At 72.5% G+C, this 55682-nt stretch carries 53 protein-coding genes and 3 pseudogenes (2 of these 56 only partly in view); 32 read left to right on the top strand and 24 right to left on the bottom strand.

What is annotated here, in order from left to right; genetic code table 11:
* Window positions 1-487: the end of a galactose-1-phosphate uridylyltransferase gene (galT, locus tag ACZ3YO_RS26585; RefSeq protein ID WP_465573832.1), read on the top strand. It extends 632 nt beyond the left edge of the window; 487 of the gene's 1119 nt are visible here — the last part of the coding sequence; the start codon falls outside the window, past its left edge; it ends in the stop codon at window positions 485-487.
* On the top strand, window positions 484-1620 hold the full coding sequence (galK, locus tag ACZ3YO_RS26580; protein WP_465573830.1) for a galactokinase: 1137 nt from the start codon (window positions 484-486) through the stop codon (window positions 1618-1620). Before galT ends, galK begins: the two co-directional genes overlap by 4 nt.
* 109 nt (window positions 1621-1729) lie before the next feature.
* On the opposite strand, the pseudogene ACZ3YO_RS26575 reads toward galK, so the two are convergent.
* The 3 genes and pseudogenes from ACZ3YO_RS26575 to ACZ3YO_RS26565 form a co-directional block, all read right to left on the bottom strand.
* Window positions 1730-2149 (bottom strand): annotated as a pseudogene (locus tag ACZ3YO_RS26575) (NPCBM/NEW2 domain-containing protein); the annotation flags it as partial.
* 33 nt (window positions 2150-2182) lie between these two features.
* Window positions 2183-3823 (bottom strand): annotated as a pseudogene (locus tag ACZ3YO_RS26570) (NPCBM/NEW2 domain-containing protein); the annotation flags it as partial.
* 133 nt (window positions 3824-3956) lie between these two features.
* A complete protein-coding gene (locus ACZ3YO_RS26565; RefSeq protein WP_465573827.1) occupies window positions 3957-6038 on the bottom strand; it encodes an alpha-galactosidase in 2082 nt (693 codons plus the stop codon).
* Between the two features lie 389 nt (window positions 6039-6427).
* Here ACZ3YO_RS26565 and ACZ3YO_RS26560 point away from each other — a divergent pair, with 389 nt between their 5' ends.
* Entirely contained in the window at window positions 6428-7477 is a 1050-nt protein-coding gene (locus ACZ3YO_RS26560; RefSeq protein WP_465573825.1) for a substrate-binding domain-containing protein, read from the top strand.
* A gap of 217 nt (window positions 7478-7694) precedes the next feature.
* Here ACZ3YO_RS26560 and ACZ3YO_RS26555 read toward each other — a convergent pair whose 3' ends face one another.
* The 4 genes from ACZ3YO_RS26555 to ACZ3YO_RS26540 all read right to left on the bottom strand — a co-directional run bounded on the left by ACZ3YO_RS26555 (window position 7695) and on the right by ACZ3YO_RS26540 (window position 11569).
* Entirely contained in the window at window positions 7695-8504 is an 810-nt protein-coding gene (locus ACZ3YO_RS26555; protein ID WP_396324899.1) for a DeoR/GlpR family DNA-binding transcription regulator, read from the bottom strand.
* A gap of 135 nt (window positions 8505-8639) precedes the next feature.
* A complete protein-coding gene (locus ACZ3YO_RS26550; protein ID WP_465573822.1) occupies window positions 8640-9533 on the bottom strand; it encodes an NAD-dependent protein deacetylase in 894 nt (297 codons plus the stop codon).
* 86 nt (window positions 9534-9619) lie between these two features.
* Window positions 9620-10777, bottom strand: coding sequence for an N-acetylmuramoyl-L-alanine amidase (locus ACZ3YO_RS26545; protein WP_465573819.1), 1158 nt, complete (start codon window positions 10775-10777; stop codon window positions 9620-9622).
* Between the two features lie 345 nt (window positions 10778-11122).
* A complete protein-coding gene (locus ACZ3YO_RS26540; RefSeq protein WP_465573817.1) occupies window positions 11123-11569 on the bottom strand; it encodes an SRPBCC family protein in 447 nt (148 codons plus the stop codon).
* 124 nt (window positions 11570-11693) lie between these two features.
* Here ACZ3YO_RS26540 and ACZ3YO_RS26535 point away from each other — a divergent pair, with 124 nt between their 5' ends.
* Complete coding sequence (locus ACZ3YO_RS26535; RefSeq protein ID WP_465573815.1) at window positions 11694-13337, top strand: AMP-binding protein; 1644 nt, start codon at window positions 11694-11696, stop codon at window positions 13335-13337.
* 69 nt (window positions 13338-13406) lie between these two features.
* Here ACZ3YO_RS26535 and ACZ3YO_RS26530 read toward each other — a convergent pair whose 3' ends face one another.
* On the bottom strand, window positions 13407-14450 hold the full coding sequence (locus ACZ3YO_RS26530) for a helix-turn-helix domain-containing protein (protein WP_465573812.1): 1044 nt from the start codon (window positions 14448-14450) through the stop codon (window positions 13407-13409).
* A 947-nt stretch (window positions 14451-15397) separates the two neighbouring features.
* On the opposite strand from ACZ3YO_RS26530, the gene ACZ3YO_RS26525 reads away from it, so the two are divergent.
* Both ACZ3YO_RS26525 and ACZ3YO_RS26520 read left to right on the top strand, forming a co-directional pair.
* Entirely contained in the window at window positions 15398-15955 is a 558-nt protein-coding gene (locus tag ACZ3YO_RS26525; protein ID WP_465573810.1) for a glycine-rich domain-containing protein, read from the top strand.
* Between the two features lie 52 nt (window positions 15956-16007).
* Window positions 16008-16136, top strand: a complete 129-nt coding sequence (locus tag ACZ3YO_RS26520) for a hypothetical protein (protein ID WP_396324907.1) — start codon at window positions 16008-16010, stop codon at window positions 16134-16136.
* Window positions 16137-16654: 518 nt separating this feature from the next.
* On the opposite strand, the gene ACZ3YO_RS26515 is transcribed toward ACZ3YO_RS26520, so the two are convergent.
* Window positions 16655-17128: a hypothetical protein gene (locus ACZ3YO_RS26515; RefSeq protein WP_465573807.1), complete on the bottom strand. Its 474-nt coding sequence runs from the start codon at window positions 17126-17128 to the stop codon at window positions 16655-16657.
* A gap of 1127 nt (window positions 17129-18255) precedes the next feature.
* Between ACZ3YO_RS26515 and ACZ3YO_RS26510 the strand changes: the two genes are divergently transcribed.
* Window positions 18256-19293, top strand: a complete 1038-nt coding sequence (locus ACZ3YO_RS26510; protein ID WP_465573804.1) for a hypothetical protein — start codon at window positions 18256-18258, stop codon at window positions 19291-19293.
* A 57-nt stretch (window positions 19294-19350) separates the two neighbouring features.
* Here the strand turns inward: ACZ3YO_RS26510 and ACZ3YO_RS26505 are convergent, their stop codons facing one another.
* Window positions 19351-20148: an N-formylglutamate amidohydrolase gene (locus ACZ3YO_RS26505; RefSeq protein ID WP_465573802.1), complete on the bottom strand. Its 798-nt coding sequence runs from the start codon at window positions 20146-20148 to the stop codon at window positions 19351-19353.
* Window positions 20149-20440: 292 nt separating this feature from the next.
* On the opposite strand from ACZ3YO_RS26505, the gene ACZ3YO_RS26500 reads away from it, so the two are divergent.
* Window positions 20441-21115: a DUF1345 domain-containing protein gene (locus ACZ3YO_RS26500; RefSeq protein WP_465573799.1), complete on the top strand. Its 675-nt coding sequence runs from the start codon at window positions 20441-20443 to the stop codon at window positions 21113-21115.
* A 139-nt stretch (window positions 21116-21254) separates the two neighbouring features.
* Here ACZ3YO_RS26500 and ACZ3YO_RS26495 read toward each other — a convergent pair whose 3' ends face one another.
* From ACZ3YO_RS26495 to ACZ3YO_RS26485, 3 genes are all read right to left on the bottom strand, one after another.
* The gene (locus ACZ3YO_RS26495) at window positions 21255-21728 is read right to left on the bottom strand and encodes a GreA/GreB family elongation factor (RefSeq protein WP_465573796.1); all 474 of its coding nucleotides are present in this window, start codon (window positions 21726-21728) and stop codon (window positions 21255-21257) included.
* Window positions 21729-21900: 172 nt separating this feature from the next.
* Window positions 21901-22455, bottom strand: a complete 555-nt coding sequence (locus ACZ3YO_RS26490) for a TetR family transcriptional regulator (RefSeq protein WP_465573793.1) — start codon at window positions 22453-22455, stop codon at window positions 21901-21903.
* Complete coding sequence (locus ACZ3YO_RS26485; RefSeq protein ID WP_465573790.1) at window positions 22452-22814, bottom strand: DUF1304 domain-containing protein; 363 nt, start codon at window positions 22812-22814, stop codon at window positions 22452-22454. Before ACZ3YO_RS26485 ends, ACZ3YO_RS26490 begins: the two co-directional genes overlap by 4 nt.
* A gap of 242 nt (window positions 22815-23056) precedes the next feature.
* Between ACZ3YO_RS26485 and ACZ3YO_RS26480 the strand changes: the two genes are divergently transcribed.
* The 8 genes from ACZ3YO_RS26480 to ACZ3YO_RS26445 all read left to right on the top strand — a co-directional run bounded on the left by ACZ3YO_RS26480 (window position 23057) and on the right by ACZ3YO_RS26445 (window position 33516).
* Window positions 23057-24742, top strand: coding sequence for a glycoside hydrolase family 64 protein (locus ACZ3YO_RS26480; protein ID WP_465573788.1), 1686 nt, complete (start codon window positions 23057-23059; stop codon window positions 24740-24742).
* A 191-nt stretch (window positions 24743-24933) separates the two neighbouring features.
* On the top strand, window positions 24934-26406 hold the full coding sequence (locus tag ACZ3YO_RS26475; protein ID WP_465573786.1) for a glycoside hydrolase family 16 protein: 1473 nt from the start codon (window positions 24934-24936) through the stop codon (window positions 26404-26406).
* Window positions 26407-26595: 189 nt separating this feature from the next.
* Window positions 26596-27711 carry a LacI family DNA-binding transcriptional regulator gene (locus tag ACZ3YO_RS26470; protein WP_465573783.1) on the top strand — a complete coding sequence of 372 codons (1116 nt, stop codon included), beginning with the start codon at window positions 26596-26598 and terminating at the stop codon, window positions 27709-27711.
* 400 nt (window positions 27712-28111) lie between these two features.
* Entirely contained in the window at window positions 28112-29401 is a 1290-nt protein-coding gene (locus ACZ3YO_RS26465; protein ID WP_465573781.1) for an ABC transporter substrate-binding protein, read from the top strand.
* Between the two features lie 23 nt (window positions 29402-29424).
* Window positions 29425-30366, top strand: a complete 942-nt coding sequence (locus ACZ3YO_RS26460; protein ID WP_465548476.1) for a carbohydrate ABC transporter permease — start codon at window positions 29425-29427, stop codon at window positions 30364-30366.
* Window positions 30367-30415: 49 nt separating this feature from the next.
* Window positions 30416-31306 carry a carbohydrate ABC transporter permease gene (locus ACZ3YO_RS26455; protein ID WP_465573985.1) on the top strand — a complete coding sequence of 297 codons (891 nt, stop codon included), beginning with the start codon at window positions 30416-30418 and terminating at the stop codon, window positions 31304-31306.
* 208 nt (window positions 31307-31514) lie between these two features.
* Window positions 31515-32957 (top strand): GH1 family beta-glucosidase, encoded by a 1443-nt coding sequence (locus ACZ3YO_RS26450; protein ID WP_465573779.1) that lies wholly within the window; start codon window positions 31515-31517, stop codon window positions 32955-32957.
* A 79-nt stretch (window positions 32958-33036) separates the two neighbouring features.
* Window positions 33037-33516 (top strand): hypothetical protein, encoded by a 480-nt coding sequence (locus tag ACZ3YO_RS26445; protein ID WP_465573776.1) that lies wholly within the window; start codon window positions 33037-33039, stop codon window positions 33514-33516.
* 176 nt (window positions 33517-33692) lie between these two features.
* Here the strand turns inward: ACZ3YO_RS26445 and ACZ3YO_RS26440 are convergent, their stop codons facing one another.
* The 4 genes from ACZ3YO_RS26440 to ACZ3YO_RS26425 all read right to left on the bottom strand — a co-directional run bounded on the left by ACZ3YO_RS26440 (window position 33693) and on the right by ACZ3YO_RS26425 (window position 36567).
* Complete coding sequence (locus ACZ3YO_RS26440; protein WP_465573773.1) at window positions 33693-34160, bottom strand: MarR family winged helix-turn-helix transcriptional regulator; 468 nt, start codon at window positions 34158-34160, stop codon at window positions 33693-33695.
* Between the two features lie 62 nt (window positions 34161-34222).
* Window positions 34223-35437, bottom strand: a complete 1215-nt coding sequence (locus tag ACZ3YO_RS26435; protein WP_465573770.1) for an MFS transporter — start codon at window positions 35435-35437, stop codon at window positions 34223-34225.
* Window positions 35438-35546: 109 nt separating this feature from the next.
* A complete protein-coding gene (locus tag ACZ3YO_RS26430; protein ID WP_465573767.1) occupies window positions 35547-36026 on the bottom strand; it encodes an SgcJ/EcaC family oxidoreductase in 480 nt (159 codons plus the stop codon).
* Window positions 36019-36567, bottom strand: coding sequence for a hemerythrin domain-containing protein (locus ACZ3YO_RS26425; protein ID WP_465573764.1), 549 nt, complete (start codon window positions 36565-36567; stop codon window positions 36019-36021). The genes ACZ3YO_RS26430 and ACZ3YO_RS26425 overlap by 8 nt, the downstream gene beginning before the upstream one ends.
* Before the next feature lie 323 nt (window positions 36568-36890).
* Between ACZ3YO_RS26425 and ACZ3YO_RS26420 the strand changes: the two genes are divergently transcribed.
* Both ACZ3YO_RS26420 and ACZ3YO_RS26415 read left to right on the top strand, forming a co-directional pair.
* Window positions 36891-37793, top strand: coding sequence for a LysR family transcriptional regulator (locus ACZ3YO_RS26420; RefSeq protein ID WP_465573761.1), 903 nt, complete (start codon window positions 36891-36893; stop codon window positions 37791-37793).
* A gap of 476 nt (window positions 37794-38269) precedes the next feature.
* Window positions 38270-39574, top strand: coding sequence for a YncE family protein (locus tag ACZ3YO_RS26415; RefSeq protein WP_465573759.1), 1305 nt, complete (start codon window positions 38270-38272; stop codon window positions 39572-39574).
* A 31-nt stretch (window positions 39575-39605) separates the two neighbouring features.
* Here the strand turns inward: ACZ3YO_RS26415 and ACZ3YO_RS26410 are convergent, their stop codons facing one another.
* Both ACZ3YO_RS26410 and ACZ3YO_RS26405 read right to left on the bottom strand, forming a co-directional pair.
* Window positions 39606-40511 (bottom strand): MBL fold metallo-hydrolase, encoded by a 906-nt coding sequence (locus ACZ3YO_RS26410; protein ID WP_465573756.1) that lies wholly within the window; start codon window positions 40509-40511, stop codon window positions 39606-39608.
* A 219-nt stretch (window positions 40512-40730) separates the two neighbouring features.
* A complete protein-coding gene (locus ACZ3YO_RS26405) occupies window positions 40731-41675 on the bottom strand; it encodes a LysR family transcriptional regulator (protein WP_465573753.1) in 945 nt (314 codons plus the stop codon).
* Between the two features lie 109 nt (window positions 41676-41784).
* On the opposite strand from ACZ3YO_RS26405, the gene ACZ3YO_RS26400 reads away from it, so the two are divergent.
* The 4 genes from ACZ3YO_RS26400 to ACZ3YO_RS26385 all read left to right on the top strand — a co-directional run bounded on the left by ACZ3YO_RS26400 (window position 41785) and on the right by ACZ3YO_RS26385 (window position 44223).
* Entirely contained in the window at window positions 41785-42702 is a 918-nt protein-coding gene (locus ACZ3YO_RS26400; RefSeq protein ID WP_465573750.1) for an NAD(P)H-binding protein, read from the top strand.
* A complete protein-coding gene (locus ACZ3YO_RS26395) occupies window positions 42692-43057 on the top strand; it encodes a darcynin family protein (protein WP_465573748.1) in 366 nt (121 codons plus the stop codon). The genes ACZ3YO_RS26400 and ACZ3YO_RS26395 overlap by 11 nt, the downstream gene beginning before the upstream one ends.
* A 101-nt stretch (window positions 43058-43158) precedes the next feature.
* Complete coding sequence (locus ACZ3YO_RS26390) at window positions 43159-43794, top strand: TIGR03086 family metal-binding protein (protein ID WP_465573746.1); 636 nt, start codon at window positions 43159-43161, stop codon at window positions 43792-43794.
* 69 nt (window positions 43795-43863) lie between these two features.
* The gene (locus ACZ3YO_RS26385) at window positions 43864-44223 is read left to right on the top strand and encodes a metalloregulator ArsR/SmtB family transcription factor (RefSeq protein ID WP_465573743.1); all 360 of its coding nucleotides are present in this window, start codon (window positions 43864-43866) and stop codon (window positions 44221-44223) included.
* A 90-nt stretch (window positions 44224-44313) separates the two neighbouring features.
* Here the strand turns inward: ACZ3YO_RS26385 and ACZ3YO_RS26380 are convergent, their stop codons facing one another.
* Together ACZ3YO_RS26380 and ACZ3YO_RS26375 are read right to left on the bottom strand one after the other, a co-directional pair.
* Window positions 44314-44754: an SH3 domain-containing protein gene (locus ACZ3YO_RS26380; protein WP_465573741.1), complete on the bottom strand. Its 441-nt coding sequence runs from the start codon at window positions 44752-44754 to the stop codon at window positions 44314-44316.
* A gap of 284 nt (window positions 44755-45038) precedes the next feature.
* Window positions 45039-45851, bottom strand: coding sequence for an SDR family NAD(P)-dependent oxidoreductase (locus ACZ3YO_RS26375; protein WP_465573738.1), 813 nt, complete (start codon window positions 45849-45851; stop codon window positions 45039-45041).
* A gap of 357 nt (window positions 45852-46208) precedes the next feature.
* Between ACZ3YO_RS26375 and ACZ3YO_RS26370 the strand changes: the two genes are divergently transcribed.
* Complete coding sequence (locus ACZ3YO_RS26370) at window positions 46209-47060, top strand: SAM-dependent methyltransferase (protein ID WP_465573735.1); 852 nt, start codon at window positions 46209-46211, stop codon at window positions 47058-47060.
* 197 nt (window positions 47061-47257) lie between these two features.
* Here the strand turns inward: ACZ3YO_RS26370 and argG are convergent, their stop codons facing one another.
* Window positions 47258-48703, bottom strand: a complete 1446-nt coding sequence (gene argG, locus ACZ3YO_RS26365) for an argininosuccinate synthase (RefSeq protein ID WP_396324930.1) — start codon at window positions 48701-48703, stop codon at window positions 47258-47260.
* 245 nt (window positions 48704-48948) lie between these two features.
* Between argG and ACZ3YO_RS26360 the strand changes: the two genes are divergently transcribed.
* The 3 genes and pseudogenes from ACZ3YO_RS26360 (at window position 48949) to rocD (ending at window position 51028) form a co-directional block, all read left to right on the top strand.
* Window positions 48949-49464 carry an Lrp/AsnC family transcriptional regulator gene (locus ACZ3YO_RS26360; protein WP_465573732.1) on the top strand — a complete coding sequence of 172 codons (516 nt, stop codon included), beginning with the start codon at window positions 48949-48951 and terminating at the stop codon, window positions 49462-49464.
* Between the two features lie 146 nt (window positions 49465-49610).
* A pseudogene (locus tag ACZ3YO_RS26355) lies at window positions 49611-49754 on the top strand (amidinotransferase); the annotation flags it as partial.
* Complete coding sequence (gene rocD / locus ACZ3YO_RS26350) at window positions 49751-51028, top strand: ornithine--oxo-acid transaminase (protein WP_465573730.1); 1278 nt, start codon at window positions 49751-49753, stop codon at window positions 51026-51028. The pseudogene ACZ3YO_RS26355 and the gene rocD, both read left to right, overlap by 4 nt.
* Window positions 51029-51073: 45 nt before the next feature.
* Here rocD and ACZ3YO_RS26345 read toward each other — a convergent pair whose 3' ends face one another.
* Window positions 51074-52024, bottom strand: a complete 951-nt coding sequence (locus tag ACZ3YO_RS26345) for an alkaline phosphatase family protein (RefSeq protein ID WP_465573727.1) — start codon at window positions 52022-52024, stop codon at window positions 51074-51076.
* Between the two features lie 302 nt (window positions 52025-52326).
* Complete coding sequence (locus ACZ3YO_RS26340) at window positions 52327-52713, bottom strand: hypothetical protein (protein ID WP_465573725.1); 387 nt, start codon at window positions 52711-52713, stop codon at window positions 52327-52329.
* On the opposite strand from ACZ3YO_RS26340, the gene ACZ3YO_RS26335 reads away from it, so the two are divergent.
* From ACZ3YO_RS26335 to lysA, 6 genes are all read left to right on the top strand, one after another.
* A complete protein-coding gene (locus ACZ3YO_RS26335; RefSeq protein ID WP_465573722.1) occupies window positions 52703-52942 on the top strand; it encodes a cupredoxin domain-containing protein in 240 nt (79 codons plus the stop codon). The two genes, ACZ3YO_RS26340 and ACZ3YO_RS26335, sit on opposite strands and share 11 nt — an antisense overlap.
* 99 nt (window positions 52943-53041) lie before the next feature.
* Window positions 53042-53512: a hypothetical protein gene (locus ACZ3YO_RS26330; RefSeq protein ID WP_465573720.1), complete on the top strand. Its 471-nt coding sequence runs from the start codon at window positions 53042-53044 to the stop codon at window positions 53510-53512.
* A gap of 147 nt (window positions 53513-53659) precedes the next feature.
* Window positions 53660-54010, top strand: coding sequence for a VOC family protein (locus ACZ3YO_RS26325; RefSeq protein WP_465573717.1), 351 nt, complete (start codon window positions 53660-53662; stop codon window positions 54008-54010).
* 520 nt (window positions 54011-54530) lie between these two features.
* Window positions 54531-54989 carry a carboxymuconolactone decarboxylase family protein gene (locus tag ACZ3YO_RS26320; protein WP_396324979.1) on the top strand — a complete coding sequence of 153 codons (459 nt, stop codon included), beginning with the start codon at window positions 54531-54533 and terminating at the stop codon, window positions 54987-54989.
* Window positions 54990-55327: 338 nt separating this feature from the next.
* Window positions 55328-55561 (top strand): hypothetical protein, encoded by a 234-nt coding sequence (locus ACZ3YO_RS26315; RefSeq protein ID WP_465573714.1) that lies wholly within the window; start codon window positions 55328-55330, stop codon window positions 55559-55561.
* A gap of 113 nt (window positions 55562-55674) precedes the next feature.
* Window positions 55675-55682, top strand: partial view of a diaminopimelate decarboxylase gene (gene lysA, locus ACZ3YO_RS26310; protein ID WP_465573712.1) — the beginning only. 1411 nt of this gene lie beyond the right edge of the window; 8 of the gene's 1419 nt are visible here — the first part of the coding sequence; it begins with the start codon at window positions 55675-55677; its stop codon lies off the right edge, out of view.

The raw sequence follows: 55682 nt of genomic DNA, 5'->3' as shown, positions 1-55682 counted from the left end.
GGCCGAGCAGGCCGCCCGCCACCGCGCCGCCACCGGCCGCAACCTCTTCGAGGACCTGGTGGCCGCCGAACGCGCCGACCCCGCAAGGGTGGTGGCGGCCGGGGGGCACTGGACGGCGTTCGTGCCGTTCGCCGCCCGCTGGCCCTACGAGGTCCACCTCTACCCCCACCGCCGGGTGCCCGACCTCACCCGCCTCACCGAGGACGAACGCGCCGAACTCCCCGGCCTCTACCTCGACCTGCTCCGCCGCTTCGACCGCCTCTTCGGCACGCCGCAGACCCCCGTCCGGGCGCCCTACATCTCCGCCTGGCACCAGGCGCCCGCCGTCGGCGGAGGCGAACTCGCGCTCCACCTCGAACTGTTCACCGTCCGCCGCACCGCCGAGAAACTCAAGTACCTGGCCGGCACCGAGTCCGGCATGGAGGCCTACATGAACGACGTCGCCCCCGAGGACGCCGCCCGCCGCCTGCGCGAGGTCGCCCGATGAGTGACACCGCCTTCCAGCAGCTCTACGGCCACGCCCCCGACGGCACCTGGGCCGCTCCCGGCCGGGTCAACCTGATCGGCGAACACACCGACTACAACGACGGGTTCGTGCTCCCGATCGGACTCCCGCAGACCGTCCGCGCCCGGGCCCGCCGCCGTGACGACGGCCTGCTGCGCCTGCACTCCACCCGCAGCGGCGGCCCGCCCGTCGAGCTGGTCGTCGACGATCTCGTCCCCGGCGCCGTGGACGGCTGGGCCGCCTACCCCGCCGCCGTCGTCTGGGCGCTGCGCGCGGCCGGCCACCCGGTCGGCGGCGCCGACCTGCTGTTCGACAGCGACGTCCCGGCCGGCGCGGGCCTCTCCTCCTCGGCCGCCCTGGAGTGCGCCGTCGCCATCGCCTACCGCGACCTCTACCAACTCGACCTGGACCGGGCGCAGTTGGCGCTGACCGCCCAGCGGGCCGAGAACGGGTTCGTCGGCGTCCCGTGCGGGGTGATGGACCAGATGGCGTCGATGTGCTGCCGTGCCGGTGCCGCCCTCCACCTCGACACCCGCGATCTCAGTGCCCGGCAGGTCCCGCTCGACCTGGCCGCCGCCGGACTGACCCTGCTGGTCATCGACACCCGGGTCAGGCACGACCTCGGCGACGGCGCCTACGCCGCGTTGCGGGCCGGCTGCGAACGGGCCGCCGCCCTGCTCGGGCTGCCCGCGCTGCGCGATCTCCCGGCCGCCGACCTCGACCGTGCTCTCGCCCGACTGCCGGACGAGCTCGGGCCTTTGGTGCGACACGTGGTGACCGAGAACGACCGGGTCCGGCAGGCGGTGGCGCTGCTCGACGCCGCCGACCCGGCCGGCCTCGGCCCCGTCCTCACCGCCGGCCACACCTCCCTGCGCGAGGACTTCCGGGTCTCCTGCGCCGAGACGGACCTCGCGGTCGAGGCGGCCGTCGCCGCCGGGGCGCTCGGTGCCCGGATGACCGGCGGGGGGTTCGGCGGCTCCGTCATCGCCCTGGTGCCCGACCGCGCCGCCGCGGCCGTCGCCACCCATGTCACCGCCGCCTTCCGGGCCGCCGGCCACACCCGGCCGCGGATCTTTCCCACCCTCCCCGCCGAGGGAGCCCGCCACCTGGCCTGACCGCCCCGCGGTCTGCCGGAGCCGGGCCGGAGAGCCCCGAGCGCCATGAAACGGCCCGGGCGCGGTGCCGGACCAAGTCCGCCACCGCGCCTTCGGGCCGTCGTGAAGGTCAGCAGGTGAGAACGGGGTTCGCCCAGTCGGCGTGGTCGCTGTTGGTGCCGTCGCCGCCGTCGGTCACCACGAGGTGCAGCTCGTCGGCGCCCGTGAGGTCGGCGGTGAGGTGCTTGGCCGCGGACGCCGCGAGCATCAGGCCGCTGTCGGCGACCTTGGCGGCGTCCTTGTAGATCTCGAAGGTGACGCTGCCGCGGCCGTTCGCCTCGGCGTCCACGCCCACGTCGGTGGTGAGGGAGGTGCAGGAGCCGCCGAGGTAGTAGACCACCTCGCTGAGCGCGTTGACGCCCAGGCCCTTGGCGTACGTGGTGCCCGCGATGGTGATGGTCTGTCCGTCCCGGGCCTGGTTGTCGCCGTTGCTCATGTCCCTCTCGACCGGGCCCCAGCTGTTGCCGGCCGAGGACCAGGGGAGGCTGGAGAGCTGGTGGGTGCCGGCGGCCGGGCCGCTGCCGCAGGCGATGTGCGCGCCCGCCCAGTCGGCGTGGTCGTAGCCGGTGCCGTCGCCGGCGTCTGTGACCACCAGGCGGACGGTGGTCGCGCCGGTCAGGTCGGCGGTGAGGTGCTTGGGCTGGTCCTTGCCGGTGACGGTGCCGCTGTCGGCGACCTTGGCCCCGTCCTTGAAGACCTGGAACACCACCGAGCCGTTGCCGTAGGTCTCGTCGTCGAGCCCCACGTCGGTGACCAGGTTCCGGCAGGCGCCGCCGAGGTGGAAGCTGACGTCACTGGGGGCGTGCACGCCCAGGCCCTTGGCGTAGGTGGTGCCGCGGATGCTGAGCGTGTGCCCGTCACCCGGCTGGTGATCACCGTTGCTGCGGTCCCGCTCGACCGGGCCCCAGTGGTTGGCGGCCGCGCCGAACGGGAGGTCGCTGAGCTGGGTCACCCCGGTCGGCGGGGGGACGGGCGAGCCCGGGGTGACCCGGAACATCGCCGTGCCGTGCCCAGGGACGGTGGCGCTGACGGTCCCGTTGCCGGTGGTGGTCTTCTTCGACCACAGGTCCTTGACCTTGTAGGAGTCCGCCCCGCCGATGCCGAGGGTCTGCGCGGTGGCCGTGATGGTGGCGTCGTAGGAGCCCTCGTTGGTCAGGGTGACCGCCCGGCCGCCGTCCGCCAGCGGCTTGGACATCACCACGAGGCCCTGTGCACTGGAGACCACGGAGCCCTGCCGGCCCAGCGGGTCCTGGTCCACCGCGATCACGTCGGTGTTGGTCAGGATCTCGAAGGTCTCCGGTTCGGCGCTGCGCAGGTCGGTGCCGATCATCAGGGGTGCGGCCATCTCGGCCCAGAGACTGAAGTGGGTCCGGTACTCGGTCGCGGTCATCCCGCCGTTGCCGACCTCCAGCATGTCGGGGTCGTTGAAGGCCCCGGCCTTGGCGTAGCCGGCCAGGCCCTGGTTGGCCTGGGCGATGGAGATCATGCTCTGCCAGGTGTCGCTGATGTCGCCGGTGGTGCGCCAGGAGTTGCCGACCGACGGTGCCCAGTTCCACGGGCCGGTGCTGCCCCACTCGCAGATGCTGTAGAGGATCGGGCGTCCGGTCGCCTTCAGCGCGTCGCCCATCGCCTTGTAGCGCGTCTGGGCGTCGATGCCCAGGTTGTGGCAGTTGTCGTACTTCAGGTAGTCCACGCCCCAGGAGGCCCAGAGCCTGGCGTCCTGCCGCTCGTGGTTGAGGCCGCCGGGGAAGCCCTTGACGTCGCAGGTGTGGTCGCCCGCGCTGGAGTAGATGCCGAACTTGAGGCCCTTGGCGTGGACGTAGTCGGCGAGCGCCTTGATGCCGTTCGGGAAGCGGACCGGGTCGGGGACGAGGTCGCCCGCGGCGTTACGCTGCGGAAGCGCCCAGCAGTCGTCCAGGTTGACGTACTGGTAGCCGGCGGCCTTGAGGCCCTTGCTGACGAAGAGGTCGGCGATACCCTTGATCATCGCTTCGTTGAACTGGGCACCACACTGGGTGGAGTTCCAGTTGTTGAAGCCCATCTGCGGCGTGAGGGCGAGCCCGTTGTCCGCTGCCAGCGCCGGTGGCGCGGTGGCGAGTTGGAGTCCGACGGCGAGTGCGCCGCCACCGGTGAGCAGGGTCAGGGCCGTCAGTGCCGACGCGATGCGGCGGGACGGCGCGGAACGGCGGGACTGCGAGGTGCTGGGGGAGCGCAAAGGTCCTCCAGAGAAGGTGTGTTGGGTGGGACCCCCGGCCCCGGCGAGGCGCCGGAGCCGGGGGAGCAGGGGGTGGGGAGCGTCAGGAGAGCAGGCTCCAGGACTGCCCCGCCGCCGATCCGTCGGACGGACTGAGGACCACCGGGGAGGTCGCGGCGGCCTGCGGGGCGGCCAGGACCAGACCGGTCGCGACGTTGGTGACGGTCAGCGCTCCGGTGGCGGTGTTCTGGACGACACGCCACTTCTGGGCGGGGTTGCCGGGGTCGTAGGCGTTCTGGACCCGGGCGGGCTGGCCGGGCGTGGCCGGTCCGGTGAGCGTGCCGTGGACCTGCGTGCCCGTGTAGCAGTTGTCGGTGATGCGCACCGTGCCGTCGGCGTTCGCGGCGAAGTTCCACTGCTCCGACGTGTGCGAGCTCCACCAGGTGTTGATGTCGACGGGGGAGCCGTCGGGGGCGCTGCACGTGCCCTGGACCTCCAGCGCCTGGCCGCCGGTGCCGCCGGCGCTGATGCCGTGGTACCGGCCGTCGCCGATCACCGCCGCCGGGACGGTGCCCGGCAGCGCCTTGAGGCGGTACAGCGTGACGCCGTGCGGCTCCACCTGGGCGCTGAGGCTGCCGGTCACGTTGCCGGTGGCGCCGGTCCAGAGGTCCTTGGCCGAGTAGCCGGGCCCGGTCAGACCGAGGTCGGCCAGGCTGGTGGAGACGGTCCGGTAGCCGGCCGGGTCCTGGTTGATCAGCAGGACTGCGGTGTCACCGTTGGCGAGTTGGCGCTTGAGGACGACCGGTGCCGTGCTGCTGTTGGGCGGGGCGCCGACCAGGGTGGCGGGCTTGGCCAGCCGGTCCTGGTCGATCGCGATGACGTCGGTGTTCTTGTAGACGGCCAGCTGGTCGGCGGTGATGCCGGTGGACCAGGTGAGGCCGTCCCGGGTGTGCTGGGAGTTGGCGGCGGTGCGCAGGTCCGCGCCGGAGATGAGCGGGGAGGCCATCATGGCGAGGATCGACATCTCGCTGCGCGACTCGGTCAGGGACATGGGCTTGTGGCAGGGACAGGTGTCGGTGACGCCGTAGACGCCGTAGGGGTTCTGCCAGCCGGCGAACATCATGTCCATGTCATTCCAGCTGCCCGGCCGGGCGCTGCCGGGGTACTTCAGGGCCGTCTGCAACTGCCCGTTGTAGAGCACGCCCTCCAGGTCCGGGCCGCGGTCGCCGCCGATCCGGCAGAGGTTGGCCACCTGCCCGCACCACACGCCGGTCGGGGCGTAGCCCGGTGCCTCGTTCGCGGGAGTGCCGGCCGCGACCACCACCGGGTCGGTGCGGGCGGGGTCGTCGGAGGCCAGGAGGTAGGGCACGCCGGTGTGCACCGGCTGCGCGGAGACGCTCAGCGCCACTCGCGGGCGCCCCTGGGACTGGGAGGCGGAGTCGAGCGCCCGCTGGAAGTCGCGCACCCGGGCGTAGATGGACCGGGTCAGCTCCCTCCCCTCGCCCTGCGTCCAGTAGTTGTGGCCGTCGGGGCCGATGATCTGGGGGCCGTACGGGCAGTCGTCGTACTTGACGAAGTCCACGCCCCAGGTGACGAAGTCGGCGGCGTCGGTGGACTCGTGGCCCAGGCTGCCGGGGCGGCCCTGGCAGGTGGTGTAGGTGTCCGTGGCGTAGAGGCCGAACTTCATGCCCTTGTTGTGGGCGTACCAGGACAGGTACTGGATCCCGTTCAGGGACTGCCCGTTGACGGTGTGCGCGGGGAAGCGCGCCGGGTCGGGGACGAGGTGGCCGGAGGTCAGGTCGAACCCGGAGCCGTCGGTACCGCTGGTGGGGTTGCGGTTGGCGTCGTAGAGCTGCATCGCGCCGTAGGAGTTCTTGACCAGGTCGGTGGTCTGGCCGTCGCGGTGGCCGAGCGACCAGCCGTCGTCGATGGTGACGGTGTCGTAGCCGGCCTGGACCAGCCCGTTGGCGGCCATGAAGTCGATGGTCTGGACGACCTGTTCCTGGGTCACTCCGGTGCCGAGGGTGTTCCAGGAGTTCCAGCCCATCGGCGGGGTGAGGGCGAGTCCGTTGTCCAGGGCGGCCGCGGGGGCGGCCGCACCGAGGACGACGGTGCCGAGCCCGGTGGCCGCGAGCGACAGCGCGACCAGGACACGGGGCAGTGAGCGGGGCAGGGGTATCCGCATGGGCGCTCCAGAGTGCGCAGGTGGGGGGTGGGGGATCGGCAGTCCACTGCCGTTGATTTCTGTTTGAAGTCCCAACAGAAAGCAACGCAGCATAGACACACGGACACGCCGGGCTCAAGTGCCTTGCACGGAGCCGCCGGTGACGGCCGCTCGACCCGAGTGGCGCGAAGGGCTCCGCCGCGTGCCGTGGCATGTCACAGGTTGATCTCGGCGTGACAACCTGCTTGACGTCGGCTCAGTGCGTCATGTGATATTTCACATCGCGTTGAAATCCGTTCAGTTCTGATCGCTTATTGAACAGGTGCTCGATCCCGGGCCTGTTCGGCGCACCCTCGATCCCCACCCGTGCCGGTACCGGTCCCGCACCGGCACAAAGGAGCGTTTCCCCCATGACCCGAAGCACCACCGGCCGTGCCGCCACCACCGCCGGCCTCCTGCTCGCCCTCGGCCTGACCACGACCGCCTGTTCCACCGGTCAGGAGTCCGTGAAGTCGGGCGACGCCTCCGTGGCCACGGTGAGCGGGAAGATCTCGATCACCTACCTGCAGAAGCAGGGCGACCAGGAGTACTTCGTCGGGGAGGCGGCCGGAGCGAAGGCGAAGGCCGCGGAGCTCGGCGTCGACCTGAAGGTGGTGAACCTGGGCAGCGACGCCAACAAGACGGTCAGCGAGGTGCAGTCCGCGATCGCGCAGAAGACCAACGGGGTGATCATCGTCGTCCCGGATCCGGCGGTGGGGCCGCAGGTCGTGCAGACCGCCCGGGACGCCAAGGTCGCGCTCCTCACCTCCGACGACCAGGTCTGCGCCACCGGCCCGGACCCCGCCGCCTGCGCCAAGAGCGACCTGGTCGCCCGGATCGGCTTCTCCGGCCAGCAGATGGGCACCGAGGTCGGCAAGCGCGCCGCCCAGGAGTACAAGAAGGCCGGCTGGAGCCCGGCCGACACCCGGATCATCTCCGCCTGGAAGCAGGACGTCACCGTCTGCGGCGACCGCGTCAAGGCCGCCAAGGAGGCTTTCAGCGCCGACGCCGCCCAGGTGCAGACCATCGACGTCGCCACCGACAACACCCCCACCGGTGCGCAGGACAGGGTCGCCGCGACCGTCACCGCCAACGCCGGCGTCAAGCACTGGGTCGTCTGGGGCTGCAACGACGAGAACGTCCAGGGCGGCGTCACCGCCCTGCGCAACGCCGGCGTGAGCGCCGACAACGTCGCCGGTGTCGGCCTCGGCGCCTACCTCGCCTGCAAGGACTGGAGCGGCACCCAGCCCTCCGGCATGAAGGCCGCCCTGTTCATCAACGGCCGGGACGTCGGCGCGCTCGCCGTCCAGACCATGTACGACAAGCTCAAGAACGGCAAGGACATGCCCGCCGAGGCATTCGCCAAGACCACCATGGTCGACGCCGCGACCTGGAAGAGCGCCGGGGTCACCTGCAGCTGACCGACCGTCACCTGCGGCCGCCCGCCCCCTACGGGCCGGGCGTGCATCCGGTGCTGCGGGCCCGGCGGCGACCCGGCGGAACGTCGTCCGGGGCGCGCTGCCGGCGGCCACCGTGGTCGTCCGGCAGCGCGCAACGGCGACTGCGCAACGGCGACCGCGCCGCGGGCCCGCCCGGGTAGGGCCGCACCGGGCGGCGATGGTCGCCGAGGCGTCGCGCTCAGGTCGCGGGCACCTCGGCGACCACCAACTCGCCGACCGCCTCCGCCAGGACGCCCCGGGCGTGCTCGCCCAACCCGGAGTCGGTGACGAACACGTCGATGTCCTCCAGCGCCGCGAACCCGCTGAGGCCGACGACGCCCCACTTGCTGTGGTCGGCCACCACCGCGACGCGCCGGGCGGAGGCGATCAGCGCCCGGTTGGTCTGCGACTCGGCGAGGTTCGGCGTCGTCAGACCGGCCTTCTCGGACACCCCGTGGGCACCCAGGATCAGCAGGTCGACGTGGAGCGCCCGGATCGACTGGTCCGCGAGCGGTCCGACCAGCGCCGCGGACGGCGTCGGGGAGCCCCCGGTCAGCAGCAGCGACGGCGCATCCGGATCGTGCTGCTCCCCGGCCGACCGGATCAGGTCGGCGACGGGCAGCGAGTTGGTGACGACGGTGAGCCGCGGCACCCGCAGCAGCCTCGCCGCGACCGCGAACGCCGTCGTCCCCGCCGAGATCGCGATCACGCTGCCCGGTTCGACCAGGGCCGCCGCCGAGTCCGCCACCGCCGCCTTCGCCGCGGACTCGAGGCCGGACTTCACCTCGAACCCGGGCTCGGCCATCGCCGTCTCCGACCCGAGCACGGCACCACCGTGTACCTTCTTCACCGTGCCCGAACGCTCGAGCGCGTCCAGGTCCCGGCGGACGGTCATGTCGGAGACGCCCAACTGCTCGACCAGATCGGCGACCCGCACCGCACCGCTGCGGCGCACGATCTCGGCGATCAGCGCCTGCCGCTGATGGGCCAGAAGTCCGGTATCCGCCACAGCCCCGCTCCCCTCACCACCACACCGAAAACACCAGAACCAAACAGCTACAGAGGATACGCAACCCGTGGGCGCAGCGGCCCGGCGCGTACCGGGGAGCGCCTTCGAGGCGGTGCCCACCGGGATCGTACGTCGTCAGCCGCCGGCGGAAGGCCCGCCGTCGAGCTGCTCCGCCAGGGCCGTCATCGTCGCGCCGAGTGGCAGGGAGAGCGTCACCTCCGCGTACGCGTCCCCACGCGTCGCGCCCTGGTTGACGATCGCGACGGGCTTGCCGGTGGCGGCGGCGTGCCGCACGAAGCGCAGGCCCGACAGGACGGTGAGGGAGGAGCCGAGGACGAGCAGCGCGCGGGCGTCGTCGACCAGGTCGTAGCAGTGCCGGACCCGTGGCCCGGGCACGTTCTCGCCGAAGAAGACGACGTCGGGCTTGAGGATGCCGCCGCACGCCGTGCAGGGCGCGACGCGGAAGGACGCGGCCGCGGCGTCGGGCAGCTCCACGTCCCCGTCCGGGTTCACCCGGGCGTCCGCGCCGGGGGCGGCGCCGTTGAGGGCGTGCAGGCGACGGTCGAGCTCCTCGCGGGTGCTGCCGCGCCCGCAGCCGAGGCAGACGACCCGGTCGAGTCCGCCGTGCAGTTCGACGGCGTCGACGGTGCCGGCCGCGCGGTGCAGCCCGTCGACGTTCTGGGTGATCACCGCCGACACCAGGCCGGCCCGGCGCAGCCGCTCGACCGCCCGGTGCCCGGCGTTCGGCCGCGCCTCGGCGACCGCCCGCCACCCGGCGTGGCTGCGGGCCCAGTACCGGCGCCGGCTCGCCTCGCTCCCCACGAACTCCTGGTACGTCATCGGCGTGTGCCGGCGAAGCAGGCCGGTGGCACCTCGGTAATCGGGGATGCCCGACTCCGTCGACAGCCCCGCGCCGCTCAGGACGGCGACGCCCCGCCCCGCCAGCAGCCGCCGGACCTCGTCCAGCCCGTCGGCCTGCGGCACGCGCTCACGGGCGGCCGGCCCTTCGGGTCCTCGATGTACGGGCATGCAGCCAGCGTAGGACAGCCGCCGCCAGGGCGGGCCGGAGGGCCGCCGCTCGTCGCTCGGGGAAGGACGAGCGGCGGCCTCCGGGGTCAGCGCGCGGCGGTGCCCAGCGCGGCGACCTCGGCGCGCAGGGCGGGCAGGCTCGCGTACATGGAGCCGCCGGGGCAGTCGGTGGCGAGCCAGTCGCGGTGGCCGCTGATCATCTCGACCGGCTTCGTCACGCCGTTGACCGGGTTGACGAAGGTGACGTGGGCCTGCGGGTCGAGGTGGTGCGTGCCGGTGGCGAGGGCGAGCAGGGCCGTCAGGGAGCGGCGGGCCTGCGGGGTGGGGTCCTGGGTGCTCAGGGTGCCGAGCAGGGCGATGCCGAGGTTGCCGGAGTTGAAGCCGGCGGTGTGGAAGGCGGTGACCACGTTGCCGGCGCGGTCCTCGGCCGGGGCACCGTCGTCGCCGGACCAGCGGCCCTCGTAGATCCGCCCGGCCTCGTCGATCAGGAAGTGGTAGCCGATGTCGCCCCAGTCGTTGGTGATGGCGTGGTACTCGTAGATCGCGCGCACGGTCGCCGCCGGGTCGGGGTCGGCGTTCGGGGTGTCGGTGTGGTGGACCGTCAGGGTCTGGAGCGGGTAGTACTTCGCGGGGGAGTTCTCCACGCCGTTCTTGAAGCGCTTGGACTCGTCGGCGCCCCAGGCCGCCCGGGAGAGGTACTCGGCACCGGCGAGGGTGACCGGCGAGGTGGGGGAGACGGCCAGGCGGCGGACCGGGCCGTGCACGGTGTCGATGGCGGCGGTGCGGACGTTGCCCGCGCCGTCGGGCAGACGCAGGTCGTAGCCGGGCGCGCCGCCGGCGGCGACCAGCGCGGTGGCGGTACCGATGCCTCCCGGACGGCCCGGGCCCTCGGGACCGTCCGGCCCGCCCGCGCAGCCGGCGGGCAGCGGCTGCCAGGCGCCGGGTGCCGCGCCGTCCTGGTGGAGGCGTATCGCGGCGCCGCGCCGGGGGCCGTCCCAGCTGACGCCGACGTACCGGATCGGGAACCCGGCCCGCACGCTCGCGGCCTCGCTGCCCGCCGCGGACTGCGCCCGGGTGGCCGGGGCGCCGACGGTCCGCGCGCCCCGTCCGGCGGCGGGTGCGGCCGGAGCGGTGGACGTGGCGGCCGCGGCAGCGGCGGCAGGAGCGACGGCGAGGGCGGCGGCAGTGGCGCCAATCGCCCCGACGACGGTGCGCCGGGTCACGGCGGGCTGCGGGTTCGGCATCAAGGGTCCTGTCCGGGGTGCGGGAACGGCCCGGAGGGCGCGACGACCTGCTCCGACTCCACGCCCCCGGTGACTGATCATCAGTCAGCCGCGAATGTACCCGATTGATCGTTTCTGCTGGTCAGATTTCGGATCATCTCCACCCATCTCTGCCTGAAGAGGCACACCGTCCGCACCGGGATTCCGGCGGATCCCGGCCACGGCCACCGGCCGGCCGGGATCCACCCGGGGCCGGCGGCCCACGCCGGAGGCGGGTGCCGCCCGCGCGGCCCCGCCCTCTGCCGGCTAGCTCGGACGCCCGCGTCGTGTCCGGCCACGCCCTCCCGCCTCAGCCGGTACCGGCGCTCAGGAGGCCTCGACCGCCGCCTTGATGCGCCGCCCGAACGCGGGCGCGTCCTTGCGGGCCGCGCTCAGGGCCAGGCCCACCAGCAGCTTGCCCAGGCCGTGGCCCTCCAGCTTGTTGAAGATCCGCACCCGGGTCGTGGTCTCCGTGAGCGGCGCCAGGTCGTAGCCCCCGACGTCGGAGGTGACGAGGTTCTTGGAGACCTCGGTCCAGCGGAGCGTGGTCGGCGCGTCCAGTGCGGTGATCCGGATCTGCCGCCGGGACTTCATCCCCGCGTCCTTGACCGTGCTGCTGAACACGGTGCCGACGGTGGTCGGACCGTCCGGCGTCTTGCTGATCTCCAGCACGCGCGGGCTGAACCTGGGGTCGTTCCGGCCGTCCGCGAGGAAGGCGAACACCTCCGCGATGGGCCGCTCGACCTCGATCACGGCCTCGAACTGACCTGCCATGGATCCTCCTTCGACATTGGGGTGACGTGGCGTCATGGTTCCAGTCCACCGGGGTGAATGACGTCAGGCGCGGCCCTGCATAGACTCGGTCGCCAGCTGTCCGGACGAGCCGAGGAGCCCCCGCATGCCCACCCCGCCTCCCAGCATCGACGCCGGCGCCTCGGCCACACCCCTGCTGGACGACACCATCGGCGCGGCCCTCGACCGTGCCGTCCGCGCCTTCCCCGGTCGCGAGGCCCTGGTCGACCTGCCCACGGGCCGTCGCTGGACGTACCGCGAGCTGTCCGCCGAGGTGGACCGGGTCGCGGGCGGCCTGCTGGCCCTCGGCGTCGGCCGGGGCGACCGGGTCGGGATCTGGGCCCCGAACTGCGCGGAGTGGGTCTTCGTCCAGTACGCCACCGCCCGGATCGGCGCGATCCTGGTGACCGTCAACCCCGGCTACCGCACGCACGAACTCGAGTACGTACTACGGCAGTCGGGCATCCGGACGGTCGTCGCAGCGCCCTCGTTCAAGACCTCCGACTACGCGGCGATGCTCGCCGAGGCCGGGCCGCGGTGTCCGGAGCTGAAGGACGTCCTGCTGATCGGTTCGACCGGGTGGAGCGAACTGCTCGCCGCCGGGGACACCGACCGGCCCGGGAGCACGGGCGCCGCACTCGGCCCGGACGACCCGATCAACATCCAGTACACCTCGGGCACCACCGGCTTCCCCAAGGGCGCGACGCTCTCCCACCGCAACATCCTCAACAACGGCTTCTTCGTCGGCGAGCTGTGCGGCTACTCCGAACAGGACCGGATCTGCGTACCGGTGCCCTTCTACCACTGCTTCGGCATGGTCATGGGCAACCTCGCCGCCCTCTCGCACGGTGCCTGCGTGGTGATCCCCGCCCCGGCGTTCGATCCCGCCGCCACCCTGCGCGCGGTGGCCGCCGAACGCTGCACCTCGCTCTACGGGGTCCCCACCATGTTCATCGCCGAGCTCAACGACCCGGAATTCGCCGACCACGACCTGTCCAGCCTGCGGACCGGCATCATGGCGGGGTCGCCCTGCCCGACCGAGGTCATGAAGCAGGTCGTCGAACGGATGGGCATGCGCGACGTGTCGATCTGCTACGGCATGACCGAGACCTCCCCGGTCTCCACCCAGACCCGCGTCGAGGACCCGCTGGAGCGCCGAGTCTCCACCGTCGGCCGGGTCGGGCCGCACCTCCAGGTCAAGATCGTCGACCCGCAGAGCGGGCAGACCGTCCCCCGCGGCACCCCCGGCGAACTCTGCAGCCGCGGCTACTCGGTCATGCTCGGCTACTGGGACCAGCCCGACCGCACGGCCGAGGTGGTCGACGCCGACGGCTGGATGCACACCGGCGACCTCGCCGTGATGGACGAGGAGGGCTACCTCACCATCACCGGCCGGATCAAGGACATGGTCATCCGCGGCGGCGAGAACATCTACCCCCGCGAGATCGAGGAGTTCCTCCACACCCACCCCGACGTCCTCGACGCCCAGGTCATCGGCGTCCCCGACGCCAAGTACGGCGAGGAGCTGATGGCCTGGATCCGGCTGCGCCCCGGCGCCGGCGAGCTGACCGTCGAAACCCTGCGCGCGTACTGCACCGGCCGGATCGCCCACTACAAGATCCCGCGCTACGTGCACCTGGTGGACGAGTTCCCGATGACCGTCACCGGCAAGGTCCGCAAGGTCGAGATGCGCGAACAGGCCGCCGCCCTCCTGGGCCTCCACACGGAGGCGGGTGCGGAGCCCGCCTGACGGCTGCCCGGGCCTCGCCGGCTGCTGCCAGCGAGGCGGCCCTGACACCTGTGCAGCGCTTGCCGCAGGTCAGCAGTACTCGCGGATGCGGATGTCCTTCGACCGCCACGGCTCAGGGATCTCGTCCGCGTCCGCCAAACGCTGCATCCAGGCCAACTGCTCGGCGAAGTACTGCCAGTACGGCGTGCCGTCGCCCTCGCCCTTGTCGAAGACCAGGATCGGTCCGTCGGTCCCGCGTTTCCCGTGGCCGTACAGCATGACGCGCATGGTGTCGTCGATCTGCTCGATCGCGAAGCTGCACGGGAAGTCGTAGAGGTAGACCTTCAGGTCGGTGCCCTCGCGGGCGACGGCCTGGACGAGAGGGTTCAGCACCTCTCGCACGTAGCGATTCGGATCCTCCATCGCTGCCTCGGCCGGCTCCAGCCGGTACCGGTCCCTACGGGAGGCGCAGTGTGGATCCATGATGAAGATCCGAATGGGAACCTCTTTGGACTTGGAGGTGAACAGCGGCAGCATCTCGTCGTTGCCGTAGAAGTTCCTGGTAAGGCCGAACATGACGATGCGTTCACGCGCACCGCGCAGACGATCGATCAGATCGGCTTTGGAGTCAGCGTTGGTCAGCGGGAAGGCGCCGGACAGGCCGGCCTGTTCGAGGTGTCCCAGCATGGCACCACTGTAGTCATGCCCAAACCCCAACCGGTCGGGCCGCGTGCCATAGACGCGGCAAAGGTAGTCAACGCGCTCATCGGACGGACGACGCTGGCCGTGCTCCCAGCGGCACAGCTCAGCGTCCGAGACGTGCGGAGGATGAAGTCCGTCGTCCTCGTAGACGCGGTCGATGTGGGCCGACAACTCTGATCGACTCCACCCCTGCGCCCATCGGTGCGCCTCCAGAAGGTGCACGTTGGGAAGGGCCGTCAGGATCCGCATCACGATCTCGCTGGGCGGTAGGCCATCACGGATGCCCCCGAGCCGAATTGTTCGGGCTGCTTGCTCCGCTTGCCGGCGTGACCCACGGTCTACGCGCTGGATTGACGTCGTCACGGCGCTCATATTGACGGATGGCGTCAATGCTTTTGGCGTCTTTGCGCATACTGCCAGGTCGTCAGGCATCCGATGCTGAGTAGGCGGCCAGCTCAACTCCCGGCGGGCTGGCTTTCCAGCGGGAGACGGCAGGTCCAGACAACACCTGAACGCGGGGTAAGGAGCGGCGATGACGGTACGTAGGCAGCTGGGTGGCGATGCGGTCCACGCGGAGGAAGCCCAACCGCCCCCGAACCCCTGCAAGTACGCGCCCCCGGATGGGTGCGGGTGCCCCTCGCACGCGTGGCAGGGGGTGCTGGGTGGCGCTTCGTAGGACTGCCCCGCAAACGCCCGACGCTCCCGCGCCGGCCGCCCATGAGTGTCCCGAATGCGCGTTCTTCGCCGGCGCCGAGGAGCAGTACTCGGCGGATGAGTACCCCACGATCCGGCGCAACCTCGCCAAGGCCCGTGCACAGCACCTGGACGACGGGGAGTGTGTGGCTCTGGAGGCAGTACATGGGCAGCGCTGAGGAGCGGCACCCGGCCCCGTGGACGCATTTCCTGGGCGGCCCTGCACCGTACGCGTCGGATGTGCCGGGCGATGAACTGGCAGCGCCGGTCAACCCGTTCGAGTGGCTGAGGGAGCACCGGTGGCCGCCGAAGCGCCCCGTCAGCTCCCCGCCCGGTTCTGACGCCGGAGGAGTTCAGCGAGATCCCGTTGACGTCGGAGCAGCGTCAGCGGCGAGCGGAACTGCTGGCCCGGGTTCGCGAAGTCAACCACCTGAAGCACCGCTGATGCACCCGTACTCCGCGGCCGTCTTTGGCATCGGCGGCCTATGAGCTGACCAGCGCCGAGCGCGGGACGGCCTCTCACCTCCTGTGCCCCGGTAGGCACAGGACCGGCCCTCTTGGGTCCCCACAGATTCCCGCCCCGACCGTCAATCCCTGGCAGGCAGCCGGCCGGAGCGGGTTCCGCAACACCGAACGGCCCCGGCGTCGCCGACGTCGGGAACCCCGCAGTGTGAGGAGACACCAGTATGACCACTCCGACGCCGCCCACACCGCCGGCTCCGCCCGGACCCGGGCCGATGATCCCGGCGAAGCCGGCGAGCCCGACGACGACGTTGCTCACGCGGGACGAGTTCCGACGCGTTGCCCTGACCGTCGTCGGCAACAACCCCGGAATGGAGATGAATCTCGCCGGACAGATCGTGGGGGAGGCGCTGGCCTACCTCGTCACCGTCTCGCGAAACCGGGACCTCCCGCTCGCGCCCTCGCCCGTGGTGGACGAGGGCTGGCACGCCCTGATCCTGCACACGGAGATGTACGGGCAGCTCTGCGAGAAGCTGGGCGGCTTCATTCACCACTACCCGGAGACGCCGGAGGAGACGGCGTATGACGCCGAGAGCATCGCCCTGACGGTCGCCACGATGGAGGCGGCCGGGGTGGCACCGGACCGTGCGCTGTGGGCCGGCCCGGAGGAGAACGAGGTGGGGGTCCGGTCGATCGTCTGGCACACCCCGAGCTCCAACTGCGGGCCGATCAAGATCGAGAAGAAGCCGAAGCCGAAGCCCAGCAAGGCTGTTCCGGCGTAACAGTCGGCCACGCTCCGGGCAGTCCGTACGCTGCTGCGGGAAGGGAGACCTCATGGACAGCTGGACCGACCCGCAGTACGCGGATCTCGTCAGGACGTACCACCAGGCGGTCGAGGATGCCGAAGGGGAAGCGGAACAGCCCGTAGCGCGCATGTTCCTCGTTGACCCCGACCCGGAGTAGCCCACCGACCGGCCCGGCCGCCCCCACATCCCCCCGCGGAGGGCGGCTGGGCCCCGAACGCCTCTTCCCCGCGCCGGCGCGCAGGTGTGGGGGAGAGGGCAGGGCAGAGCAGAGCCCCCGGACGCTTGGCGGCGTCACCGGGGGGCTCTGTGCTGCTGGCGGGGCTATCTCGGCGGAATTTCCGGTAAGCGACCTGCCCGACGACCGCGGCACTGTCATTGCCCTGCGCTGCGGCCGCACACCTCCTCCTACCTGCTGTGGAGGGGACCAGTCGCGTCAGAGCCGGGGCAGGGTGGGGTGTCATCAGCTTCATGCTCGTTGGCTTCGTCGTCCCGAAGCAACTCGGGCCCTGGATCGACGTGGGGGAGATCTGCTGCTGAACCGCGCAGACAGTTCGTGAGTGTCCGTCGCTGTACGCCAAAGGGGCTGTGGTAGCGCAGTTAGACACTCAGGTCACCAGCAGGGGCCTTGCATAGCCGACAGGTGGCGCGGACTTAGCTTTTGCAAGGCGGCGTGGTCTACCGGCGCCAACCTGCAGGCGCAGCCTCGGCGTTCGGCAGTTTCCTGTCCTCGGGCGACGGCGAGCCGCCGCCACGAGCCGCCGGATTTGGCGAGGCTGTGGCACGCTGTTGCTCGCTCGGCTGGGGGTCCATCCGCTCTGCATCCCCAAGGGCCTGTACCACATCAAACGCGGTTGACTTGTTGGAATATGAGCCGCCAAATTCTTCAATTGATCCATTCGTGTGCACAAACCTAACTCTGTACATGCGAGCCTGATCAAGGTACACCTCAGCCAGCACGATATTCGACCCGAGTTCCGGCTCGCGGACCCATAGATTATCTGAATAGCCATCTGAATCGATACGCTGGATGACGAATTCCCGAGCTCGGCGGTCGGGAATCTCCTCTCCCAAGGCTACTGTAGCCTCGTGGGGGGAGGTTGGTCGAAATTTGATGTGCTGTTCTTGCTGCTCAAGGTAGTTCAGTCGCATTTGCAGCAAACTGGCAACACGACTATAGAGCTCCCTGTGGCGCCTATCCTCGTCTGCCACGCGCCGCTGATCGGCGGCCAAATCAAAATCCCGCCACTCCCTTCGCCACTTCGAAAAGCCGAGAGCCCCTACAATTATCACTGCCGCCCCTAGGGAAACCATCAACCAGAATGTTGCCGCCATTAGTGCGCATCCTGAACTGGTGGGACGATCAGGCCACTGGATGCCAAGCCAACGCCAGTCAGGCTAACGGCGGCAGCAATCGAAAATGCCCATATTGACTGAGATACGTCTAGTAGCGGTGACCTATTCGACCTTCCGCCGGTGGCCTCGAATGCCTCGATCGCCCCAAACCAAAACACAAGGCTGAGGATGACGGCGACCAGGCAAAGGCCAGCCACAAAAATTGACAGGTTCTTCCAGCTGGGTGGGATTGTAGATGCCATGAGCTCTCCGAATGCCGCTCCGCATAGCACCATCATCACCAGAAATAGCGCTCCAGAGTTTATGGAATCCACCCAGTGGTCTCCGTTCGATGCAAGGCGCATTCCATCTATCACCACCGGAAGGGTGCCTAGAACAACTGTATACATCAGCCACACGAGCAACTTTCTCCGCCACATTCGGCGACGTTCGCGGCTGTCGGTCTCGCTACCAGATGGAAGTGCATGAGACATTGAGACACCTCCTGGCGTCGCCGCGTGCTGGCGTCTGCATCTATACCCCAGGATGTTCCTTTCGCGCGGTCCCGGCACCTCGAAGCAAGATCGCTACTGTATTGACGATGGGGAGCCCGCCGGGTATCGCTCCAGAGTGGCGGAGCGGTTTCGGCCGATGTCCCGGTGGGCCTGGGTCCGAGCATGGTCGGGGGCCGTAAGCTCACACACGAATCGGGCAGGCTTCTCGCCTGGCGGGGCATGACGGAGGCTCCCGCCGTCGGCGTGCAGGCGTCGCCCGCGGGGTGCAGCGTTGAGAGTATGAGCAGTGTGATCGTCCTGTGAGGGGTTCTTGGTGCCAGACACCCGCGCACGGAGGGCGGGAGGGTCACACCGGGGTTGACCTTGGTCCATGGGCGCTCTGCCGGGGTGCCTGATCGCCGCGGCTGCGGGGTGTCTAAGGTCGCGGCCATGACGAGGACCACACCCCCGCGCCCGCTCGATGTCGAGGCGCTCTTCCCGGAGCTGGCCGCCCATCGGGGCACCACCACCCGGCTCCACCCGCGGCCGGGCCGCCCGGAGGTGTCGGCCAGCTCCGTGGGCGGGCCGCTGCTGTGGCCGGCGGACGAGGCGTGGCCGGTCTGCGCCGACTCCCACGGCCGCCGGCGGGGGAGGCGTCCGGCGGACGTCCGCCGGTACCGGGAGGTGCTGGCGGCCGCCTGGGAGCGCGACCCGGCGTCGGGCCCCACCGACGAGGAGCGGGAGCTGCTGGACGGGCTCAGGCGGGAACACCGGCTCGAAGGGGCCGAGGCGACCGGGCCGCTGCCGATGATCGGCCTCGCCCAGCTGTACCGGCGGGACCTCCCCGACCTGCCGGCCGGGCCCGGCGACTGCGACCTGCTCCAGGTGTTCTGGTGTCCCTTCGACGCGCACGGACCGACCGGCTTCGGCATGCAGATCGATCTGCGCTGGCGCCGATCGTGGGAGGTGACCGAGGTGCTGGCCGCCCCGCCGCAGGCACCGCTCGCCGGCTTCGACGGATACGTGCCCGAACCCTGTGTGCTGCACCCGGAGCAGGTGACCACGTACCCGTTCGCCGGTCTCCTGCCCGAGGACCTCTGCGCCCGGGTCGAGGCCTGGGAGGACGCCCGCGAGGAGGAGGCCGAGCAGTCCGAGGACGAGGGCGGGGACGAGGTCACGACGGTCGGTTACCAGTACGACCTGTCCATCCCGCCCGGCTGGCGCGTCGGCGGTTTCGCCTCCTGGCACTCGACCGACCCGGCCCCCATGGACTGCCGGGCCTGCGCGACCCCCATGCACCTGCTGCTCACCGTCGACAGCTCGGAGTGGGACGGCGGCAGTGGCAGCTGGAAACCACTGGAGCAACACGACCTGCCCCCGCACCCGCACGCGACACCCACCGAGGTGACCGTGGGCAGCTGGGGCGAGCTCAACATCTTCGCCTGCCCCACCGACCCGGGCCACCCGCACCGCTGGAGCATCCAGTAGGCTGCCGGCCTCCGGTCGGAGGCCCCCAGCGGGCCCCCCACCGCCCCCGGAGGACCGTCAGGCGGACACCCGGTCGACGAGAGCGGCGAGCGCGCCCGCCAGTGCGCCGAGCCCCGAGCCCGCCGGGCCGCCGGGCTCGTCCATGTAGAGGTCGCGGCGGATCTCCACCATGAGCGCGCTGACGTCGGCGGCCTTCCCGTAGTACCGCAGGGGCACGTACGTGCCCGCGAACGGGCTGTCGAGGCCGGTGCCGCCGAAGCCGGCGAACGCCTGCTGCGCCGCGTCGAGCAGCGCTGCGGGCGTGTGGAAGGGGTCCGTGCCGAGGCAGATGGGCGGCCGGGGCCCGTCGCCGTGCAGCTCGTACGGCAGGGCCTTCGTCGGGTACGAGTGGACGTCGATGACCACCGCGCGCCCGACCGCTTCGAGGCGTTCCGCGACCGCGGCCGTCACCGCCTCCGCGTACGGGTGGAAATAGCGCTCCAGCAGCGGCTGCCCGTCGAAGCCGGCCGGGCGGAGCTCCTCGCGGTGCGTGGTGCGGGTGTAGACCGCCCCCATGCCGGCGGCCAGCATCTCCTCGCGCTCGTCGGGGAAGCGCTCGGGGTCGATGACGAGGCGGGACAGCCGGTTGACGAACCGCCAGGGAGTGACGCGCGCCACCGCTGCCGCAGCGGCGGCGATCTCCGCCGTGTGCGCGTCGGTGATGTGGTCCAGTTCCAGTGCGAGCGCCTCGTCGTCCGGCACGATCCCGGCGCGGACGTCGGCGGGTATCGCGCGGGAGGAGTGCGGGACGTGCAGGATCACGGGGGAGTCGGGCGATCCGGGGTGGAGCCGGAAGGAAGCGGAGGCGTCGGTCATCTGTCCTCGATGCGGGTCGGGTCCGGTGATGGGGTGTCACCCCCATCATGTCCGCCCGACGGCCGGCTCCCTGCGGCCCGGGTGGCGTGCGCACGTGCGGGCAGGTCGTGCCTGCCGATCCGCGCGCGCCATTCGCCCCCGGAGCCTCGGTGGCCTGCCGCGACAGGCGTCCTCGGCCTGCCGGGCTGCACCCGGGTTCACGTGCGGATACGCTGACGTTGCCCGCTCCCCGTCCGCTTCCGTCCGTCCCCGTGCGCTTCCGTCCGTCCCCGTTCGCTTCCGTCCGCTTTCGATGGCTCTGCGTCCCGAGGCCCCCATGACCCACCGGCTGGTGCTCTCCGCCGTTCCCCGGCTCGCCGGCTCGACGGTCCTCGGAGCTGCTGCCGGCGCGGCCGTCGGTGTGCCGACCAACCTGCCGCTGGGAATCCTCGCCGGCATCGCGGTGGCGGAGACGGCCTTCGTGGTGGCCGGGTGGCTCGTCCTGTGGCCGATGAACCCCACCAGCACCCATCGCAACGTCGGGCGTGAGGAGTTCCGCCCCGTCGTCGAGGAACTCGCTGTCGTCGCGGCCGCCCTGTGCGGACTGGTCGGGATCGTGGCGCTGCTCCTGGTCGGCAAGACGGACGTGAGCCGGGCCGCCGCGGCGACGGCGCTCTGCGGCGTGTTCATGGCCTGGGCGGCGCTTCACCTGATGTACGCCACCCGCTACGCGTACCTCTACTACCTGCCGCCGGAGGGCGGGATCGACTTCAACACCGACGACCCGCCCCGGTACAGCGACTTCCTGTACTTCAGCTACAACCTCGGGATGACCTACCAGGTCTCCGACACCGGCGTCTCCAGCTCGGAGCTCCGGGCGGTGATCCTCCGGCACTGTCTGCTGTCCTACGTGTTCGGTGCCAGCATCCTGGCCACCACCATCAACCTGGTGGCCGGAATCGTCGGGCTGACGGGATCGTCGGGCTGACAGGCTGATGATGGGCCCACGGGGCCGCCGGGCTGACGGGCCGCCCGAAACCGCAGGCGCCGACCTGTCGCCCGTCGCCGCGAGTCCGCCCGTCGCCCCGAGTCCGCCCGCCTCCCGAGGCGCCCGTTTCCGGCCGTCGTCACCCGTCCTCCCCGCCGCCGAGGGAGAGCACGACGGCCGTCGTCCGCCCCCCGGGCGCCTCGTAGCTGACGGTGTCGCCGGCGCGGCGGCCGATCAGGGCGCGGCCGAGCGGGCTGTCGGTGGTGACCAGTGTCCGGTCCAGTGCCCCGGCGACCTGGCCGATCTGCAGGGTGGTCTCCGTGCCGTCGGCGAACCGCACCGTCACGGTGCTGCCCACGCCGACCGCGTCGGTACTCGGAGGGCCCGCCACGGCGGCCTGGCGCAGGCGGCCGTTGATCTCGGCGATGCGGGCGTCCAGCCGGTCGACTTCCGTGGCGCGCTGCAACTCGTCGGCCTGGTCCGCCCGGTCGCCCACCTCCTTGCCGCCCCGCAGGGTGACGGCGACCTTCTCGCGGTCGGTGCGCAATGCGGCGAGCTCGCGTTCGAGTGCCTCGCGGGCGACAGCGCTGATGGGCTCGGCTTCACCGGTCATTCCTGGCTCCTCGGGGGGCAGGTGGCACGGGTGAGTGTCACAGAACAATTACGGCATTTCGAAGATATCAGGCAAGTGGTGGGGCTGCGGCGGCCGGCCGCGGTCCCGCTCCCGGCCCCGCTCCCGCCCCCGGCCGGCCCGGGAGCGGGCGGGCCGGGTGGCTCGCCGTCGCTCAGGCGAACGGTGTGCGGTGGAGGGAGATCAGCAGGCGCCAGCTGTGGGCGGCGAGTTCGGCCGGGGTGGCCGGCACCAGGTCGTGGAGCCAGTCGGCGAGCAGGGCGGTGAAGGTGGCGGCCACCGCGGTGGCGACCAGGTCGGGGTGCGGGGCTCCGGCCAACTGCCGCTCGGTGCGGCTGCGTTCGCGGAGCTCGCGGTGGAGGAGGTCGCCCAGCGGGCCGGTGCCGCCGGGCCGGAGCAGGGAGCGGTAGACCGCCGCGTGCCGGTCCACGTCGGTGAGGAAGGCGGCCAGGGCGGGTGGAGGGGCGGCGGGGTCGGGGGTGCCGCGCCACGCGTGCAGCGCATCGACGGCGTCCCGGACGACTTCGGCGCAGGCGTCCACGGCGAGGGCCTGGAGGTCCTCGTAGTGGAGGTAGAAGGTGGCCCGCCCCACGGCCGCCCGCCGGACCACGGCGGCCACGCTCACCTCGGCCAGCGGGCGTTCGGCGCACTCGGCGAGCAGTGCGGCACGGAGACGGCCCCGGGTGCGGTCGGCCCGTGCGTCGCTCATCGGGCGGCCAGGACGGCGGCGAGAGCGAGGGCGCCGGGCAGGGCCTGGGCGAACAGGATCCGGCGGTTGGCGGTCGCCGCGCCGTAGAGACCCGCCACGACCACGCAGGAGAGGAAGAACACCTGGACGTGGAAGCCGGTCGGGTCGTCGGCGACCAGGCCCCAGACCAGGCCGGCGGCCAGGAAGCCGTTGTAGAGGCCCTGGTTGGCGGCCAGCGGGGCGGTGGCCTTGGCCATCGGTGCGTCGAAGCCGGAGAGTCCCCGGCCGGGCGCGCGCTCCCAGAGGAACATCTCCAGCACCAGGATGTATCCGTGCAGTGCGGCCACCAGACCCACCAGTGTGTTCGCCACGATGCCCATGCCGGGCTCCTTTCTGGACTGTTGTCCAGCAATCATAGACGCATGTCCAGAAACTTGGCGAACCCACTCGCTTTAAGAGATGAACTCACCTGGCTAGGGCAGAAGTTCGTCGCTTCACCTCTTGACCGTGGCGAGCCAAGGCGGGACAGTGTGTCAACCGCTTGAGAGCGCTCTCACAGCACGCTCTCCTCCCGTTCCCCTCTCGTCCGCCGCGCCCCACCGCGCCGAGGGAAGGCATCCGCATGACGGCACCCCCACCCCCACCCCCACCCGCCCCCGTGCCGGGGCCCGCCGGCCACCGCCCGGCCCTCGACAGCCCGGTCCTCGACAGCCCGGCCATCCGTCGCCCGGACCACCATCGGGAGGCCCAGCACCGACCGGGGCAGCACCGCTCGGCCCAGCACCGCTCGACGCAGTACCGCCCGGCCCAGCACCGCCGGCCACGACGCGGCCTGCCGATGGCCGTGCTCACGGTGCTCGCCCTCCTGCTCACCGGCCTCTGGACGGCGGCGGGCGCGCGGGCGGCCACCGACTACACCCAGTCGGCGGCCACCGCCGGCCCCGGCTCGGTCCGGTTCACCTTCACTCCGGCCACCCCCGCCGGCCTCGTCGACGTCCACTACCGGCCGAGCACCGGCGGCCAGCAGGACTTCCGGATGACCCAGAGCGCGGGCAGCTGGCAGAAGACCGCCGACGGCCTGGCCGCCGGCTCCACGCTGGAGTACTGGTTCACCTACGAGAAGTCCGGCCCGCTCTACGACACCCCGCACTTCGCCTTCACCGTCGGCTCGTCCGGGCCGGGTACCCCGGGCGGGGGCGGCGGGCCCGGCACCTTCCCGCTCACCTTCACGAACAACACCCGGGGCGCCTATGCCGACTCCCAGATCTACGTGACCGTGCTCGGCATGGTCACCCCCGGCCAGTGGTCCTACCTGCGGCCCGACGGCACGACCGCGCACATCGACCACCGCGACGCGACGGCCCCCGGCCACCTGACCAAGAACGGCGTCGCCTACCCGAACATGTCCTTCACCCTCGACCGGGCGCGCACCGTCCCCTCGCCGGCCTCGATCCGCGGCGGCCGGATCTACATCTCGCTCGGCTCGCCCCTGTTCATCCCCGTCTCGCCCGACGACCAGGGCTGGGGCGGGCCGGACCCACGCAACGCGGCCGACCCCAACAACGACGTCTACTACGACTGGTACGAGTACACCTACGTCAACGGCGAGGTCGCGTTCGGCGGCAACACCACCCAGGTCGACGGCTTCGGCTTCCCGCTGACCGCCCGGCTCCAGCAGGCGTCCAGCGGCTACGACACCACCGCCGGGATCACCCGGACCCGCGCCGAGGTGATGGCCGGCTACGCCGCGGCCGTCGGGCCCGCCTTCCGCCCCCTTCAGGGCACGTACCGGATCGTCGCGCCGCGCTCGTCCGACCTGTTCCTGGCCGGCGGTGCGCAGCAGGGTTACCTCCAGCCGGTGATCGACCGGTTCTGGTCCACCTACACGGCGGGCCAGTTCACCCTCACCCGGCTCGGTGAGACCTTCACCGGGCGGGTCAGTGGCAACACCCTGACCTTCACCAAGAACGGCGCCGGGCCGTTCCACCTGGCCAAGCCCACCTCGCCGGACGTGATGGCCTGCGCAGGCGCGCTGGCCAGCGGCAACGACACCGAGAAGCAGCTCGGTGCCGAGCTGTGCGCGGCCTTCCACCGCGGGGTCGCGCTCACCCCGGCGGACTGGTACCGGCCCTCGGCCTACTACCGCAGCGGCGTGGCCGGGAACGACTACGCGGCGTACCTGCACGGCGTCAGCCTCGACGGCCGCTCCTACGCCTTCCCGTACGACGACATCAACGACCAGTCGTCCGTGCAGATCCTCGGCAACGCCAACCCGCCCACCGGCCTGACCCTCGGCATCGGCTGGTGAACCCGAGCCGGCGGGCGGGAGGTGCCTTCCCGCCCGCCGTACCGCCGGGGCCCGGCCCCGCCGTACCGCCCGGTCCCTGCCCAGCCGTACGGCCCGCGCCCGGCTCCGCCGACCCGCCCGCACGCGGCCCCGCCGTACCACCCGAACCCTGCACCGCGCCAACGTCCGCCCACCCACGGAGGTGCACCACCGTGTCCGCACGTACCGTTCCCAGAACCACCGCCACCCGCCGCCGGCGTCCGCGCCGGGCGCTGGCCACCGTCCTGACGGCGGCCGGCGCCGCCACCGCGCTCTGCGCCGCGCTCCTCGGCTCCACCGCCACGGCCGCCGTCCCGCCCGCCCCGGCCGGCTGGACCACCGTCTGGAGCGACGACTTCGGCGGCGCCGCCAACACCCTTCCCGCCGGCGCCGACTGGATCGTCGACACCGGGACGAGCTACCCCGGCGGCGCCGCCAACTGGGGCACCGGCGAGGTCCAGACCTACACCTCCGACACCGCCAACCTCCGCCAGGACGGCGCCGGGAACCTGCGCATCACCCCGATCCGGGATGCCAACGGCAACTGGACCTCAGGCCGGATCGAGACCCGGCGCAGCGACTTCGAACCGCCGGCCGGGGGCAAGCTGCGGATCGAGTCCCGGATCCAGATGCCCAACGTGACCGGCCCGGCCGCCGCCGGCTACTGGCCGGCCTTCTGGACGCTGGGCGCGCCGTACCGCGGCAACTACTGGAACTGGCCGACCATCGGTGAGTTCGACCTGATGGAGAACGTCAACGGCGTCAACCAGGTCTGGGGCACCCTGCACTGCGGCGGCAACCCCGGCGGCCCGTGCAACGAGACCACCGGCCTCGGCGCCGTGCACGCCTGCCCGGGCTCCGCCTGCCAGGGCAACTTCCACACCTACGCGCTGGAGTGGGACCGCAGTGTCAGCCCGCAGCAGCTGCGCTGGTACGTGGACGGTGTGCAGTACCACTCCGTCACCTCGGCGCAGATGGACGCCGCCACCTGGAACGCGGCCACCGCTCACGGGCACTTCATCCTTCTGAACGTCGCGATGGGCGGCGCGTTCCCGGACCCGGTGGCGGGGTACAAGACGCCGACTGCGGGGACGGCGTCCGGCGTGCCGATGCTGGTCGACTACGTCGCGGTCTACAGCTCCGGGGGAGGCGGCACGACGCCGCCGACCACGATGCCGCCGACCACCCAGCCCCCGACGACGCCGCCGCCCACCACGCCGCCCGGCGGCACGGGCAGCGCGTACGGCACCATCCAGGCCGAGGCCTACAGCGGCCAGTCGGGAACGGCGCTGGAGACCACCACCGACAGCGGCGGCGGCCAGAACCTCGCCGCCCTGGCCAACGGCGACTGGGCGCTCTACCGGGGTGTCGACTTCGGTGCCACCGCGGCCCGGCAGTTCAAGGCGAGGGTGGCCTCGGGGGCGGCCGGCGGCGTCAGCGGGCTGGTGGAGGTCCGGCTGGACAGCCCGGCCGGCGCCCCCGTCGGCTCGTTCGCCGTCGCCAACACCGGAGGCTGGCAGAGCTGGACCACCGTGCCGGCCAACATCAGCGCCGTCACCGGCAGGCACGACGTCTACCTGACGTTCACCAGCGGCCAGCCGGCCGACTTCGTCAACGTCAACTGGTTCACGTTCAGCACCACCTGACGCGGGGCGCCGCGCGGCGGCAGACGGTCACCGTCTGCCGCCGCCGCGGCGTGCGCGGGTGCGGCGGCAACGGGCAGGGCAGCGCCCATGCGAGCGCCCGCGGGAGGGCCCCATGGGAGCGCTCTCAACCGTGCGTCCGCGACCCGCTAGGCTCTGGGACGAAGCGTCCGCGTGCGAGAGGAGCCCACGGTGCCGGAGCAGACGCCGCGTCCCACGGCCGACGCCGACGCGGCCGCGCCGCGTCCGACACTGGAGTCGGTCGCCGAGCGGGCCGGGGTCTCCCGGGCCACGGCGTCGCGGGTGGTGAACGGGGGAGCGGGGGTCCGAGAGGCGCTGCGGGAGAAGGTCCAGCGAGCCGTCGAGGAGCTCGGCTACCTCCCCAACCTGGCCGCCCGCACGCTGGTGACCCGGCGCAACCACGCGGTGGCCGTGGTGGTGGCCGAGCCCGGCAGCCGGCTCTTCTCCGACCCGTTCTTCGCCCAGCAGCTGCGCGGAATCGGCCGTGAACTCTCCGCGGCCGACAACCAGATGGTGCTGATGATGGTCGAGGACCAGCACGACTACGAGCGGGTGGGCCGCTACCTGGCCGGCGGCCACGTGGACGGCGCCCTGCTGTTCTCGCTGCACCAGCCCGACCCGCTGCCCGAGATGGCGCGCAAGGTCGGGCTGCCCTTCGTGGTGGGCGGCCGCCCGGGCTGGCCGGGCGCCGAGTCCGACCGCGAGCTGGTCTACGTGGACAGCGACAACCGCGGCGGCGCCCGGCTGGCCGTCGGCCACCTGCGTGCGCTCGGGCGCGGTGCCATCGCCACCATCACCGGCCCGCTCGACCAGACCTCCGCCATGGACCGCCTGGACGGCTACCGGGACGTGCTGCCCGACGGTGACCCGGCGCTGGTCGCCGAGGCGGACTTCACCCCCGACGGCGGCGGCCGCGCGATGGCCGAACTGCTGGCCCGCCGGCCCGATCTGGACGCGGTGTTCGCCGCCTCCGACGCGATGGCCTCGGGCGCGCTGCGAGTGCTGCGCGACGCGGGGCGCCGGGTGCCGGAGGACGTCGCCGTGGTCGGCTTCGACGACGTCGAGTCGATCGCCGCCTGGACCGAGCCGCCGCTCACCACGGTGCGCCAGGACATCGAGGAGATGGGCCGGCTGATGGCCCGCCTGCTGCTGCGCCGGCTCGCCGAGGCCGGATCGGCCACCGGCGCGTCCGCGGGGCCGGCGCCGTGGCCGGCGGCGGGACGGCGGCCGGGGGGGCCGGCCTCGGTGATCACCCCGACCCGGCTGGTCCGGCGCGCCTCGGCCTGAGTGGCACCTCCTCCCGAGTAACGCCTTCCGACTCTCGAGTAGCGCCTTCCGAGTGCTGCCTTCTGCGCTGCCGCCTTCACTTCCTGAATGCCCAATGGCGGTAACTCCGAGATTACGTTCGGGTTTCGACCCCTTGACCGGTGAGCCCCCGCGCGGCACTCTCCTCTCAGCGCTTGAGAGCGCTCTCAGAGAGCGCTCTCACCAACCGCGCCACGTTCGCACCCATCACGCCACGCACTCGCCAAGCGCTCTCGCACCGAGCCCACGCACTGCTCTCTCGCACCGCCAGCACCGCTAGCACCGCCTCGGCCGCCGATCTCGGTCGGCTCGCCCGCATCGCCCGCCCGCATCGCCCGCCCGCATCGCCCCCGAAGCCCACCCGCCCCGCCAGGGAGACCTCATGCGCCGCTCCGCCGCCGCCCTCGGCAGCACCGCCCTCGCCGCCATCCTCCTGCTCACCTCGTGCAACAGCTCCGCCGGCTCCCCCGACACCGCCGCCGACGGCAAGGTGACCATCACCGTCGACCTCTTCGGCACCTTCGGCTTCAAGGAGAGCGGCCTCTACGAGGAGTACATGAAGCTGCACCCCGACATCACCGTCAAGCAGACCGACACCCAGGACGAGGGCCAGTACTGGCAGGCCCTGCAAACCAAGCTCGCGGGAGGCGGCGGCCTCGCCGACATCCAGGGTCTGGAGGTCGGCCGGGTGGCCAGCGTGCTGCAGAAGCAGGCCGACAAGTTCACCGACCTGAAAACCCTCGGCCTCGGTGCGGTCAACGACGAACTGGTGCCGTGGAAGGGTGCCGCGGTGAAGACCGCCGACGGCCGGGTGCTCGGCGCCGGCACCGACATCGGGCCGGAGGCGATCTGCTACCGCGCCGACCTGTTCAAGGCCGCCGGCCTGCCCACCGACCGCACCGAACTGGCCGCCCGCTGGTCGACCTGGCAGGGCTACCTCGACCTCGGCAGGGAGTACGTCGCCAAGGCCGCGCCCGGCAACGTCTGGACCGACAGCGCGGCCGGCATGTTCACCGCCGAGGTCGGCCAGCAGAAGGTCCGCTACGCCGACGAGAGCGGCAAGCCGGTCTTCGAGACCAGCCAGGCCGTGAAGACCGCCTGGGCCGACGCGGGCCGGCTGGTCGCGGACGGCCTCTCGGCCAAGCTGCCGCAGTGGACCCCGGAGTGGAACAAGGCCTTCAGCACCGGCAAGTTCGCCACCCTCAGCTGCCCCGCCTGGATGCTCGGCTACATCAAGGGCCAGGCGGGGGAGGCCGGTTCGGGCACCTGGGACGTCGCCCCCGGCCCCGGCCGGACGGGGAACTGGGGCGGCTCCTACCTGATGGTGCCCAGGACGGCCAAGCACCCGAAGGAGGCCGCCGAGCTGATCAAGTGGCTGACCGCCAAGGAGCAGCAGACCACCCTGTTCACCAAGCAGGGCTCCTTCCCGTCCTCCACCGGCGCCCAGGCCGCGATCAAGGGCGTCGCCGACCCGTACTTCAGCAACGCGCCGATCGGCCAGATCTTCAGCGAGTCGGCGGCCGGCATGCCCGCCCAGGTGCTCGGTGTGGACGACGGCGTGATCGGAAAGGCGTTCACCGACGCCCTCGGCGAGGTCGAGCGGACCGGCACCGCACCCGACACCGCCTGGAAGCACGCCATGGACAACATCCGCAAGGCCAACGGCAGCTGACGGATCATCACGAAGGCGCCACGATGGCCACGCTCTCCTCCGCCCGCCTGCCCGCCGCCGGCCCGGCAAGGGCCCGCACCCGCCGGGCCGGCCGGCTCGCGCCCTACGGCTTCCTCGCCCCCTTCTTCGTCCTCTTCGCGGCCTTCGGGCTCTTCCCCCTCCTCTACACGGCCTACGTCTCGCTCCACCGGGTCGAGTTGCAGAGCGCCGACCGGATGGACTGGCTGGGCCTGCAGAACTACACCCGCCTGCTGGCCGACCCGTTCTTCTGGAACGCGCTGCGCAACACCTTCACCATCGGCGTGCTCTCCACCGTCCCGCAGCTGCTGATGGCCCTCGGCCTGGCCCACCTGCTCAACTACAGGCTGCGTGGCCGTACCTTCTTCCGGGTCGCGATGCTGCTGCCGTACGCGACCTCGGTGGCCGCCGCCACGCTGGTCTTCGCCCAGCTCTTCGGGCGCGACTACGGCTTGATCAACTGGGTGCTCGGACAGCTGGGGCTCTCCCCGGTGGACTGGCAGGCCGACACCTGGGCCTCGCAGTTCGGCGTCTCGGCCATCGTCACCTGGCGGTGGACCGGCTACAACGCGCTGATCTACCTTGCCGGCATGCAGGCCATCCCCGGCGAGCTGTACGAGTCGGCGGCGGTGGACGGCGCCTCCCGGTGGCAGCAGTTCCGGCACGTCACCGTCCCCGGCCTGCGCCCGACGATCGTCTTCACCGTGGTCGTCTCGACGATCGGCGCCACCCAGCTGTTCGGCGAACCGCTGCTCTACGAGGGCAACGCCGGCGGCGGGATCTCCCACCAGTACCAGACCCTCGGCCTCTACCTGTACGAGCAGGGCTGGAGCTTCTTCCACCTGGGCCGCGCGGCGGCCGTCGCCTGGGTGATGTTCCTGTTGATCGTCGTCCTGGCCCTGTTGAACGCGGCGATCGCCGCCCGGCGCAACCGTACGGACCGGTGACCTCGTGACCCTCGTGCGACCTACCCCCCGGCCCCGGCCCGCCTCCCGGATCCGGCCGGCCCTCCGCCTCCGGAAGGGCCCGAGCCCCCGAACGGGCCCCAGCCTCCGGAAGGCCCCCCGCTCGCCGCTGCACGGCGGGCCGCTCGCCTACGCGGTGCTGATCGCCGCCACCCTGGTGTTCGCGTTCCCGTTCTACTGGACGCTGGTGGCCGCCAGCCGCTCCAACGCCGAACTCAGCTCGGCCGCACCGGCCCTGACCCCCGGGCCGAACCTGCTGCACAACATCGGTGAGGCCCTGCAGCAGGCCGCGATCGGCGAGGCGCTGCTTAACTCGCTGATCGTCTCGGCCACCGTCACAGCCGGGGTGGTGCTCTCCTCCACCCTGGCCGGCTTCGCCTTCGCCAAACTGCGTTTCCGTGGCCGTGGGCTGCTGCTGGCCGTCACCGTCGCCACCATGATGATCCCGCCGCAGCTCGGCGTGATCCCGCTGTTCATGCTGATCGTCCGCCTCGACCTGCAGAACACCCTGCCGTCGGTGATCCTGCCGTCGCTGGTCTCCGCATTCGGTGTGTTCTTCATGCGCCAGTACCTGATCCAGGCCCTGCCGGACGAACTGGTCGAGGCCGGGCGCGTCGACGGCGCCTCGCTGCTGCGGATCTTCCGGTCGATCGTGCTGCCGGTGGCCCGGCCGGGGATGGCGGTGCTGGGCATGCTGACCTTCATGGCCACCTGGAACGACTTCTTCTGGCCGATCGTCGCCCTCAGCTCCCAGAACCCCACCGTGCAGGTCGCGGTGAAGTCGCTCGGCCAGGGGTACGTACCCGACCAGTCGATCGTCCTGGCCGGCACCCTGATCGGCACGCTCCCCGTCCTGCTCGTCTTCGGCCTGCTCGGCCGCCAGATCGTCGGCGGCATCATGCAGGGCGCCGTCAAGGGCTGAACCCCGGAGGCGCGCCCCGGACCCACCACCCCGAGAAGCCATCACCCCGAACCCGGACCCACCACCCCGAGAAGCCATCACCCCGAACCCGGGCCCACCACCCCGAGAATCCACACCCTCTTGAGACCCGGCGACCCCGGACCGGCGGTCCCGACCCACGACCCCGGACCGACGGCCGGCCCCCGAACCCGCGACCCCGGAAGGCGACATGACCGACCACGCCCCGCCCCTCACGTTCCCCTCCGACTTCGTCTGGGGCGCGGCCACCGCCGCCTACCAGATCGAGGGTGCGGCCGCCGAGGACGGCCGCACCCCGTCCATCTGGGACACCTTCAGCCGGACACCGGGACGAGTCCGCAACGGAGACACCGGCGACGTCGCGACCGACCACTATCACCGCTACCGCGAGGACGTCGCGCTGATGGCCGAACTCGGCCTGCCCGCCTACCGGTTCTCGCTCGCCTGGCCGCGTGTCCAGCCCGGCGGCAGCGGGCCGGCCAACAAGGCCGGGCTGGACTTCTACGACCGGCTCGTGGACGAACTGCTCGCGCGCGGCATCGCCCCGGTGGTCACGCTCTACCACTGGGACCTGCCACAGGAGTTGGAGACCCCGGGCAACGGCGTCTCCGCCGCGGGCGGCGGCTGGACGGACCGGGCCACCGCCCACCGCTTCGCCGAGTACGCGGCGCTGGCCGCCGCCCGGCTGGGCGACCGGATCGGCACCTGGACGACGCTCAACGAGCCCTGGTGCAGCGCCTTCCTCGGCTACGGCAGCGGCGTCCACGCCCCCGGCCGTACGGACCCGGCCGCCGCCCTCGCCGCCCACCACCACCTGCTGCTCGCCCACGGCCTCGCCGTCGGCGCGCTGCGCGCCGAACTCCCCGCCACCGCACAGGTTTCGCTCACCCTCAACCTGGCCGCCGTCCGCCCGCTCACCGAGGGCCCGGCGGACCGGGAGGCGGCCCGGCGGATCGACGGCCTGGCCAACCGGATCTTCCTCGACCCGGTCTTCCACGGTCGCTACCCGGCCGATGTGCTCGCCGACACCGCGCAGGTCACCGACTGGTCCTTCGTCCGGGACGGCGACCTCGCCGAGATCTCCCGCCCGATCGACGCGCTCGGCCTCAACTACTACACCCCGACCGTGGTCGCCGCCGACGACCCGGCCGATCCGGCCCCCCGCCAGGACGGCCACGGCGGTGAGCGGTCCCCGTGGCCCGCCGACCGGGGCATCCGCTTCCTGCCCGCCGAGGGCGAACGCACCGCCATGGGCTGGCCGGTGGACGCCGACGGCCTGTACGAGCTGCTCACCCGCCTCCGCGACGAGCTGCCCGGCCTGCCGCTGCTGGTCACCGAGAACGGCGCCGCCTACGACGACTACAGCGACCCGGCCGGCGCCGTCCACGACCCCGAGCGGATCGCCTACCTGCACGCCCACCTCACCGCCGTCCACCGGGCGATCGCCGCCGGCGCACCCGTGCGGGGGTACTTCCTCTGGTCCCTCCTCGACAACTTCGAGTGGGCGTACGGCTACGGCAAGCGGTTCGGCGTCGTCCACGTCGACTTCGCCTCCCAACGCCGCACCCCCAAGGACAGCGCCCGCTGGTACGCCGAGGTCATCCGCACGGGCAGGCTCGGGCCTGCGGCCTGAGCGGCCGACCGCGGCCCGGGCGGGAGGAGAGCCGAAAAGCCACTGGCGCGAAGGCGGTGACTTGGCCAGGCTGCGGCCCATGGACTGGATGCCCCTGCTCTCCACACTCGCCGGTGCCGGTATCGGCATCACCGCCACCCTGATCGCCGACCGCAACCGCTGGCGGCGCGAGCAGACCCGGCACGCGCTGGACGTCCGGCGCGAGGTGTACACGGAGTTCGTCTCCGCGCTCAAGGCGGCCGGTGAGGAGATCCGGGCGGTCGCGCTGGGCGACCACCGCTCCGACGCGGCGCGCGACGCGGCCGTGCGGGAGGCCTTCCGGAGCACCGGCCTGTACACGGCGAGCGAGCGCCTCTGGCTGGTCGGGCCGCCGCCGGTCGTCACGGCCGGCAACGAGGCCTTCCTCAGCCTGCGCCGGATCCGCGACGCCTACGCCCGCGGGGTGGCGGTCGGCTCCGTCGAGGACGCGCCCCTGATCGCCCGGCGCCGCACCGCCATGGCCCGGATGCGCGGCCTGATGCGCGAGGACCTCGGCATCGGGCCGCTGGGCTTCGAGTGACCGCGCCCCACCCGTGACCGCCCCACCCGTGACCGCGCCCCACCCGTGGCTGTGACGGTGGCGCGCGGTCACGGGTGGGGCGCGGGGGCGGCCCTCCCCTCCGGACCCACCCCCGCGCCCCGTCCCCGGTGCGTCGGCCCCGTCCGTCGGCCGCCTCCGCACTCGTCGCCGTCCGGTCAGGCCAGCGGGCTTCCCACGTTGCGCAGCATGCGCCGCAGCACCCGCAGGGCCGCCGCGTAGTCCGCATCGTCGATGCCCTCGTGGATCCGGGCCCGGATGGCGGGCGCCTGCGACTTGAGGCCGGCCCGGGCCGCGTCGCCGGCCTCGGTGATCCACAGCCGTGCGTCGTCGTCCCGGGAGACCCAGCCGCGCTCCAGCAGCACCGCGGCCTCCGCGTTCAGGTCGTCCTCCGGCCGCAGGTACGACGCGGTGGCGTCGACCAGTTCGGGGACGGTCATGCCGTGACCGTCCTTGGAGATGTCGTTGCGCGACAGGTGCCGCAGCATCCAGTACTGCGGCTGGGTGAAGCCGAGTTCGGCCTGCTGGCGCCGGATGAACGCGATGATCTCCTCGTAGGCGACGCCGGTCCAGTACGCGACCGGTTCCGCGGCCAGCTCCTGCTGCGTGTACTCGTGCGTTTCCACGGTGGTGTGCTCCCTCGGTGAGGTGGTGTTGCGGGTGGGTGGTGGAGGTGGCGGGCTGTTGGTCAGAGCGTGGTCCGGCGGGCGTACCAGACCGTCAGGGTGGTCAGCAGGCCGATCCCCGCGCCGGTCCAGAGAGCGGTGGTGAGGGTCGCCGCGTCGACGATGAGCCCGCCGCCCAGCGCCCCGAGGGCGATCGCGAGGTTGAACACCGAGGTGTTCAGGGCGGTGGCCGCCTCGGTGTCGCGGGGCGCGGACCGCAGGATCCAGGTCTGGACGCTCACGGGGACGCCGCCGAAGGCGAGCCCCCAGCCGATCAGCAGTGCGACGCCACCGACCGGCGCCGTGCCGACGAGCGGGAAGAGCGCCAGGATCACGGCGAGCGCCAGGCCGATGGCCATGACGATGCTGCGGATGTCGCGTCCCACGGCCGCGCCGACGAGGAAGTTGCCGGCGATGCCGGCGACGCCGAAGGCGAGCAGCAGCGGGCCGACCATGCCCGGGCTGATGCCGGAGACGTCCTGGAGGATGGGGCTGACGAAGGTGAAGGCCGCGAAGTGGCCGCCCACGAGCAGGAAGGTGGTCAGCACGCCGGCTCGTACCGCGGGGTTGCGGAACTGCGCCGCGAGCGTGGCCAGCCGCACCGGTTCGGTGGCGGGCATCGCCGGCAGCAGGACGAAGAGGGCGGCGACGACGAGCAGGCCGAGCCCGCCGACGGTCGCGAAGGCCGTCTGCCAGCCGCTGAACTCCCCGATCAAGGTGCCGGCCGGCACGCCCAGCACGTTGGCGGCGGTGGCGCCGCCGAAGGTGATGGCCGTCGCCCGGCCGACGAAGGCGTCCGGCACCATCCGGACGGCGATGCCCGCGGCGAGCGCCCAGAATCCGCCGATGCTGATGCCGATGAGGAAGCGCGCCCCGAGCAGCACGACGAAGTCGGGTGCCGTCACGGAGAGCAGGTTCGCCGCGGCCATCAGGCCCAGCAGTGCGATCAGGACGGTCCGGCGGTCCCGGCGTCCGATCAGTACGGGCAGCAGCGGCGCGGCGGCGGACGCCACGAGGCCCGGCACGGTCACCATGAGGCCGGCGACCCCTTCGGAGACGTCGAACGCGCCTCCGATGGGTGTGAGCAGCCCCATCGGCAGCTGCTCGGCGGTCACCATGGCGAACGTGCCGACGGCCACGGCCACCAGGGCCAGCCATCGTCGCAGGGGCACGGCGTCCGGGCCGCGGGCCGGTTCGGTGCCGGCGGTGGTCGCCCGGGCGGATTCGACTGTCGTCATGTGAGGCGTTCCTCGGGTGGTGGCGGGCAGGCGGAAGCAGCCGCCGGCCCGCCAGCGGACAAGGGTCGTGGGGTGCAGGGGGAAGGGCCGGCGGCGGGTGCCGTCGGGGTCAGGCCATGACCGGGGTGGTCTGCGCGCTGCTGATCAGCCAGCTGCTCCCGGCTGCCGAGCCGTCCCCTGCTCGGTCGAACCGGTCCTCTTCGACGGCGAGTTGCCTGACGACGACGTAGGTGAGACGCCCCGTGCGGGTGGCGGGCAGGCGGACGCCGGGGCCGTCGTCGGGTGACGGCTCCCGGTGGTCGAAGACGTGCTTCACGCAGGCCACGATCGCCGTGTCGGGGCCGATGAAGCGGATGTCGTCGATCTCGGTCCTCGTCAACACGTCCGCGAGCGGCGATGCCAGTGCCGCGGTCATCGCCCGGGCCAGGCTCTCCCGGCCGGCGACCCGCCGGCCCCCGAAGTTGACGACGCTCACGTCCGCCGTGTGGAGCGGGATGAAGCGGGCCGGGTCGCTCTGGTATTCCTCGGCCTCGGCGACCAGCCGTCGGATGGCCGCGAGGTCGTGGTCCCGCTGGGAAAGGTCATTCATCGTGCAAACCCCGTTCGTGTCGTCGATCGGCCTGCGCCACGGGCAGGTCCGTGGAGGTGTCCGGCCCGGCTCGCCGGGCGTGGACCCGGCCGAAGTACGCCCACTGCTCCTCGGTCACGAGGGCCTGGACCAGCGGGAGCACCGCCTGCTCCTCGTGGCCGAGGTGGCCGCCGACTCCCGCGACGAGGGAGCCGGCGAGGTCGGCGAGGAGGTCCGGACCGGCGGCCGGATCGGCCAGCGCCTCGTCGATCGCCCCGATCAGCCGGTCGATCGCGAGGTGTTCGGCCTCCAGCGCCTCCAGCAGCGCCAGGTCGAACGGCCGGCCGTTCAGCGCCCGGCGCAGGACCGGCCAGAGCGCGTCGTCCTCGGCGCTGTGGTGGACGCGCAGCGCCTCCTTGAAGGGTTCCCAGACGCCCGCTGTGCGCAGGCCGTCCCGGGGGTCGTCCTCGGGCAGGGCCACGGCCTCGGCGATGCCGTGCAGGCCCCGTCGCAGAATCTCGTGCATGGCGTGCATCGCGGCCATGTCGAGCTTGTCGTTCACGGCCGGCCGTCCTCCGCCCTCGCGCGGTCCGGCGGGTCGCTCGCGGGTTCCGTCACGCGTACGGACATGTTTTCTCCTTCGGGGGATCGGTCGGTCGCCCGTGGAACGGGCAGGCCGGGGCGAGGGCCGGACGCCGCTCGGAACAGGCGGGAACGGCACGTCAATGAGGTCTCCGGAAAGGCGAGTTGCGCCGACCGAGAATCGCGGCGGACGTGCTTCCGTGGACTCTCCCACCTTCCACCCGCAGTACTTCGGCGATCAACGTAGACTTCGCGCGCCGATCGATAACTCCGGGGTTATCGCACGTGAGGGGCGGGGGAGCCGTGGAACTGCGCGATATCGAGATCTTTCTGACACTGGCCGACGAACTTCATTTCGGCCGTACCGCCGAGCGGTTGCACATCTCCCAGGCGCGGGTCAGCCAGGCCATCAAGAAGCAGGAACGCCGCATCGGCGCCGCCCTGTTCGACCGCACCAGCCGCACGGTGACGCTCACCCCCGTCGGACGCATCCTGCGGGTCGAGCTGCAGCAGGCCTACGACCTGATCCACGCCGGGCTGGCCCGCGCCAGCGACGCCGCACTGGGCGTGCGGGGCACGCTCCGGCTCGGGGTCATGGGGGTCATCGGCAACGAGATACGCCCGATCATCAGTGCCTTCGAGACCCGGTACCCCGAGTGCACCGTCCAGGTCGTCGAGTACCACTTCAGCGACCCCTTCAGCCTGCTGCGGGCCGGCAAGCTGGACGTGCAGGTGGCCTGGCGCCCCGTGCACGAAGCGGACCTCAGTGTCGGCCCCACCGTCTTCACCGAGGGCCGCGTCCTCGGCGTCGCGGCCGGCTCGGACCTCGCCGACCGTGAGTCCGTCTCCCTGGAGGACCTCGGCGGCCGGCTGGTGCTCGACGGCGGGCCCCGCGTCCCGGAGTACTGGATCGAGGCCATGATTCCCAAGTACACCCCGAGCGGGCGCCCGATACCGCGCGGCAACTCCGTGCGGACCTTCCACGAGCTCCTCTCCCTCCTCGCCACCGGCCAGATCGTCTGCCCGGTCAACGGCCATGTCCGCCGCTACTACACCCCACCCGGCATCGCCTTCATCCCCATCCACGACGCCCCACCCACCGAGTGGGCCCTCGTCTGGCCCACCGCCACCGAGCCCGCCCGCCTCCGCGCCCTCCTCGACACGGTCGCCGAGTTCGGCGCAGCCCACGCCCCGCGGACCGGCTGAGTCGTCGAGGCGCCTGCGGGGCGCAGGGGAGCCGCGGAGTGGCGGCGGGAGCGGAGCCGGGCCTCCGGGGTGCCGGCCCGCAGCGGCGTGAGGGTCGCGCGCCTCACATACCGCGCCGCACCGCCCGCACCTCACATACCGCGCCGCACCGCCCGCACCTCACGTACCGCGCCGCGCCGCCCGTACCGCACGGCAGCGCCGGCAACGCGCCGCACCGGCCTCCTCCGGCCAATTGGTGGCGACCGACGTCTTGGCAGGGCGTGGGCGCCGTCCTTACCGTCGAGTAACGCGATTCGGCGACACCGCCTCCTACTCGCGCTCCGACGCCTGCCCCCGCCCCCTGCTGTCCGCCCCCTGCTGTCCGGCGCCTGCTCCCCCTGTGCCTGCTCCCCCTGCGCCTGCTCTCCTGCGCCTGCTTTCCGATCCCCTGCTTTCCGACCTTGCTTCCGACTCTGCGCACCCGTGAAGGAGCGGCGATGTCCCCGCAAGAGCCCCGGTCCGACTCCGGCCCGTCCCGCCGATCCCGGCCCGCCAGGGCCCTGGGCGCCCTCGCGGCCGCCCTCGTCCTGCCCCTCGCCGCCATCGCCCCGGCGGCCGCGACGGCCGGCGCCGCACCCGAACCCGCGGGCGCCGCCCTGCGCGAGGTGATGTTCGTCGGCAACAACTGGGACGGCACCGCGGACGTCATCCGCTCCACCGGCGACCTGGCCAGGATCGGCCGCGTCAACGTCGTCCCCGACAAGGACCAGCGGCTCGCCGAGATCTACCTCAACCCCGTCAAGCTCGCCTACTTCCTGGGCATCCGGCTGGGTCCGGGCGAGGGGCACGACCAGTTCGTCGACGACATGTACTCGACCCCGGACGGATCCGCCGTGGTCGTCTCCCGCCCGAGCTTCGCCGACGTGGTGTCCATCGACCTCGCCACCGGGCGGATCAACTGGCGCTTCCCCGTGTCGGGTTACCGCTCCGACCACATGGCGCTCTCCCCGGACGGCACCCGCGTGGCGGTCTCCGCCTCCACCTCCAACACGGTCCACGTGCTCGACGTCCGCACCGGCGCGCAGCTCGGCTCCTTCCAGACAGGCGACAAGCCCCACGAGAACCTCTTCACCGACGGCGGGCGGCAGATCTGGAACATGTCGATCGGCGAGGTCAACACCGCCCTCGACGCGCCGTGGCTGGACTGGACGAAGGGCGACCGCCGGATCACCGTGGTCGACGCCGCCACGTACGCGCCGGTCAGGATCATCGACATGCGGGAGCGGCTGGACGCAGCCGGCCGCTCGGACCTCTCCGACGCGATCCGCCCGGCCGCGTTCACCCCCGACGGGTCGACGCTCTACTTCCAGGTGTCCTTCTTCAACGGCCTGGTCGAGTACGACGTCGCCGCCGACCGGATCACCCGGGTCAAGACCCTGCCGAAGAACCCGGCGACCAGCGAGGACCGCACCACCTGGGTCAACGACTCGCGCCACCACGGCCTGTCGATGAGCCCGGCCGGTGACAAGCTGTGCGTCGCGGGCACCATGGACGACTACGCGACCGTGGTCGACCGGGCCACGCTCCAGGAAGGGCCGCTGGTGCCCGCCTCGAAGCCGTACTGGGCCACGGTGAACGGCGACGGCACGGCCTGTGTGATCTCCGAGAGCGGCGCCGACCAGGTCACCGCGATCGACTTCGCGACCGGGCGCAAGACCGTCTCCGTGCCGGTCGGCGACCACCCGCAGCGGGTGCGCCTCGGCCATGTGCCGGCCGACTGGACCAGCCCCTCGGGAGCGTGAGCGCGGCCGGTCCCGGCGTCACCCGTCCACGTCAATCGGTGTGGTGGACGATCAGGAAGTCGTCGAAGACGTGCCGCCCGGGCCGGCCGGCCACCTCGTCGAGCGCGCGGCGGACGTCGTGCAGCTGGCCGACCGTCATCTGCAGGGGAGGCTCGTCGGGCTGGTACGTGTAGCGGATCGGGTAGTCGACACCCGGCTGGTCGGTCATCTCGACGTGGCAGCCGAGCACGTGGCTGACCGGGTGGTCGGCCGCGAAGGCGATCAGCCGGTCGATCGTCGCCACGTAGGCGTCCCAGTCGGCGACGTACAGGCGGCCCGGGTAGACGGTGTCGCCGGTGAGCAGGAACCCGGTGAACGGGTCGTAGTAGGTGATCGCGGCCTCGTGGTGGCCGGGGCTCGTCAGACAGGTGAGCACCCGGCCGCCGAGGTCCAGCCGGGCCGGCTCGTCGGGGTCGTCGCCCAGGCCGAGGAACGCCCGGACGGTGCCGAGCCCGGCGTCCACCACCTCGGTGTCAGCGCGGCCGGCGAACTGGGCGTCCCCCGCGATGTGGTCGCCGTGGCCGTGGGTGTGCAGGACGAGCAGCCGGTAGGCGGTGCGCGGGTGGCGGGCGAGCCAGTCCGCGACCAGCTCGTCGACGACGCGGCGCAGCGGGAAGTACGCGGGCGACGCGGTGGCCCCGGTGTCGATCAGGACGGCGCGCTCGTTGCCGAACAGCAGGAACAGGAAAGGCGCTTCGTAGTTGATTGCCTTGTTCTGCCGCAGGATGACGGTGTGCTCGTCGTAGTGGTGGACCTGGAGCTCGGGGTCGGTGTTGTGCTTCGCCGACTCGGAGCCGTGGATCCAGCGCACGTCGAGCGAGCGCCCCGGGAGGTGCGCGGCCTGGTCGGTGAAGTCGACCGGGCTCGTGACGTCGGCCGGTTGCTGGCGGGGGGTCATGCGGTCTCCCGTGGGCGTCCTCCTCGCCGGCCGAGTGCGGCACCTGCCCCGCCGGCGGCGGCCCGACTGCGGGCCGCCGTTCGCGAACCTACCAGGCACCGCGGCGGTCGCGCGGCGCCCCTTCGGGCCTGCCCGGCTCCGACCGCCCCGGGCCTCCGGCCGCGGTCGGGTCCGGGCCTGTGTCCGGGCGCCCGGGGAGGCGCGGAGCGGCACCGTCGGCTATTCCTCCCGGGCCGGACGGAGTGCCCGGCGCACGGCGTCGCGCAGCCACTGGTGGCCCCCGTCGGCGGTGTGGCGCGGGTGCCAGGCCATGCCGATCGTCAGTGGCGGCAGCGGCAGCGGGATTTCCAGCAGTCGCAGTCCCAGCGCGTGCGCCGCGTCGCTGAGTGGTGACGGGGGCTCACCCGGCAGCGCGGTCGGCACCAGGCAGACCGCGTCGCCGCCCGCGGCCAGCGCCATCGCCGCCAGATGTCCGGGCAGGACGGCGCTGACCCGCCGGCTGAGCCCCTGCTCGGCCAGGGCCGCGTCCAGCGGGCCGGTGAAGCGTCCCCGCCGGCTGACCGCCACGTGTTCGGCGGCGGCCAGCCTGGCGGGCGTCAGGGTTCCTTCGGCGAGCGGGTGCCCGGCCCTGACACCGGCCGCCATCCGCAGCGTGGTCAGCTCGTCGACCCGGGTCTCCGGGTCGACGTGGTCGATGGCCCCGATCTCCAGATCGATCCGGCCCTCGCGCAGCGCGGGGCCCGCCTCCCACTCCTCGGCCAGCACCCGCAGCGAGACGCCCGGTGCCCGGCGCCGGGCCAGCCCGAGCAGACCCGGCGCCAGCGCCGCGCCGACCAGGTCCGAGGCCTGGACGGTGAAGGTGCGCCGCAGGGCGGCGGGGTCGATCCCGCCGCTCGGGGTGAGCAGTGCCTCCAGCCGCCGCACCACGGCGGCGGCCTCGTCCCGCAGCGCCTCGGCGCGGGGAGTGGGCACCATCGCCTGTCCTGCCCGCACCAGCAGAGGGTCCTGGAGCACCCGGCGCAGCCGGGCCAGGGTGCGGCTCATCGCAGCGGGGGAGGTGTGCAGCCGCGCGGCGGCACGGGTCACGCTCTGCTCGGTCAGCAGGGCGTCGAGGGCGACGGCGAGGTTGGCGTCGAGGTTCGGGACTGGGCTGCTCACCGGCATTATTCCGTTTCAGGCAATGATTGGATGCTGAAGTTCCCATTGTGGCAATCCGGTTCGGGTCGCCACGATGAGGGGGCCGTACCGATCCGAAACAGACCGAGAGGTTTTCATGATCGTCATTACCGCCCCCACCGGGAACGTCGGCCGGCGGCTGCTGTCGCTGCTGGTCGAGGCCGCGCCCGCACGCGGAGAGGAGTTGCGCGTCGTGGTCCGCGATCCTGCCCGGCTTCCCGAGGCCGTGCGCGGACGGGTCGAGGTGGTCACCGGCTCGCACGGCGACGCCGCGATCGTCGAGCGCGCCTTCACCGGGGCCGACGCCGTCTTCTGGCTGGTGCCGCCGGACGCCTCGACCACGCCCGACGAGGCGTACAGCGGCTTCACCCGCCCGGCCGCGCGGGCGTTCGCCGCCCACGGCGTCGGCCATGTCGTCGGCGTCTCGGCGCTCGGCCGCGGCACCCCGCAGGCCGCCCGCGCCGGGCTGGTCACCGCCTCCCTGGCCATGGACGACCTGATCGCCGGCTCCGGCGTCGCCTACCGCGCCCTGGCGAACCCGTCCTTCTTCGAGAACCTGCTGGAGGACGCCGACTCGATTCGCGAGAACGGCGTCTTCACCGACACCGCCGCCGCGGACCGTCCCGCCCCCCTGGTGGCCGTCGCCGACATCGCCGCGACGGCGGCCGGGCTGCTGCTGGACCGCTCCTGGACCGGCGTCGGCAGTGTTCCGGTGCTCGGCCCGCAGGACCTGTCGCCCGACGACCTGGCCCGCATCATGACCGAGGAGCTGGGCCGTCCGGTCCGCTACCGGCGCCAGCCGTTCGACGAGTTGCGGTCCACCATGCTCGGCTACGGCCTCAACGAGGCGTTCGTCGAGGGCATGGTCGACATGAAGCGCGCCAAGGACGAGGGCCTCGACTCGGGCGTCGACCGCTCGCCGCAGGCGGGCCCGGCCACCGGATTCGCGCAGTGGTGCGCGCAGACCCTCAAGCCCGCCGTCCTCGCCGAACCGGAGGCAGCCGATGCCCACTGACCGAACCGAGCCGCCGGTCACCGCGTTCATGCTGGTCAAGACCACGCCCGAGTGGCTGGCGATGACCGTGGCCGAACGCGTCCAGGCCTTCACCACCCAGGTCGTCCCGGTGATCGAGGCCCGCACCCGCGGCGTCCGCTCCCGCTTCTACGACACGGAGTTCTACTCGGCGCGGGTCACCGACATCTGGGTCTGGGAGGCGGACGACCACGACGCCTACCGGCTGCTGATCGACGCGCTGCGCGAAACCCCCTTCTGGGACCGCTACTTCGACGTCGTGGACCTGCTCGTGGGCACCGAGAACGGCTACGCCCGCACCTACGGACTGGAGCCGGTGGCCACCCTCGCCACCTGACGCTCCCCCCGGCCGGCCTGTGCCGTCCCCCGGCACCGAGCGCCCCGGCGCGCAGGGTGGCATCGTGGTCCGAGCGCCGACCCCCACACCGAGGAGGCCTCATGACGCCCGACTCCACCGACGCTGCCGCCACGGACCCGGGCCGCGACCTGCGACCGGCGGCCGACGCGCTGGCCGGCCTCGTCCGGGGCGTGCGCGACGAGCAACTGCACGCCCCGACCCCGTGCGGTCCGCTGACCGTCGGCGAGCTGCTCGACCACATCGCGGGCCTCAGCGCCGCCTTCCGTGACGCCGCCACGAGGACCGTGCGGCCCGACGCCGGCCGCCCCCCGGTGCCCGACGCCTCCCGGCTCGGCCCCGACTGGCGCAGGACCATCCCCGCCCGGCTCACCGAGCTCGCCGATGCCTGGCAGCCGGCCGAGGCCTGGGCCGGCACGGCGACCGTCGGCGGCGCCGAGATGCCGGCGGCCACGGCGGGGGCAGCCGTGTTCGACGAGGTCCTCGTCCACGGCTGGGACCTCGCCGCCGCCACCGGCCGGCCCTTCCCCGCCGACCGGCCCAGGCTGGCCCCGGCGATCGGGACGGCCTACGCCTGGGTCCGGTCGGTGGCCACGGCCAACCCCGACGGCGTTCCCGGCCTGTTCGGCCCCGTCGTCCCGCACCGCGACGACGCGCCGCCGTTCGACCGCCTGCTCGCGCTGACCGGCCGTGACCCGTCCTGGGCCCCGCCCGGCTGACCCCGGGGCGGGCGGTCCGATCCACCGGGGTGCTTGTTAGATACTTAGCCAAGATGCTAAATATGGTCGGTGACAGAAGCTCAGGACGACGCGGGCGTCTTCCGCGCACTCGCCGATCCGACCAGGCGCCAGATCCTGGAGGACCTCAGGGGCGGGGAGCTCGCGGCCGGCGAGATCGCAGGCCGGTTCTCGATCAGCGCGCCCTCCATCTCCCGCCACCTCGGCGTGCTCAAGGGGGCCGGCCTGGTCACCGAGCGCCGGGACGGCAACCGCATCCTCTACTCACTGGCCGAGGAGCGCCTGGCGACCAGCGTCGGCCGCTTCCTCAGCGCCGTCTGCCCTGAGCAGATCGTGCTGCGCCACACCAAATGGCGCCCCACGGCACAGAACGACGGGAACGAGGGGAAGGACGGGAGCGAGAGGACATGAGGCGGCCGAACCTGTCCAGCGTCGTCTAACGGCGGCTGCTGGTGAACCGCCGGCTCGCCCCGGACGCCGCGCGGCTGCGCACCCGACGGCTCAGTGCCGGGCGGGCCCGATCTCGGCGGTGCCCCCGGCGCACGGGGGAGCCGCGCGGCGGCACTCCTCCGGTGGGCAGCGCTCCTCCGTCGGGTCCGGCGGAAGGTGGCGGGTGAGTAGGGACCAGAGGATCCACCCGGTCAGGCCGGAGCGGGTGACCGCGACCTTGCCCCAGCGGGTGCCGAGCGGCGAGGTCCAGGTGTCCACGACCTCGACCGGGTCGCCGCACCGGGCGAGGCCGACGACGCTGTCGTTGACCGAGTGGTCGCGGCGGACGTTGGCCGCGCTCGCCGCGACCTCCCAGCCGCTGGGGCCGCTCTCCGCCGGCCGGGGCGGTGCGGGCCGGGTGCCGCCCGCGCGGCCGCTCCCGGCGGCGACCGCGGGGAGGATCAGGATCGTCAGGGACAGGGCCGCCGAGGCGGCCCTGCCGATCAGGCGCACCGGTGGCTCGGTGTATCGACGTGTGGGGGCATGTAGGGCAGAACGAGCGGGCCCTGCGTACGCGCACCTTTCCCGCTCGGAGCCACCCGGTCGGCGCTGGTCCACTCGCTTGATCGGGTGGTGGCCGCACACCGCCGGTAACGCTGCCGCGCCGCCCGGGCTGACCGCGCCGCCCGGGCTGACCGCGCCGCCCGGGCTGACCGCGCCGCCCGCGCTGACCGGCCGCCCGGGCCCCGACCGGCGCCGAGCGGGCCGCCCGCCGCCGATCCCGCGGCGGCCCCCGGTCAGTGCGGGCGGCGCGGCTCGATCCGGAAGTCGAAGGCCGCGGTGCCCGGGTCGAGGGCGGTGACCCCGCCGTCGACCGTGAGCACCGCGCCGGTCACGTAGCCGGCCGCCGGCGACAGCAGCCAGCCGATGGCCGCGGCCACCTCCCCGGGCTCGCCGGGGCGGCCCGCCGGGGTGAGCCGGGTGACCTCGCGGTAGGCCTCGTCCACGCCCCCGGCCAGCCCCTCCCGCTCCGCGAAGCGGGTCATCGGGCGGTCCGCCATCTCCGTGCGCACCCAGCTCGGGCAGACGGTGTTGGCCCGGAGCCCGAGGTGGCCGTAGTCGACGGCGAGCGAGCGGCAGAGCTGGAGCAGCGCGGCCTTCGAGGTGGCGTAGGCGGCGTTGGCGGCCCCGTTGCGCAGAGCCGAGACGGAGGCGACCGCCACGACGGCTCCGCGGGACCGCAGCAGGTGCGGCAGCGCGGCGCGCAGGAGGAGGAACGGGCCGGTGACGTTGGTGCGCATCACCAGCTCCCAGTCCTCCAGGGCGACGTCCCCGACCGAGCCGCCCCGGCCGACCCCGGCGTTGAGCACGAGCCCGTCGAGCCGGCCGAAGGTGGAGACGGCAGTCTCGACGAGGGCCTCGACGTCCTCGGGGTCGGTGGTGTCGGAGACGTGGGCGATCGCGCCGGTCTCGCGGGCGACGCGCTCCAGCGGTTCGGGGCGCCGCCCGGAGATCACCACCTGGTGCCCCTCGGCGCGCAGCAGCCGGGCGGTGGCGGCACCGATGCCGGTACCGCCACCGGTGATGACGACGACGCGCTGGTCGGACATGGGGGTGCCTCCGTGGGGTCGATGGTCTGCGGATCATCGGATCCTATGCTCACACGGTGTCAGGTCTGCTCCAGGGGCTGCAGGTTCTCCCACCGCCCCTGCCCGACCGGACCGTCATCAGGGCCCTCGCTCACCACCCGCACGCCCCGCGGCAGTTGAGCCTCGGCGAAGCGCCGGCTCGATGCCCGACCCGGTTTGGAGCCGGTCGAAGTCGGCGCAATCTCCTTCGACTTCGACGAGATCGTCCGCCGGCTCGCCGGGCCGGGGTCGATGCCGGCGTCCCCGGGGGCCCGGCGGGCCGAAGGAGGCCCTGGTTAGGATGAGATGACCTGACGTCACGGATCGCGGGGAGAACTCATGTGGGACGATGCGGTGCTCGGCGGGCCGGGGCAGGCGGTGACGGGGGAGTGGCAGCCGCCGGCGGAGCTGAACACCGGGATCCCGCACCCGGCGCGGATGTACGACTACTACCTCGGTGGGAAGGACAACTTCCCGGCCGACCGGGAGGCCGCCGAGAAGGTCATCGCGGCCATGCCCGACGCCCGGCTCGGGGCGCGGATCAACCGTGACTTCCTCGGGCGCGCGGTGGAGTTCGCGGTCGGCCAGGGGGTCCGCCAGTTCCTGGACATCGGCACCGGGATCCCGGCGGTGGGCAGTACCGGCGAGGTCGCCCACCGGGTGGCTCCGGACGCCCGGGTCGTCTACGTCGACAACGACCCGATCGTCCTCACCCACTCGCGTGCGCTCCTGGCCCACCACCCGGCCGGTCGCACCACCGTCCTCCACGCCGATCTGCGGGACCCGCAGGCGATCCTCGGCGACCCGGGCCTGAAGGAGGCGCTCGACCTCTCCCGGCCGGTGGCCCTGATGCTGGTGGCGGTGCTGCACTTCGTCCGGGACGAGGAGGGCGCCGCCGATACGGTGGCCCGGCTGCGGGACGCGCTGGCGCCGGGCAGCCTGCTGATCCTCTCGCACGGGACGCAGGACTTCATGTCGGCGGAGGCGGTCGCCGAGACGACGCGGGTCTACAGCCGCGCGAGTTCCCCGTTGGTCCTGCGGACCCGTCCCGAGGTGCAGGAGTTCTTCGGCGACTTCGAACTGGCCGACCCCGGGCTGGTGCAGCTGCCGCTGTGGCGGCCGGAGACGGACCTGCCGCAGGGCTGGCAGCAGGCGGCCCCCGCCTACGCGGGAGTCGCCGTCAAGCGTTGACCGCCCGGCGGAGCCGGAGGTTGACGCCGACGGAGGCAGCGGCTGCCAGGGGCAACGGCTGACCAGAGTCAGCGGGCGACAGAGGCGACGGCCGACGGTCGGAACGGTTGACGAACGGACCGGCCGACGGCAGCGACGGCCGACGGACGCGGCGAAGGGGCCCGGCGGAGCGGGCCCCTTCGTCTGTGGAGGACCGGTCAGTCCGTGCCGGACTCCATCGCGGCGCGGTCCAGCAACTCGTCGGCACCGGAGACCTCGCCCCGGGAGGCGATGGCCTCGGCGCCGCCCTGCGGCATGGCGCCGATCAGCCCGGTCGCGGCCGCCTGGGCGGCACCGACGGCGGGGTTGGCGTCGCCGATCAGGCCGAGCCGGGCGTACTGCTCCAGCTTGGCGCGGGAGTCGGCGATGTCGAGGTTGCGCATGGTGAGCTGGCCGATCCGGTCGACCGGGCCGAACGCCGAGTCCTCGGTGCGCTCCATGGAGAGCTTGTCCGGGTGGTAGCTGAAGGCGGGGCCGGTGGTGTCGAGGATCGAGTAGTCCTCGCCGCGCCGCAGCCGCAGCGTCACCTCGCCGGTGACGGCGGCGCCGACCCAGCGCTGGAGCGACTCACGGATCATCAGGGCCTGCGGGTCCAGCCAGCGGCCCTCGTACATCAGCCGGCCGAGACGCCGGCCCTCGTTGTGGTACTGGGCGAGGGTGTCCTCGTTGTGGATGGCGTTGACCAGGCGCTCGTAGGCGGCGTGGAGCAGGGCCATGCCGGGTGCCTCGTAGATGCCGCGGCTCTTCGCCTCGATGATCCGGTTCTCGATCTGGTCCGACATGCCCAGGCCGTGGCGGCCGCCGATGGCGTTGGCCTCCATCACGAGGTCGACCGGGGTGGCGAAGGTCTTGCCGTTGATCGTCACCGGGCGGCCCTGGTCGAAGCCGATCGTCACGTCCTCGGCGGCGATCTCGACGGACGGGTCCCAGAACCGCACGCCCATGATCGGGTCGACGGTCTCGACACCGGTGTTGAGGTGCTCCAGGGTCTTGGCCTCGTGGGTGGCGCCCCAGATGTTGGCGTCGGTGGAGTACGCCTTCTCCGTGCTGTCGCGGTAGGGCAGGTCGTGGGCGAGGAGCCACTCCGACATTTCCTTGCGGCCGCCGAGCTCGGTCACGAAGTCCGCGTCCAGCCAGGGCTTGTAGATCCGCAGGTGCGGGTTGGCGAGCAGGCCGTACCGGTAGAACCGCTCGATGTCGTTGCCCTTGAAGGTCGAGCCGTCGCCCCAGATCTGGACGTCGTCCTCGAGCATCGCCCGGACGAGGAGGGTGCCGGTGACGGCGCGGCCGAGCGGGGTGGTGTTGAAGTAGGCGCGTCCGCCGGAGCGGATGTGGAACGCGCCGCAGGTGAGCGCGGCCAGGCCCTCCTCGACCAGCGCCGCGCGGCAGTCGACCAGGCGCGCGATCTCGGCACCGTAGGTCTGTGCACGGCCGGGTACCGACGCGATGTCGGGCTCGTCGTACTGGCCGATGTCGGCGGTGTAGGTGCAGGGGACGGCGCCCTTGTCGCGCATCCATGCGACCGCGACCGAGGTGTCGAGGCCGCCGGAGAAGGCGATGCCGACGCGCTCGCCGGCGGGAAGGGAGGTGAGGACCTTGGACATGGGAAGAGTATGCATGATCTCGCATGGTCATGCAAGAGGACGGTATGCCTCCGAAAAAGCCGGAGCGGGAGGCCCGGCCGGCCCGGCGACGTGGCGGCCACGGCCGCCCGACCGCGGGGCGGTCCGGCCGAAACCGCTGCGCGCGCCGCCCGGCCGCGGGGCACACCGCCCCGGCTCTCCCGTCCCGTGCGGCGCGCCCGTCCGGCTAGGGTCGGGAGCCGACCGCCGGCCCGGGAGGACCAAGCATGACCAGCGAAGCAGCACCGTTCGACGAGCTGGACCGCCGAATCGTCAACGCCCTGATCGAGAATGCCAGGGCGAGCTTCGCAGAGATCGGTGCGTCGGTCGGCCTGTCGGCCAGCGCGGTCAAACGCCGGGTCGACCGGATGCGCAAGGACGGCGTGATCACCGGGTTCAGCGCCACCGTCCGACCGGCGGCCCTCGGCTGGAGCACCGAGGCGTACGTGGAGGTGTACTGCGACAGTGCCGCGCCGCCCAGGCGCCTCGCGGAGGTCGTGCGCGACTACCCGGAGATCACGGCCGCCATGACGGTGACCGGCGCCGCCGACGCGCTGCTGCACATCCGGGCGACCGACGTCCGGCACTTCGAGGAGGTCCTCGAACGCATCAGGAACGAGCCCTTCGTCCGCAAGACGATCAGCTGCCTGGTCCTCTCCCACCTGCTGCCGGAGAGTCCGGAGGCCGGTGTGGGCCGGGCAGGCGAGCGGCCCGCGCCCGGCCACGCAACGAACACGCGCTGACCGGCGGCTGAACGCAGTATTCGTGCGTACCTGAGCAGCGCAGACGCCTTGTCCCGCGGCTGTGGGCATTCCTACCGTTGAGGCACGTCAGATCACCACCTCACCGGAAGCGGAGGAACCCCTCCGTGCCCACGAGCTGCGAGGTCCGGGAGTCCTTCGTCGCCCCGCAGGCCCGCGGCCTCGTCGGCCGGCCCGCCGACCGCGGGTACGTCCCCGTCCCCGTCGACCGGCCGGAGTTCCGCAAGGCCGGCGGCGGCATCACGTGCTGCACCCAGGAGATCCGCGCATGACCACCCCCGCCACCGCCCCCACCTCTCCCACCGCCTCTCCCACCGCGGCCTCTCCCGCCCGGGCCGCGCGCTCCTCGGCCGAGCTCATCCGGGCGGAGGAACCCGTCCTCGCGCACAACTACCACCCGCTGCCCGTCGTCGTCGCCCGCGCCGAGGGCGTCTGGGTCGAGGACGTCGAAGGCCGGCGCTACCTCGACCTGCTGGCCGGCTACTCGGCGCTCAACTTCGGCCACCGCCACCCGGTGCTGGTCGAGGCCGCGCACCGCCAGCTCGACCGGCTCACCCTCACCTCCAGGGCCTTCCACCACGACCGCCTCGCCGGCTTCGCCGAGGCGCTGGCCGGACTGACCGGCCTCGACATGGTCCTTCCGATGAACACCGGCGCCGAGGCGGTGGAGAGCGGCATCAAGATCGCCCGCAAGTGGGCGTACGACGTCAAGGGCGTGGCCCCGGACCGGGCGACGATCATCGTGGCCGCCGACAACTTCCACGGCCGCACGACGACCATCGTCGGCTTCTCCACCGACGACACCGCCCGCGCCGGATTCGGCCCCTTCGCCCCGGGCTTTCGCATCGTCCCCTACAACGACCTCGCCGCACTCGAGGCGGCGATCGACGAGACGACGGCCGCCGTCCTGATCGAACCCATCCAGGGCGAGGCCGGTGTGGTCATCCCCGACGACGGCTACCTGACCGGTGTCCGCGCACTGACCCGGCGTGCGGGCTGCCTCCTGATCGCGGACGAGATCCAGTCCGGCCTCGGCCGCACCGGGCGCACCCTGGCCGTCGACCACGAATCCGTCGTGCCGGACGTCCTGCTCCTCGGCAAGGCGCTCGGCGGCGGCATCGTCCCCGTCTCCGCGGTGGTCGCCCGCCGCGAGGTCCTCGGCGTGCTGCACCCGGGCGAACACGGCTCCACCTTCGGCGGCAACCCGCTGGCGGCCGCCGTCGGTTCGGCCGTGGTCGGGCTGCTGGCCACCGGCGAGTTCCAGCGCCGCGCGGCCGAGCTGGGGGAGGTCCTGCGCAGCGGCCTGGAGGCCCTGAACGGCAGGGGCGTGACCGGCTACCGGGCGCGCGGGCTGTGGGCCGGGGTGGACGTCGACCCGGCGATCGGGACGGGCCGCCAGATCAGCGAACGGCTCCTGGGCGAGGGCGTCCTGGTCAAGGACACCCACGGTGCCACGATCCGGATCGCCCCGCCCCTGACGATCACGCGGGAGGAGCTGGAATCGGCCCTCGCGGCTCTCGGAACGGTCCTCGGACACCGAGGGTAGAAGCACCGCAGAGCCCTGGCCGGGGCCGCTCGGCGCCCGCCCCCGTCACTTCCAGATACCGGTGATGTCGGATGCCGTCATCGAGCGTCCGGCGTGCGCGGTGCCGAACATGGACTCGATGGTGTGCAGCACGTCGTAGTGGTCGTAGCGGGTGCCGCTCGTGCTCCCCGGAGCGACCGGCCGGCCGACGAGCACGGTGGGGATGCGGTTGTCCGCGCCGTGCGAGTCGTCCTCGTCGAAGGTGACGATCAGCAGGCTGTTGTTCTGCTGCGCCCACGCCGCGTAGCCGCCGAGGTTGTCCCTGAGCCAGCTGTCGCCGGTGGCCACCGGGCAGTCGTGCATGTCGTTGCAGAGATTCGGGATGACGAAGGAGACGTTCGGCAGTAGGCCGAAGTCGTGCGGGAACTGGTCGAAGGTGCGCGCGGTGTCCGTGGGGACGTTGCCGAAGCCGAACCAGGGGTTGTGCTTCTGCGCGTACAGCCCGCTGCGGCAGGTGGTGTCGCCCCGGCCGGGCAGGTCCTCGTTGTAGCTGGCCCAGCTGTGGCCGGCGTTCGTGAGTTCCGTCGCGAGGTTGGCGGCGTTGCTGAAGCCCGGGGTGACGCAGCTGTCGTCGGTGATGCCCTGGGTGTCCCCGGAGAAGAGGGCGTAGTAGTTCGGCTGGCTGGGGTGGGTGATCGCGCGTGAGTCGGTGAGGTCGGCGCCTCCACTCGCCAGGGAGTTGATGAAGGGCGCGTCGGGGTTGCCGATGATCTGCGCCTCCTGGTGGTTCTCCAGGACCACGACCACCACGTGGTCCGGGGCGGGGAACGTCGCGGCGTGCGAGGCGGTGCTGCCCGCCGGTCCGCACGCCGTCCAGAGGCCGGCCGAGGCGACCAGGCCCAGGGCCGCCGAGAACCGGGAGCGCCGACGGAGCTTCCGGCGGGTGCGGGTGCGGGTGCGGGTGCGGGTGCGCCGCGCGACGGCGTCCTTCATGGTTGCGGGCTGTGACCGGGACATCTCGACTCTCCTCCCGGTGGGACGCGAGGCCGGCGGCCGCGGCGCCGTCACCCCCTCCCCTCCAGCAGAACCCGGTGCTCCGGGCGTGGCAAACGGGGCACCGACCCTCGGCATGCCCGGCGCAGCGGCGCCTGCCGTGACGGCTCCGGCGGACACGCGCCGGGCCGCCGCCGGTCCGCGGTCCGTCTGTGGTCCGACCGCCGCCGCCGGTCCGCGGTCCGTGCGCGGTCCGTCCGCCGTCCGGACCTCCACCGGTCACCCGGGGGAGTGGTTCGGCGCCGGTTCCCGAGGGGGCGAACCATTCACCGGGCGGGCCGTGCCGAAGGTGTGGCGGGAGCCCTGACGTCGTCACCCGTGCGACGGCCCGGCACGCCGCCGGCCCCGCCGGTGCGACGGTCCTTCCCGCCCCCTTCGAACGGAGCCCCCGTGACCACCTCCCGACTGCTCCGGGCCGCCGGTGCCCTTCTGCTCGCCGCCGCGCTCGGTGCCTGCTCCAGCAGCAGCTCAGGAAACGGCGGTGCGAGCTCGGGCAGCGCGAGTACCGCCACCGCGAGTGCGGGCCCGGCGAGCACGAGCACCGCCGGCACGGTCAGCGCGAGCGCAAGCACCGCGAGCGCGTCCGCCACCGGCACGCCGTCGCCGTCGCCGTCGGGCACGACCAGCAGCGGCGCCGTGCAGGTGACGATCAAGAACTTCCTCTTCGAGCCGGCCGACTTCACCGTGCGGCCCGGCGAGAGCGTGACGGTCACCAACGAGGACTCCACCGCCCACACCCTCACGGCCGCCGACAAGTCCTTCGACACCGGGACCATCGCCCCGGGCAAGTCGGCGACCTTCACCGCGCCGACCCAGCCCGGCAGTTCCCCCTACATCTGCACGATCCACCCGTTCATGCACGGCACCCTCAGCGTCGGCTGACCCGCCCCCCACCGACCCGTCTCCCACAGACCCGCCCCCACCGACCCGTCTCCCACAGACCCGCCCCCGACCCGTCCACCGATTCCGGAGGTATCCGTCATGGCCGGCCCCGCCCCAGGCACCGTGCGCCGCGGACGAGCCGTCGACGCCGTCCTGCGCCTGCTCGCGGCGGCCGGTCTGGCCGTGGACGCCGCCGTCCACGCCCGCCTCGCCGACCAGTACGACGCCGTCACCGCGGACATCAGCCAGGGAACCCTGTTCCGCGCCGAGGCCGCCGCGGCGAGTCTCGCCGTCGTCCTCGTCCTGCTCTGGCGCCACCGGGTCGGCGACGCCTTCGCCTGGCTCACCGCCGCCGCCGGCCTCGCCGCGATCCTCCTCTACCGCTACGTGGACGTCGGAGCGCACGGCCCGCTGCCCAACATGTACGAACCGATCTGGTCCACCGACAAGACCACCGCCGCCTGGGCGCAGGCGGTCGCGGTGGCGGCCCTGACCGTCCTGCTGCTCCGCCCCCGCGGCCGGCGCAGACTCCGGCGCACCGAGGCGCCCGGCCCGGACGGATCGGCTTGACCCCGGTCCTCCCGGCTTCGCTCCCCACGCTCGGCGGGGGCGAGATGCCAGTGGCTCTGGTCGGCCGGTCGACCCGCCAGTGATCGGCAAACACCCGTTACGGCGTCGTACCACCGGTTTGCTCACGCCAAGACCTACCCTGGCCGCATGATCATCGGTGGGCACGTTGTCGTCTACAGCCGCGATGCGGAAGCGGACCGGGCGTTCTTCAGGGACGTGCTGGAGTATCCGCACGTCGACGCGGGAGGCGGCTGGTTGATCTTCAAGCTCCCGCCGAGCGAGATCGCCGTGCATCCGACGGAAGGCCCGGGGAGCCAGGAGCTCTACCTGATGTGCGACGACGTCGACGCAACGATGAGGACCCTGGTCGCGAGGGGAGTGGAGTTCGTCCAGCCGGTCACCGATGCGCGTTGGGGGCGGCTGACCAGGTTCCGACTGCCGGGTGGCGCCGAGGTGGGCCTGTACGAGCCCCGCCACGAGCGGGCCACCGATCTGTAGTTCTCCCGGACCTCGCCCAGCACCCGTTCGTCGGCCGGCGCAGCTCATGCCCCGCCCCGGTCAGCCGGGCTGGGCCGCGGCGGGCGGGGCGGCTCGGCCGAACATCGCGCGGATCACGGCGGTCTGAAGGGCCTCTGGGTCGGGCGGCCTGGGTGACCTGGGCGGCCTTCGACCGTGTGGGCGAGGACCATGGTGACAACGGATGTGTGGCCGGCCGCCGTTCCGCCTCCGCCGTGTACTTCGGTCGCTGATGCATCGTCATGACCCGTTCCATGAAGCATGATCGGGCCCGTTCCCGCGTCCGTTCGGGGGAGGACGCCGCCCACCGCGTGCGATGGGGAGGCCCGGGCGGTCTGCCGAGCGTGCACTTCTCTCGGCTGCGCCTGTCACATCTCCGGCCCAGGATCCGTCGAGGGGGTGTAGGCAGACGAAACCGCTGAAGGGACCCGCTGTGAACACCACCATCACCACCACCGAGTAGCCCGCCGACCCCACCGTGACTTCGGCGCCGGCGTCGCGGATGCCGGACCCGTCGGAGCTGGTCCCGGAGCTGAAGGAGCTGGGCGGCTGGCTGTACCGGGCGACGGGCAACCGCTCGGTGCCGCGCACCACGATCGGGCTGGTCCAGCTGCGCGCGGGGCAGATCGTCGGTTCGACCTACCTGACCGCCCTGCACACCGGTCTGCTGCGCAAGGCCGGCGAGACCGACCAGCGGATCGACGCGGTGGCGACGTGGCGCACGGCCCCGTACTTCACCGACGCCGAGCGCGTCGCCTTCGCGCTGGTCGACGCCGTCCTCACCGCGAACCCTCACGGCGAGCGCGTGCCCGACGACCTCTACGCCGAGGCCGCCCGCCACTACGACCCCAAGGCCCTCGCCACCCTGACCATCGCCATCGGCCAGGTCAACTTCTTCGTACCCCTCGCCCTGATCGGCAAGCCCGTCCCCGGCGTCGCTCCGTCCGAGCAGTGGACCTGACACCCCGCCCGGCCGCCTGCCGCACCGGCCCGGTGCCGGCAGGGCCGTGACCTGTGCGGTAGCGCCGCAGCCGCCCCGGGAACGGTTGCCGGGACTGCCGCACCTGGCCGTGCGCGGCCCGAGGGGTCCCCGCTCCTGACGGGGTGGGCGGCGCGCACCGGTGCCGGCGGAGGGGAATCAGCTTCCGGCCCCCGAGGGATGTCAGAAAGGCGTCAAGGACGGCCGCCTACGCGTAGGCCACGCGTCAAGGCCGGCTGCGTCCGGCCCGCACCGGGGCTCCACTAGAGCAGCGGGCCCGAACCGGTGGTCCGCTCGAACCCCGGAAGGAAGCGTCCACCATGAGTGAGACCCAGACCGCCGTCGCCGTCGCCACTGTCGCGCGGCCGCTGCGCAGTGTCGGGCAGATCGGGCAGACCGCCGTCCTGTCGCGACGCCCCGGCGCGGCGCCGGTCCCGGCGTTCCGGCCGGAGCGGGGTGAGGACGAGCCTGCGGACGGGCCGTCCGCAGCCGGTGCCCAGCCGCTGCGCGAGCGGGCGGCGCACTGCCGGATCGCCATGCAGTACCTCGACTGACGGCGTCCGTCGTCCGCCGTCCGCGCTCTGCCCGGGCCGTCCGCCGACGCCGTCCGCGCCGTGCGCGGGTCCGCCACCGACACGCCTCGCCCTCCCCGCAGGAGTACCCCGCCATGACCAA

Source organism: Kitasatospora sp. NPDC022785 (assembly GCF_055561295.1).
The sequence above is the reverse complement of the archived record's forward strand: the minus strand, read 5'-3'. Positions and strand labels throughout refer to the sequence as shown.

Coding starts and splice junctions, on each gene's coding strand:
- galK (WP_465573830.1), top strand. CDS start 484: ATGAGTGACACCGCCTTCCAGCAGCTCTACGGCCACGCCCCCGACGGC.
- ACZ3YO_RS26565 (WP_465573827.1), bottom strand. CDS start 6,038: ATGCGGATACCCCTGCCCCGCTCACTGCCCCGTGTCCTGGTCGCGCTG.
- ACZ3YO_RS26560 (WP_465573825.1), top strand. CDS start 6,428: ATGACCCGAAGCACCACCGGCCGTGCCGCCACCACCGCCGGCCTCCTG.
- ACZ3YO_RS26550 (WP_465573822.1), bottom strand. CDS start 9,533: ATGCCCGTACATCGAGGACCCGAAGGGCCGGCCGCCCGTGAGCGCGTG.
- ACZ3YO_RS26545 (WP_465573819.1), bottom strand. CDS start 10,777: ATGCCGAACCCGCAGCCCGCCGTGACCCGGCGCACCGTCGTCGGGGCG.
- ACZ3YO_RS26540 (WP_465573817.1), bottom strand. CDS start 11,569: ATGGCAGGTCAGTTCGAGGCCGTGATCGAGGTCGAGCGGCCCATCGCG.
- ACZ3YO_RS26535 (WP_465573815.1), top strand. CDS start 11,694: ATGCCCACCCCGCCTCCCAGCATCGACGCCGGCGCCTCGGCCACACCC.
- ACZ3YO_RS26530 (WP_465573812.1), bottom strand. CDS start 14,450: ATGCCTGACGACCTGGCAGTATGCGCAAAGACGCCAAAAGCATTGACG.
- ACZ3YO_RS26525 (WP_465573810.1), top strand. CDS start 15,398: ATGACCACTCCGACGCCGCCCACACCGCCGGCTCCGCCCGGACCCGGG.
- ACZ3YO_RS26520 (WP_396324907.1), top strand. CDS start 16,008: ATGGACAGCTGGACCGACCCGCAGTACGCGGATCTCGTCAGGACGTAC.
- ACZ3YO_RS26515 (WP_465573807.1), bottom strand. CDS start 17,128: ATGCGACTGAACTACCTTGAGCAGCAAGAACAGCACATCAAATTTCGA.
- ACZ3YO_RS26510 (WP_465573804.1), top strand. CDS start 18,256: ATGACGAGGACCACACCCCCGCGCCCGCTCGATGTCGAGGCGCTCTTC.
- ACZ3YO_RS26505 (WP_465573802.1), bottom strand. CDS start 20,148: ATGACCGACGCCTCCGCTTCCTTCCGGCTCCACCCCGGATCGCCCGAC.
- ACZ3YO_RS26500 (WP_465573799.1), top strand. CDS start 20,441: ATGGCTCTGCGTCCCGAGGCCCCCATGACCCACCGGCTGGTGCTCTCC.
- ACZ3YO_RS26495 (WP_465573796.1), bottom strand. CDS start 21,728: ATGACCGGTGAAGCCGAGCCCATCAGCGCTGTCGCCCGCGAGGCACTC.
- ACZ3YO_RS26490 (WP_465573793.1), bottom strand. CDS start 22,455: ATGAGCGACGCACGGGCCGACCGCACCCGGGGCCGTCTCCGTGCCGCA.
- ACZ3YO_RS26485 (WP_465573790.1), bottom strand. CDS start 22,814: ATGGGCATCGTGGCGAACACACTGGTGGGTCTGGTGGCCGCACTGCAC.
- ACZ3YO_RS26480 (WP_465573788.1), top strand. CDS start 23,057: ATGACGGCACCCCCACCCCCACCCCCACCCGCCCCCGTGCCGGGGCCC.
- ACZ3YO_RS26465 (WP_465573781.1), top strand. CDS start 28,112: ATGCGCCGCTCCGCCGCCGCCCTCGGCAGCACCGCCCTCGCCGCCATC.
- ACZ3YO_RS26460 (WP_465548476.1), top strand. CDS start 29,425: ATGGCCACGCTCTCCTCCGCCCGCCTGCCCGCCGCCGGCCCGGCAAGG.
- ACZ3YO_RS26450 (WP_465573779.1), top strand. CDS start 31,515: ATGACCGACCACGCCCCGCCCCTCACGTTCCCCTCCGACTTCGTCTGG.
- ACZ3YO_RS26445 (WP_465573776.1), top strand. CDS start 33,037: ATGGACTGGATGCCCCTGCTCTCCACACTCGCCGGTGCCGGTATCGGC.
- ACZ3YO_RS26435 (WP_465573770.1), bottom strand. CDS start 35,437: ATGACGACAGTCGAATCCGCCCGGGCGACCACCGCCGGCACCGAACCG.
- ACZ3YO_RS26430 (WP_465573767.1), bottom strand. CDS start 36,026: ATGAATGACCTTTCCCAGCGGGACCACGACCTCGCGGCCATCCGACGG.
- ACZ3YO_RS26415 (WP_465573759.1), top strand. CDS start 38,270: ATGTCCCCGCAAGAGCCCCGGTCCGACTCCGGCCCGTCCCGCCGATCC.
- ACZ3YO_RS26410 (WP_465573756.1), bottom strand. CDS start 40,511: ATGACCCCCCGCCAGCAACCGGCCGACGTCACGAGCCCGGTCGACTTC.
- ACZ3YO_RS26405 (WP_465573753.1), bottom strand. CDS start 41,675: ATGCCGGTGAGCAGCCCAGTCCCGAACCTCGACGCCAACCTCGCCGTC.
- ACZ3YO_RS26400 (WP_465573750.1), top strand. CDS start 41,785: ATGATCGTCATTACCGCCCCCACCGGGAACGTCGGCCGGCGGCTGCTG.
- ACZ3YO_RS26395 (WP_465573748.1), top strand. CDS start 42,692: ATGCCCACTGACCGAACCGAGCCGCCGGTCACCGCGTTCATGCTGGTC.
- ACZ3YO_RS26390 (WP_465573746.1), top strand. CDS start 43,159: ATGACGCCCGACTCCACCGACGCTGCCGCCACGGACCCGGGCCGCGAC.
- ACZ3YO_RS26375 (WP_465573738.1), bottom strand. CDS start 45,851: ATGTCCGACCAGCGCGTCGTCGTCATCACCGGTGGCGGTACCGGCATC.
- ACZ3YO_RS26370 (WP_465573735.1), top strand. CDS start 46,209: ATGTGGGACGATGCGGTGCTCGGCGGGCCGGGGCAGGCGGTGACGGGG.
- argG (WP_396324930.1), bottom strand. CDS start 48,703: ATGTCCAAGGTCCTCACCTCCCTTCCCGCCGGCGAGCGCGTCGGCATC.
- ACZ3YO_RS26360 (WP_465573732.1), top strand. CDS start 48,949: ATGACCAGCGAAGCAGCACCGTTCGACGAGCTGGACCGCCGAATCGTC.
- rocD (WP_465573730.1), top strand. CDS start 49,751: ATGACCACCCCCGCCACCGCCCCCACCTCTCCCACCGCCTCTCCCACC.
- ACZ3YO_RS26345 (WP_465573727.1), bottom strand. CDS start 52,024: ATGTCCCGGTCACAGCCCGCAACCATGAAGGACGCCGTCGCGCGGCGC.
- ACZ3YO_RS26330 (WP_465573720.1), top strand. CDS start 53,042: ATGGCCGGCCCCGCCCCAGGCACCGTGCGCCGCGGACGAGCCGTCGAC.
- ACZ3YO_RS26325 (WP_465573717.1), top strand. CDS start 53,660: ATGATCATCGGTGGGCACGTTGTCGTCTACAGCCGCGATGCGGAAGCG.
- ACZ3YO_RS26320 (WP_396324979.1), top strand. CDS start 54,531: ATGCCGGACCCGTCGGAGCTGGTCCCGGAGCTGAAGGAGCTGGGCGGC.
- ACZ3YO_RS26315 (WP_465573714.1), top strand. CDS start 55,328: ATGAGTGAGACCCAGACCGCCGTCGCCGTCGCCACTGTCGCGCGGCCG.